The 55,295-nt window shown below is 63.6% G+C and carries 56 protein-coding genes and 4 tRNA genes (1 of these 60 only partly in view); 16 read left to right on the forward strand and 44 right to left on the reverse strand.

The window, feature by feature from the left end; genetic code table 11:
• Positions 1–194 precede the first annotated feature (194 nt).
• The 15 genes from rpsQ to rpsL form a co-directional block, all read right to left on the reverse strand.
• Positions 195–476, reverse strand: a complete 282-nt coding sequence (gene rpsQ, locus ACTPOE_RS12090) for a 30S ribosomal protein S17 (RefSeq protein WP_458872408.1) — start codon at positions 474–476, stop codon at positions 195–197.
• A 1-nt stretch (position 477) separates the two neighbouring features.
• On the reverse strand, positions 478–669 hold the full coding sequence (gene rpmC / locus ACTPOE_RS12095; RefSeq protein WP_043678987.1) for a 50S ribosomal protein L29: 192 nt from the start codon (positions 667–669) through the stop codon (positions 478–480).
• A 13-nt stretch (positions 670–682) separates the two neighbouring features.
• Positions 683–1,099 (reverse strand): 50S ribosomal protein L16, encoded by a 417-nt coding sequence (gene rplP, locus ACTPOE_RS12100; protein WP_043678990.1) that lies wholly within the window; start codon positions 1,097–1,099, stop codon positions 683–685.
• A 3-nt stretch (positions 1,100–1,102) separates the two neighbouring features.
• Positions 1,103–1,894 carry a 30S ribosomal protein S3 gene (rpsC, locus tag ACTPOE_RS12105; RefSeq protein ID WP_376817172.1) on the reverse strand — a complete coding sequence of 264 codons (792 nt, stop codon included), beginning with the start codon at positions 1,892–1,894 and terminating at the stop codon, positions 1,103–1,105.
• 9 nt (positions 1,895–1,903) lie between these two features.
• On the reverse strand, positions 1,904–2,233 hold the full coding sequence (gene rplV, locus ACTPOE_RS12110; RefSeq protein ID WP_043678994.1) for a 50S ribosomal protein L22: 330 nt from the start codon (positions 2,231–2,233) through the stop codon (positions 1,904–1,906).
• 3 nt (positions 2,234–2,236) lie between these two features.
• Positions 2,237–2,512, reverse strand: a complete 276-nt coding sequence (gene rpsS, locus ACTPOE_RS12115) for a 30S ribosomal protein S19 (protein ID WP_323024015.1) — start codon at positions 2,510–2,512, stop codon at positions 2,237–2,239.
• 12 nt (positions 2,513–2,524) lie between these two features.
• On the reverse strand, positions 2,525–3,352 hold the full coding sequence (gene rplB, locus ACTPOE_RS12120) for a 50S ribosomal protein L2 (RefSeq protein WP_458872409.1): 828 nt from the start codon (positions 3,350–3,352) through the stop codon (positions 2,525–2,527).
• Entirely contained in the window at positions 3,353–3,649 is a 297-nt protein-coding gene (rplW, locus tag ACTPOE_RS12125) for a 50S ribosomal protein L23 (RefSeq protein ID WP_043679002.1), read from the reverse strand.
• Entirely contained in the window at positions 3,646–4,269 is a 624-nt protein-coding gene (gene rplD / locus ACTPOE_RS12130; RefSeq protein ID WP_458872410.1) for a 50S ribosomal protein L4, read from the reverse strand. Before rplD ends, rplW begins: the two co-directional genes overlap by 4 nt.
• Before the next feature lie 2 nt (positions 4,270–4,271).
• Positions 4,272–4,961, reverse strand: coding sequence for a 50S ribosomal protein L3 (gene rplC / locus ACTPOE_RS12135; RefSeq protein ID WP_458872411.1), 690 nt, complete (start codon positions 4,959–4,961; stop codon positions 4,272–4,274).
• Positions 4,962–5,151: 190 nt separating this feature from the next.
• Positions 5,152–5,463 (reverse strand): 30S ribosomal protein S10, encoded by a 312-nt coding sequence (gene rpsJ / locus ACTPOE_RS12140; protein ID WP_043679008.1) that lies wholly within the window; start codon positions 5,461–5,463, stop codon positions 5,152–5,154.
• Positions 5,464–5,518: 55 nt separating this feature from the next.
• Entirely contained in the window at positions 5,519–6,709 is a 1,191-nt protein-coding gene (gene tuf, locus ACTPOE_RS12145) for an elongation factor Tu (RefSeq protein WP_458872412.1), read from the reverse strand.
• Between the two features lie 63 nt (positions 6,710–6,772).
• Positions 6,773–8,875, reverse strand: a complete 2,103-nt coding sequence (gene fusA, locus ACTPOE_RS12150; RefSeq protein ID WP_458872413.1) for an elongation factor G — start codon at positions 8,873–8,875, stop codon at positions 6,773–6,775.
• 30 nt (positions 8,876–8,905) lie between these two features.
• Entirely contained in the window at positions 8,906–9,376 is a 471-nt protein-coding gene (gene rpsG, locus ACTPOE_RS12155) for a 30S ribosomal protein S7 (RefSeq protein WP_269356106.1), read from the reverse strand.
• A 140-nt stretch (positions 9,377–9,516) separates the two neighbouring features.
• Complete coding sequence (gene rpsL, locus ACTPOE_RS12160) at positions 9,517–9,891, reverse strand: 30S ribosomal protein S12 (RefSeq protein WP_320348442.1); 375 nt, start codon at positions 9,889–9,891, stop codon at positions 9,517–9,519.
• 394 nt (positions 9,892–10,285) lie between these two features.
• Between rpsL and aroQ the strand changes: the two genes are divergently transcribed.
• Positions 10,286–10,735: a type II 3-dehydroquinate dehydratase gene (aroQ, locus tag ACTPOE_RS12165; RefSeq protein ID WP_458872414.1), complete on the forward strand. Its 450-nt coding sequence runs from the start codon at positions 10,286–10,288 to the stop codon at positions 10,733–10,735.
• Here aroQ and ACTPOE_RS12170 read toward each other — a convergent pair.
• The 6 genes from ACTPOE_RS12170 to rplJ all read right to left on the reverse strand — a co-directional run bounded on the left by ACTPOE_RS12170 (position 10,703) and on the right by rplJ (position 22,204).
• Positions 10,703–11,608, reverse strand: coding sequence for a DMT family transporter (locus tag ACTPOE_RS12170; RefSeq protein ID WP_458872415.1), 906 nt, complete (start codon positions 11,606–11,608; stop codon positions 10,703–10,705). The two genes, aroQ and ACTPOE_RS12170, sit on opposite strands and share 33 nt — an antisense overlap.
• Positions 11,609–11,612: 4 nt before the next feature.
• Entirely contained in the window at positions 11,613–12,425 is an 813-nt protein-coding gene (gene aroE, locus ACTPOE_RS12175) for a shikimate dehydrogenase (RefSeq protein WP_458872416.1), read from the reverse strand.
• Between the two features lie 214 nt (positions 12,426–12,639).
• Positions 12,640–16,902, reverse strand: a complete 4,263-nt coding sequence (gene rpoC / locus ACTPOE_RS12180; protein WP_458872417.1) for a DNA-directed RNA polymerase subunit beta' — start codon at positions 16,900–16,902, stop codon at positions 12,640–12,642.
• Positions 16,902–21,014, reverse strand: a complete 4,113-nt coding sequence (gene rpoB / locus ACTPOE_RS12185) for a DNA-directed RNA polymerase subunit beta (RefSeq protein WP_458872418.1) — start codon at positions 21,012–21,014, stop codon at positions 16,902–16,904. The genes rpoC and rpoB overlap by 1 nt, the downstream gene beginning before the upstream one ends.
• 205 nt (positions 21,015–21,219) lie before the next feature.
• Positions 21,220–21,600, reverse strand: coding sequence for a 50S ribosomal protein L7/L12 (gene rplL, locus ACTPOE_RS12190; RefSeq protein WP_269356120.1), 381 nt, complete (start codon positions 21,598–21,600; stop codon positions 21,220–21,222).
• Between the two features lie 79 nt (positions 21,601–21,679).
• On the reverse strand, positions 21,680–22,204 hold the full coding sequence (gene rplJ / locus ACTPOE_RS12195) for a 50S ribosomal protein L10 (RefSeq protein WP_458872419.1): 525 nt from the start codon (positions 22,202–22,204) through the stop codon (positions 21,680–21,682).
• Between the two features lie 2 nt (positions 22,205–22,206).
• Between rplJ and ACTPOE_RS12200 the strand changes: the two genes are divergently transcribed.
• On the forward strand, positions 22,207–22,338 hold the full coding sequence (locus ACTPOE_RS12200; RefSeq protein WP_458872420.1) for a hypothetical protein: 132 nt from the start codon (positions 22,207–22,209) through the stop codon (positions 22,336–22,338).
• Positions 22,339–22,429: 91 nt separating this feature from the next.
• Here ACTPOE_RS12200 and rplA read toward each other — a convergent pair whose 3' ends face one another.
• From rplA to ACTPOE_RS12245, 9 genes are all read right to left on the reverse strand, one after another.
• The gene (rplA, locus tag ACTPOE_RS12205) at positions 22,430–23,125 is read right to left on the reverse strand and encodes a 50S ribosomal protein L1 (protein WP_458872421.1); all 696 of its coding nucleotides are present in this window, start codon (positions 23,123–23,125) and stop codon (positions 22,430–22,432) included.
• Positions 23,126–23,127: 2 nt separating this feature from the next.
• Positions 23,128–23,562 (reverse strand): 50S ribosomal protein L11, encoded by a 435-nt coding sequence (gene rplK, locus ACTPOE_RS12210; protein ID WP_458872422.1) that lies wholly within the window; start codon positions 23,560–23,562, stop codon positions 23,128–23,130.
• Positions 23,563–23,730: 168 nt separating this feature from the next.
• Positions 23,731–24,264, reverse strand: a complete 534-nt coding sequence (gene nusG, locus ACTPOE_RS12215) for a transcription termination/antitermination protein NusG (protein WP_323030338.1) — start codon at positions 24,262–24,264, stop codon at positions 23,731–23,733.
• Between the two features lie 14 nt (positions 24,265–24,278).
• On the reverse strand, positions 24,279–24,659 hold the full coding sequence (secE, locus tag ACTPOE_RS12220; protein ID WP_458872423.1) for a preprotein translocase subunit SecE: 381 nt from the start codon (positions 24,657–24,659) through the stop codon (positions 24,279–24,281).
• A 40-nt stretch (positions 24,660–24,699) separates the two neighbouring features.
• Positions 24,700–24,775: transfer RNA gene (locus ACTPOE_RS12225), tRNA-Trp, on the reverse strand.
• 84 nt (positions 24,776–24,859) lie between these two features.
• Positions 24,860–26,050 carry an elongation factor Tu gene (tuf, locus tag ACTPOE_RS12230; protein ID WP_458872412.1) on the reverse strand — a complete coding sequence of 397 codons (1,191 nt, stop codon included), beginning with the start codon at positions 26,048–26,050 and terminating at the stop codon, positions 24,860–24,862.
• A 36-nt stretch (positions 26,051–26,086) separates the two neighbouring features.
• A tRNA-Thr gene (locus ACTPOE_RS12235) sits at positions 26,087–26,161 on the reverse strand.
• A gap of 35 nt (positions 26,162–26,196) precedes the next feature.
• Positions 26,197–26,270 (reverse strand) — tRNA-Gly (locus ACTPOE_RS12240).
• 51 nt (positions 26,271–26,321) lie between these two features.
• Positions 26,322–26,408, reverse strand: a tRNA-Tyr gene (locus ACTPOE_RS12245).
• Positions 26,409–26,552: 144 nt separating this feature from the next.
• Here ACTPOE_RS12245 and ACTPOE_RS12250 point away from each other — a divergent pair.
• On the forward strand, positions 26,553–27,818 hold the full coding sequence (locus ACTPOE_RS12250; protein WP_458870343.1) for a transposase family protein: 1,266 nt from the start codon (positions 26,553–26,555) through the stop codon (positions 27,816–27,818).
• A gap of 30 nt (positions 27,819–27,848) precedes the next feature.
• On the opposite strand, the gene ACTPOE_RS12255 is transcribed toward ACTPOE_RS12250, so the two are convergent.
• From ACTPOE_RS12255 to ACTPOE_RS12275, 5 genes are all read right to left on the reverse strand, one after another.
• Positions 27,849–28,802 (reverse strand): ParB/RepB/Spo0J family partition protein, encoded by a 954-nt coding sequence (locus ACTPOE_RS12255; RefSeq protein ID WP_458872424.1) that lies wholly within the window; start codon positions 28,800–28,802, stop codon positions 27,849–27,851.
• A 38-nt stretch (positions 28,803–28,840) separates the two neighbouring features.
• The gene (locus tag ACTPOE_RS12260) at positions 28,841–29,650 is read right to left on the reverse strand and encodes a ParA family protein (RefSeq protein WP_458872425.1); all 810 of its coding nucleotides are present in this window, start codon (positions 29,648–29,650) and stop codon (positions 28,841–28,843) included.
• Entirely contained in the window at positions 29,647–30,342 is a 696-nt protein-coding gene (gene rsmG, locus ACTPOE_RS12265; RefSeq protein WP_458872426.1) for a 16S rRNA (guanine(527)-N(7))-methyltransferase RsmG, read from the reverse strand. Before rsmG ends, ACTPOE_RS12260 begins: the two co-directional genes overlap by 4 nt.
• Entirely contained in the window at positions 30,339–32,255 is a 1,917-nt protein-coding gene (mnmG, locus tag ACTPOE_RS12270) for a tRNA uridine-5-carboxymethylaminomethyl(34) synthesis enzyme MnmG (protein WP_458872427.1), read from the reverse strand. Before mnmG ends, rsmG begins: the two co-directional genes overlap by 4 nt.
• Before the next feature lie 661 nt (positions 32,256–32,916).
• The gene (locus ACTPOE_RS12275) at positions 32,917–33,123 is read right to left on the reverse strand and encodes a cold-shock protein (protein ID WP_043679103.1); all 207 of its coding nucleotides are present in this window, start codon (positions 33,121–33,123) and stop codon (positions 32,917–32,919) included.
• A 267-nt stretch (positions 33,124–33,390) separates the two neighbouring features.
• On the opposite strand from ACTPOE_RS12275, the gene ACTPOE_RS12280 reads away from it, so the two are divergent.
• A complete protein-coding gene (locus ACTPOE_RS12280) occupies positions 33,391–34,581 on the forward strand; it encodes a methionine aminotransferase (RefSeq protein WP_458872428.1) in 1,191 nt (396 codons plus the stop codon).
• A 261-nt stretch (positions 34,582–34,842) separates the two neighbouring features.
• Here ACTPOE_RS12280 and ACTPOE_RS12285 read toward each other — a convergent pair whose 3' ends face one another.
• The gene (locus ACTPOE_RS12285; RefSeq protein WP_458872429.1) at positions 34,843–35,910 is read right to left on the reverse strand and encodes a metallophosphoesterase; all 1,068 of its coding nucleotides are present in this window, start codon (positions 35,908–35,910) and stop codon (positions 34,843–34,845) included.
• Positions 35,911–36,067: 157 nt separating this feature from the next.
• Between ACTPOE_RS12285 and ACTPOE_RS12290 the strand changes: the two genes are divergently transcribed.
• Positions 36,068–36,517: a universal stress protein gene (locus ACTPOE_RS12290; RefSeq protein WP_458872430.1), complete on the forward strand. Its 450-nt coding sequence runs from the start codon at positions 36,068–36,070 to the stop codon at positions 36,515–36,517.
• A gap of 39 nt (positions 36,518–36,556) precedes the next feature.
• Here ACTPOE_RS12290 and ACTPOE_RS12295 read toward each other — a convergent pair whose 3' ends face one another.
• Together ACTPOE_RS12295 and ACTPOE_RS12300 are read right to left on the reverse strand one after the other, a co-directional pair.
• Positions 36,557–37,072, reverse strand: a complete 516-nt coding sequence (locus ACTPOE_RS12295; RefSeq protein WP_458872431.1) for a GNAT family N-acetyltransferase — start codon at positions 37,070–37,072, stop codon at positions 36,557–36,559.
• Between the two features lie 14 nt (positions 37,073–37,086).
• A complete protein-coding gene (locus tag ACTPOE_RS12300) occupies positions 37,087–38,157 on the reverse strand; it encodes a DMT family transporter (protein ID WP_458872432.1) in 1,071 nt (356 codons plus the stop codon).
• Positions 38,158–38,206: 49 nt separating this feature from the next.
• Between ACTPOE_RS12300 and ACTPOE_RS12305 the strand changes: the two genes are divergently transcribed.
• Complete coding sequence (locus ACTPOE_RS12305; RefSeq protein WP_458872433.1) at positions 38,207–38,485, forward strand: metal/formaldehyde-sensitive transcriptional repressor; 279 nt, start codon at positions 38,207–38,209, stop codon at positions 38,483–38,485.
• Positions 38,486–38,706: 221 nt separating this feature from the next.
• On the opposite strand, the gene gyrB is transcribed toward ACTPOE_RS12305, so the two are convergent.
• Genes gyrB through dnaA form a run of 3 tightly spaced genes read right to left on the reverse strand, consistent with a single transcriptional unit; the run spans position 38,707 to position 43,748 of the window.
• Complete coding sequence (gene gyrB, locus ACTPOE_RS12310; RefSeq protein WP_458872434.1) at positions 38,707–41,160, reverse strand: DNA topoisomerase (ATP-hydrolyzing) subunit B; 2,454 nt, start codon at positions 41,158–41,160, stop codon at positions 38,707–38,709.
• A gap of 49 nt (positions 41,161–41,209) precedes the next feature.
• Positions 41,210–42,322, reverse strand: coding sequence for a DNA polymerase III subunit beta (gene dnaN, locus ACTPOE_RS12315; protein WP_458872435.1), 1,113 nt, complete (start codon positions 42,320–42,322; stop codon positions 41,210–41,212).
• 4 nt (positions 42,323–42,326) lie between these two features.
• Positions 42,327–43,748: a chromosomal replication initiator protein DnaA gene (gene dnaA / locus ACTPOE_RS12320; RefSeq protein ID WP_458872821.1), complete on the reverse strand. Its 1,422-nt coding sequence runs from the start codon at positions 43,746–43,748 to the stop codon at positions 42,327–42,329.
• 348 nt (positions 43,749–44,096) lie between these two features.
• Between dnaA and rpmH the strand changes: the two genes are divergently transcribed.
• From rpmH to ACTPOE_RS12370, 10 genes are all read left to right on the forward strand, one after another.
• Complete coding sequence (gene rpmH, locus ACTPOE_RS12325) at positions 44,097–44,231, forward strand: 50S ribosomal protein L34 (protein ID WP_043679136.1); 135 nt, start codon at positions 44,097–44,099, stop codon at positions 44,229–44,231.
• A 43-nt stretch (positions 44,232–44,274) separates the two neighbouring features.
• Positions 44,275–44,631, forward strand: a complete 357-nt coding sequence (locus tag ACTPOE_RS12330) for a ribonuclease P protein component (protein WP_458872436.1) — start codon at positions 44,275–44,277, stop codon at positions 44,629–44,631.
• Positions 44,628–44,861, forward strand: coding sequence for a membrane protein insertion efficiency factor YidD (yidD, locus tag ACTPOE_RS12335; RefSeq protein ID WP_458872437.1), 234 nt, complete (start codon positions 44,628–44,630; stop codon positions 44,859–44,861). Before ACTPOE_RS12330 ends, yidD begins: the two co-directional genes overlap by 4 nt.
• A 119-nt stretch (positions 44,862–44,980) precedes the next feature.
• Positions 44,981–46,657, forward strand: a complete 1,677-nt coding sequence (gene yidC / locus ACTPOE_RS12340; RefSeq protein WP_458872438.1) for a membrane protein insertase YidC — start codon at positions 44,981–44,983, stop codon at positions 46,655–46,657.
• Between the two features lie 308 nt (positions 46,658–46,965).
• Positions 46,966–48,384, forward strand: coding sequence for a tRNA uridine-5-carboxymethylaminomethyl(34) synthesis GTPase MnmE (gene mnmE / locus ACTPOE_RS12345; protein WP_458872439.1), 1,419 nt, complete (start codon positions 46,966–46,968; stop codon positions 48,382–48,384).
• Positions 48,385–48,719: 335 nt separating this feature from the next.
• On the forward strand, positions 48,720–49,037 hold the full coding sequence (locus ACTPOE_RS12350; RefSeq protein WP_372685456.1) for an HVO_A0114 family putative DNA-binding protein: 318 nt from the start codon (positions 48,720–48,722) through the stop codon (positions 49,035–49,037).
• A 26-nt stretch (positions 49,038–49,063) separates the two neighbouring features.
• Positions 49,064–49,903, forward strand: coding sequence for a restriction endonuclease (locus tag ACTPOE_RS12355; protein ID WP_458872440.1), 840 nt, complete (start codon positions 49,064–49,066; stop codon positions 49,901–49,903).
• A gap of 44 nt (positions 49,904–49,947) precedes the next feature.
• A protein-coding gene (locus ACTPOE_RS12360) for an IS3 family transposase (protein WP_458869997.1) occupies positions 49,948–51,134 on the forward strand; the annotation gives its coding sequence in 2 pieces (ribosomal slippage) (positions 49,948–50,212 and positions 50,212–51,134; 1,188 coding nt in all).
• A gap of 35 nt (positions 51,135–51,169) precedes the next feature.
• On the forward strand, positions 51,170–51,919 hold the full coding sequence (locus ACTPOE_RS12365) for an electron transfer flavoprotein subunit beta/FixA family protein (protein WP_458872822.1): 750 nt from the start codon (positions 51,170–51,172) through the stop codon (positions 51,917–51,919).
• Positions 51,920–52,849, forward strand: a complete 930-nt coding sequence (locus ACTPOE_RS12370; RefSeq protein ID WP_458871324.1) for an electron transfer flavoprotein subunit alpha/FixB family protein — start codon at positions 51,920–51,922, stop codon at positions 52,847–52,849. It begins immediately after the preceding gene.
• A 60-nt stretch (positions 52,850–52,909) separates the two neighbouring features.
• On the opposite strand, the gene ACTPOE_RS12375 is transcribed toward ACTPOE_RS12370, so the two are convergent.
• The 3 genes from ACTPOE_RS12375 to ACTPOE_RS12385 all read right to left on the reverse strand — a co-directional run.
• Positions 52,910–53,920, reverse strand: coding sequence for an NAD(P)H-dependent flavin oxidoreductase (locus ACTPOE_RS12375; protein WP_458872441.1), 1,011 nt, complete (start codon positions 53,918–53,920; stop codon positions 52,910–52,912).
• Positions 53,921–53,982: 62 nt separating this feature from the next.
• Entirely contained in the window at positions 53,983–54,465 is a 483-nt protein-coding gene (locus ACTPOE_RS12380; RefSeq protein WP_458872442.1) for a MaoC/PaaZ C-terminal domain-containing protein, read from the reverse strand.
• A protein-coding gene (locus ACTPOE_RS12385) for an AMP-binding protein (protein ID WP_458872443.1) crosses the window boundary here: on the reverse strand, positions 54,462–55,295 show its 3' portion. The gene runs 768 nt beyond the window's last position; the window shows 834 of its 1,602 coding nt (coding positions 769–1,602); its start codon lies off the right edge, out of view; it ends in the stop codon at positions 54,462–54,464. The genes ACTPOE_RS12380 and ACTPOE_RS12385 overlap by 4 nt, the downstream gene beginning before the upstream one ends.

Raw genomic sequence — 55,295 nt, forward strand, 5'->3', positions numbered from 1 at the left:
CTCTTTCTCTCGCGTGCCGTTTGGTTGATTCACACGGCACACCAGGCCTCGTCCCGCTTGCGCCGGATCACGGACAGGCGACGCGACGGCCCGGAGGCGCAAAAAGACAGACCCCGCACAGGGCGGGGTCCGGGGTGCGCGGCCTGAGCCGCGCACGGTCGCGCAGCGGCGGGATGACCCGCCGCCCCGCGGCATCAGATGATGCGCACGGCTTCGACCAGGCGCACCACCGTCCAGGACTTGGACTTGGAGATGGGGCGGCCTTCGGCGATCTCGACGGTATCGCCCTCGTTGTACTGGTTGGCCTCGTCATGCGCCTTGTACTTGGCGGTGCGGTTGACGAACTTGCCCAGCACGGGATGCTTCACGCGGGTCTGGACGCTGACGACGACCGTCTTGTCCATCTTGTCGCTGACGACCTTGCCGACCAGCGTGCGCTGACGCTTGGCGATGTCTTTCTGGGTTTCGGTGGTCATGTTACTTTCCTGCGTTCTCAGTCATGATGGTGCGGATGCGCGCGATGTCGCGACGCACCTTGCCCAACTGGCTGGTGTTGGAAAGCTGCTGGGTGGCACGCTGCATGCGCAGGTTGAATTGTGCCTTCAGCAGACTCTCGAGCTCGGTCTGGAGCCCGGCGGCGTCCTTGGCGCGCAGTTCACTGGCTTTCATATCCTGATCTCTCCTAGGCGCCCACGCGGCGCGACACGAAGGTCGTGCTGATGGGCAGCTTGGCGGCGGCCAGGCGGAAGGCTTCGCGGGCGAGTTCCTCGCTCACGCCTTCCATTTCGTACAGCACCTTGCCGGGTTGAATTTCCGCGACCCAGAATTCCGGGTTGCCCTTGCCGTTACCCATCCGGACTTCGGCGGGCTTCTGCGAAATGGGCTTGTCCGGAAAGATCCGGATCCAGATGCGGCCACCGCGCTTGATGTGGCGGTTGATGGCACGACGGGCGGCTTCGATCTGGCGAGCGGTCAGACGGCCACGACCGGTGGCCTTCAGACCGAACTCGCCGAAGGAAACCTGAGCGCCGCGCGTGGCCAGGCCGGTGTTGCGGCCCTTCTGTTCCTTGCGGTACTTCCTGCGAGAGGGTGACAGCATGTTTTATTCTCCTTCAGGCGCCGGAGCGGCCGAGGCGGCATCGCGGCGCGGACCGCGGCCGCGGCCTCGGTTGTCGCCGGGGCGGCCGGGGCGATCGCCACGCGGAGCGCGGCGCGGACGGCGTTCTTCGTCACGCGGGGCGGCGGTTTCCGGGGGCATTTCGCCGTTGGGCAACATGTCGCCCTTGTAGACCCAGACCTTGACCCCGATGATCCCGTAGGTCGTCTGGGCTTCCGAGAAACCATAGTCGATGTTCGCGCGCAGGGTGTGCAGGGGCACACGGCCTTCGCGGTACCATTCGGTGCGGGCGATCTCGATGCCGTTCAGACGGCCCGAGGACATGATCTTGATGCCCTGGGCGCCCAGGCGCATGGCGTTCTGCATGGCGCGCTTCATGGCGCGGCGGAACATGATGCGCTTTTCGAGCTGCTGGGTGATCGAGTCGGCGATCAGCTGCGCGTCGGTTTCCGGCTTGCGGATTTCCTCGATGTTGACGTGCACGGGCACGCCCATCAGGCGCTGCAGGTCGGCCTTCAACGTTTCGATGTCCTCGCCGCGACGGCCGATCACCACGCCCGGACGGGCCGAGTACACGGTGATGCGGGCGTTCTTGGCGGGGCGTTCGATGATGACGCGGCCCACGGAAGCCGATTTCAGTTTCTTCTTCAGGTATTCGCGCACGCGGATGTCTTCGGCGAGCATGCTGCCGTAGACCTTGTCGTTCGCATACCAGCGAGAAGTCCAGTTGTGGTTGACCGCGAGGCGGAACCCAATCGGGTGAATTTTCTGTCCCATTGCGACTCCTTACGCCCCGACCTTGACCACGATGTGGCAGGTCTGCTTTTCGATGCGGTTGCCGCGGCCCTTGGCGCGCGCGGAAAACCGCTTCATCGACTGGGCCTTGTCGACGTAGATCGTGGTGACCTTCAGTTCGTCGATGTCGGCGCCATCATTGTGTTCGGCATTGGCGATGGCCGATTCCAGCGCCTTTTTCAGGATGCCGGCGGCCTTCTTGGGGCTGAACGTCAGGATGTTGAGGGCGTGCGCCACGGACTTCCCACGGATCAGGTCCGCCACCAGGCGGGTCTTCTGCGCGGAAATATGGACGCCGCGGATAACTGCGGTAGTTTCCATGGCTTACCTCTTGGCCTTCTTGTCCGCCGCGTGCCCCTTGAAGGTGCGCGTCAGGGCGAATTCGCCGAGCTTGTGGCCGACCATGTTCTCGTTGATGTACACGGGAACGTGCTGGTGGCCGTTGTGCACGGCAATCGTCAACCCAATGAACTCGGGCAGGATGGTGGAACGGCGCGACCAGGTCTTGATCGGCTTCTTTTCTTTGCCTCCGACGGCGGCATCGACCTTCTTGATCAGATGCGCATCGACGAACGGGCCTTTCTTGACAGAACGTGACATAGTCTTCGCCCCTTATTTGCGCTTGCGGCGAGAGACAATCATATTGTCCGTCCGCTTGTTACGACGTGTCCGGTAGCCCTTGGCGGGAGTACCCCACGGGCTGACGGGTTCGCGGCCTTCGCCGGTGCGGCCTTCGCCGCCGCCGTGCGGGTGATCCACCGGGTTCATGGCGACGCCACGGACCGTCGGGCGGATACCACGCCAGCGCACCGCACCGGCCTTGCCGATCTGGCGCAGGCTGTGGTCGCCGTTGCCGACTTCGCCGATGGTGGCGCGGCAATCGATGTGGACGCGGCGGACTTCGCCGGAGCGCAGGCGGACCTGGGCATAGACGCCTTCGCGGGCCATCAGCACGGCGGACGCGCCGGCCGAGCGGGCCAGCTGGGCGCCCTTGCCCGGCTGCATTTCGATGCAGTGGATGGTGGAACCGACCGGAATGGCGCGGATCGGCAGCGTGTTGCCGGCGCGGATGGGAGCATCCGAACCGGAAACGACCGTGGCGCCGACTTCCAGACCACGCGGAGCGATGATATAGCGGCGCTCGCCGTCGGCGTAGCACAGCAGCGCGATGTGCGCCGTGCGGTTCGGGTCGTATTCCAGGCGCTCGACCTTGGCGACGATGCCGTCCTTGTTGCGACGGAAATCGACGACGCGGTAGTGCTGCTTGTGACCGCCGCCACGATGGCGCACGGTGATGTGGCCATTGTTGTTGCGACCGGAGTTCTGCGATTGCGGTTCGAGCAGGGGGGCGTAGCCCGGGCCTTTGTGCAGTTCAGGGTGCACGACCTTGATCATGCCCCGGCGACCGGCGGACGTGGGCTTGACTTTGACCAGCGGCATTTAGTTCACCTCCGTAAAGTCGATTTCCTGCCCGGCCTTGAGCGAGACATAGGCCTTGCGTTCGTTGCGGCGACGGCCCATGAAACGGCCGAAGCGCTTTTCCTTGCCCTTGCGATTGGCGACCTGCACGGACTCGACCTCGACCTTGAACAGCAGTTCGACGGCGGCCTTGATCTCCGGCTTGGTGGCGTCGGCGACAACGCGGAAAGCGACCTGGTTGTTCTTTTCGGCGATCATCGTGGACTTTTCAGTCACGACGGGCGCCAGAATGACTTGCATCAGACGTTCGGCATTCATCCCAGCAACTCCTCGAGTTGGGCGATCGCCGGCTTGGTGATCAGCACTTTCTTGTAGTGGACCAGGGACAGCGGATCGGCGTAGCGCGTTTCGATGACCGCCACGTGGGGCAGGTTGCGCGTCGCGAGATAGACGTTTTCGTCCAGGGCATCGGTGATGATCAGGACGGGCTCGGCGATCCCCAGGTCCTTGAGCTTGGCCGCGGCCAGCTTGGTCTTGGGGGCTTCGAGGGTGAAGTTCTCGACCACGGCCAGGCGGTCTTCGCGGACCAGCTGCGAGAAGATCGCGCGCAGACCGGCGCGATACATCTTCTTGTTGACCTTGTGGCTGAAGTTCTCGTCCGGCGAATTCGGGAAGGCGCGGCCACCCCCACGCCAGATCGGCGAGGAAGTCATCCCGGAACGGGCGCGGCCGGTGCCTTTCTGGCGCCAGGGCTTCTTGGTGGAATGCTTGACCGTTTCGCGATTCTTCTGCGCGCGATTGCCCATGCGGGCATTGGCCTGGTAGGCCACGACGATCTGGTGGACCAGGGCTTCGTTGAAGTCGCGGCCGAAGATTTCGTCGGCGGCGGCCACGGTGGCCGAGGACTGGCCCTGATCATTCAGGAGCTTGAGTTCCATGATTAGGCTCCTTTCTTGGGCGTCGCCTTGACGGCGGGGCGCACGACGATGTCGGCGTTCTTGTGGCCGGGGACGGCGCCCTTCACCAGCAGCAGGCCGCGCTCGGCGTCCACGCGCACGACGTCCAGGTTCTGGACGGTGCGGGTGGCATCACCCAGGTGACCGGACATTTTCTTGCCGGGAAAGATGCGGCCCGGATCCTGGGCCTGGCCGATGGAGCCCGGCACGCGGTGCGACCGCGAGTTGCCATGCGAAGCGCGCTGAGAACCGAAGTGGTGGCGCTTGATCGTGCCCGCGAAGCCCTTGCCGATGGTGGTGCCGGTGACGTCGACCTGCTGGCCGACCTCGAACACGGACTCCACGGCGACCACGGTGCCGGCCGTGAATTCGGCGGCGCGGACGGGATCCAGGCGGAATTCCTTCAGGATGGAGCCGGCTTCGATGCCGGCCTTGGCGTAGTGGCCGGCCTCGGCCTTGGTCACGCGGGAAGCGCGACGCTCGCCGTAGGCGAGCTGGACCGCCGCATAGCCGTCGATTTCAGGCGTCTTGACCTGGGCGACGCGGTTGTTGGACACGTCCAGCACCGTGACCGGGATGGATACGCCTTCCTCGGTAAAGATGCGGGTCATGCCAACCTTGCGCCCCACGAGCCCGAGCCGCCAGGCGGCGGGCGTAGGTGTCGAATTCGACATTGTTTTCTCCGGGGGGTGTTTCCCCACAGTTTTCGATCCCGACTGCGATTGGCCGGGGCTGCTTGTCTTGCCGCCCACAAAAGCAAAATGGACGACGAAGCCCTTGATTCTAACATGAAAAAACCGCCCTGCCTAGATGACAGGGCGGTTCGATCCGGAAGGACCCGTGCGGGCGGCCCAAGCGGAATGATTACTGCAGAGCGATCTCGACGTCCACGCCGGCCGGCAGGTCCAGACGCATCAGGGCGTCCACGGTCTTGTCGGTGGGATCGACGATGTCCATCAGGCGCTGGTGAGTACGCATCTCGAACTGGTCGCGCGAGGTCTTGTTGACGTGCGGCGAGCGCAGCACGTCGTAACGGCGGATGCGCGTGGGCAGCGGCACGGGACCGCGAACCACGGCGCCGGTGCGCTTGGCCGTATCGACGATCTCGGCGGCGGACTGGTCGATCAGCTTGTAGTCGAACGCCTTCAGGCGGATACGGATTTTCTGGCTTTTCATGGGAATCCCTAAAGAACGAGAGGGGCGGGGGGCGCTCCCCCCGCCGGTCCATCAATTACTTGATGATTTTGGCGACGACGCCGGCACCCACGGTACGGCCACCCTCGCGGATGGCAAAGCGCAGGCCCTCTTCCATGGCGATCGGCGCAATCAGGTTCACCGTCATCGACACGTTGTCGCCCGGCAGCACCATCTCCTTGTCGGCCGGCAGCTCGATCGTCCCGGTCACGTCCGTCGTGCGGAAGTAAAACTGCGGACGGTACCCCTTGAAAAACGGCGTGTGGCGTCCACCCTCTTCCTTCGACAGAATGTACACCTCAGCCGTGAAGTTCGTGTGCGGGTGAATCGAGCCGGGCTTGGCCAGCACCTGGCCGCGCTCGACTTCCTCGCGCTTGGTGCCGCGCAGCAAAATCCCCACGTTATCGCCCGCCTGGCCCTGGTCCAGCAGCTTGCGGAACATCTCCACGCCCGTGCACGTCGTCTTGGCCGTGTCGTGGATCCCCACAATCTCGATTTCCTCGCCGACCTTCACGATCCCGCGCTCGATACGGCCGGTCACCACCGTGCCACGCCCCGAGATCGAGAACACGTCTTCCACAGGCATCAGGAACGTGCCGTCAACCGCGCGCTCCGGCGTCGGAATGTAGCTGTCCAGCGCCGCGGCCAGCTGCATGATCGCCTGCGCGCCCAGCGGACCCTCGTCGCCTTCCAGCGCCAGCTTGGCCGAACCCTTCACGATCGGCGTGTCATCGCCCGGGAAGTCGTACTTGGACAGCAGCTCGCGCACTTCCATCTCGACCAGTTCCAGCAGCTCCTCGTCATCGACCATGTCGCACTTGTTCAGAAACACGATGATGTAGGGCACGCCCACCTGGCGCGCCAGCAAAATGTGCTCGCGCGTCTGCGGCATCGGACCGTCGGCGGCCGACACCACCAGAATCGCGCCGTCCATCTGCGCCGCGCCCGTGATCATGTTCTTCACATAGTCCGCGTGACCCGGGCAGTCCACGTGCGCGTAGTGACGGTTCGCCGTCTCGTATTCCACGTGCGAGGTGTTGATCGTGATCCCGCGAGCCTTCTCTTCCGGCGCGTTGTCGATCTGGTCGTAGCCCTTGGCCTCGCCACCGCCCGCCTTGGCCAGCACCGTCGTGATCGCCGCCGTCAGCGTCGTCTTGCCGTGGTCAACGTGGCCGATCGTACCCACGTTCACGTGCGGTTTGGTCCGTTCAAACTTGCCTTTTGCCATGATATATCCCGTATTTCCTAGGAAATGAAAAGTGTTTGCCCGGCCAGGCGGCCGGGCCGTGCGTTACTTGCCGCGAGCGGCGATGACTTCGTCGGCGACGTTGCGCGGCGCCTCGGCGTACTGCTTGAATTCCATCGTGTAGGTGGCGCGCCCCTGGGTCTGCGAACGCAGGCTGGTCGCATAGCCGAACATCTCGGCCAGGGGAACCTCGGCCTTGATGACCTTGCCGCCACCGACCATGTCATCCATGCCCTGGACCATGCCGCGGCGGGACGACAGGTCGCCCATCACCGTGCCGGCGTAGTCTTCCGGGGTTTCCACTTCGACGTGCATCATCGGCTCGAGCAGGACCGGATTGGCCTTGCGCATGCCGTCCTTGAACGCCATCGAGGCCGCCATGCGGAACGCGTTTTCGTTCGAATCCACATCGTGGTACGAACCGAAAAACAGCGTGACCTTGACGTCCACGACCGGGTAGCCGGCCACCACGCCCGCGGGCAGGGTTTCCTGGATGCCCTTGTCCACCGCCGGGATGAACTCGCGCGGCACCACGCCGCCCTTGATGGCGTCGACGAACTCGTAGCCGCCGCCCGCTTCCAGGGGTTCGAGCTTGAGCACGACGTGACCGTACTGGCCGCGTCCGCCGGACTGCTTGACGAACTTGCCTTCGATTTCCTCGCAGGTCTTGCGGATGGTTTCGCGGTAGGCCACCTGGGGCTTGCCGACGTTGGCTTCGACATTGAATTCACGCTTCATGCGGTCGACCAGCACTTCCAGGTGGAGTTCACCCATCCCGGAGATGATGGTCTGGCCGGATTCCTCGTCGCTGCGCACGCGGAAGGACGGATCCTCGGCGGCCAGACGCTGCAGGGCGATGCCCATCTTTTCCTGGTCGGCCTTGGACTTGGGTTCCACGGCCTGGGAAATCACGGGCTCGGGGAATTCCATCTTTTCCAGCAGGATGTGGTCGCCCACGTCGCACAGGGTCTCGCCCGTGGTGACTTCCTTCAGGCCCACGACGGCCGCGATGTCGCCCGCCACCACTTCCTTGATTTCGGCGCGGTTGTTGGCGTGCATCTGCAGAATGCGGCCGATGCGTTCCTTCTTGCCCTTGATCGGGTTGTACACGGTGTCGCCGGAGGACAGCACGCCCGAGTACACGCGGATGAAGGTCAGTTGGCCCACGAACGGGTCGGTCATCAGCTTGAACGCCAGGGCGGACAGCTTTTCCTTGTCGTCGGCCTTGCGGCTGATCTCGTTGCCTTCGTCGTCGGTGCCATGGACCGGGGGGATGTCCACCGGAGAAGGCAGGTAGTCGATGACGGCGTCGAGCATGCGCTGAACGCCCTTGTTCTTGAAGGCGGTGCCGCACAGCATGGGCTGGATTTCGCAGGCGATCGTGCGCAGGCGGATGCCCTGGTCGATTTCCTGTTCGGTCAGCGAGCCGGTTTCGAGGTACTTGTTCATCAGTTCCTCGTTGGCCTCGGCGGCCGATTCCATCAGCTTTTCATGCCATTCGGCGGCACTGTCCGCGAGTTCGGCCGGAATCTCGTGATACTCGAACTTCGTCCCCTGGGAAGCTTCGTCCCAGATGATGGCCTTCATCTTGGTCAGGTCGATGACGCCCTGGAAGTTGTCTTCGGCGCCGATCGGGATGACGATGGGCACGGGGTTGGCCTTCAGGCGCAGCTTGAGCTGGTCGTAGACCTTGAAGAAGTTCGCGCCGGTGCGGTCCATCTTGTTGACGAAGGCCAGGCGGGGCACGCCGTACTTGTTGGCCTGGCGCCACACGGTTTCGGACTGCGGCTGCACGCCACCCACGGCGCAATACACCATGCAGGCGCCGTCGAGCACGCGCATCGAACGTTCGACTTCGATGGTGAAGTCGACGTGGCCCGGGGTGTCGATGATGTTGACGCGGTGTTCCGGGTACTGGTGCTCCATCCCGCTCCAGAAGGCCGTGGTGGCCGCGGAGGTGATGGTGATGCCGCGTTCCTGTTCCTGCTCCATCCAGTCCATGGTGGCCGCGCCTTCATGGACCTCGCCAATCTTGTGATTGACGCCGGTGTAGAACAGGATGCGCTCGGTGGTGGTGGTCTTCCCTGCGTCGATATGCGCGGAAATGCCGATGTTGCGATAGCGCTCGATGGGAGTTTTGCGGGCCATGATGTATTTCCTGGTGATTGACCGGCTGGATTACCAGCGGAAGTGGCTGAAGGCCTTGTTGGCCTCGGCCATCTTGTGGGTGTCCTCGCGCTTCTTCATGGCGCCGCCGCGGCCTTCGGCGGCATCCATCAGTTCACCCGCCAGACGCAGGTCCATCGACTTCTCGCCGCGCTTCTTCGCGGCTTCGCGCAGCCAGCGCATGGCCAGGGCCAGGCGGCGCACGGGGCGCACCTCGACCGGCACCTGGTAGTTGGCGCCGCCGACGCGGCGGGACTTGACTTCGACCACCGGCTTGATGTTGTTGATGGCGGTATTGAAGACTTCGATGGGTTCCTTGCCCGTCTTGGCCTGGATCTGGTCCAAGGCGCCGTACACGATGCGTTCCGCCACGGCTTTCTTGCCGGACAGCATGACGACGTTCATGAACTTGGCCAGCTCGACACTGCCAAATTTGGGATCGGGGAGAATTTCACGTTTCGGTACTTCGCGACGACGAGGCATTTCTGTTTCCTTGTGACGATTCAGTTGAGCCGCCGGGCGGCCACGGCTTCCATCGGGAAAGCCACTTACGTGCCGCAACCCCATGGCTGCGGCTGCACGGTCCGGTCAAAAAGGCCGGGATACTGCTGTGATGCGCGGGATTACTTCTTGGGACGCTTGGCGCCGTACTTGGAACGGGCCTGCTTGCGATCCTTGACGCCCTGCAGGTCCAGGGAGCCGCGGACGATGTGGTAGCGCACGCCCGGAAGGTCCTTCACGCGGCCTCCGCGCACCAGGACCACCGAGTGTTCCTGGAGATTGTGGCCTTCGCCGCCGATGTAGGAGATGACCTCGTAGCCGTTGGTCAGGCGCACCTTGGCGACCTTACGCAGGGCGGAGTTCGGCTTCTTCGGGGTGGTGGTGTAGACACGGGTGCAGACGCCGCGGCGCTGGGGGCAGTTTTCCAGCGCCGGGCTCTTGCTGCTCTCGCGACTGACTTGGCGCGGCTTGCGCAGCAGTTGAGCAATGGTAGGCATGACCTTTACGCATCCTTTGTACTTGCGTACGTTTTACGTCGATATTCAGAGTGCCCGGGCCTGCTTGGCCGCGCAGGGCGCGCGGCGGGGGCATTTTCAGGCGATGTGCGCAAAATCCGCCTGAAACGAATGACGTAAAGAGCGGGTCTTGCACGATGGCTTGCTCACCGAAGGCAGCTGGCCTTCGGTGTTGCCGGGACGAAAGGCAGGCACAAGATCGACGGCGCATACCGTGACCAGATGCCATTAACCCAGCAAGCCAAGAAGTGTAGCATGATTTGTTTTTATGGGGCAAAGAGTTATTGCCATCCCGGCACGCGAGCCTTCGGGACGAAGCCAGGCACTGCCGCACCAGTTATGATGCCAAGTGATTTCCATACGCCCATCGCCCCCCATGAATATTCTCGTCCTGCACGGCATCAACCTGAACATGTTCGGCCAGCGCGACCCGGCCCAGTACGGCTCGGTCACCCTGGCGCAGATCGACGCGCACCTGCAGGCGCTGGGCCGGGAGCTGGGCGCCAAGGTCGCCTGCTTCCAGACCAACCACGAAGGCGAGCTGGTCGAGCGCATCCATCAGGCCCATACCGACGGCACCGACGCGGTGCTGATCAACGCCGGGGCCTGGACGCACTACAGCTACGGTATCCGCGACGCCATCGCCATCCTGCGAATCCCCGTCATCGAAGTGCACATGTCGAACATCCACGCGCGCGAAGCTTTCCGCCACGAATCGGTGCTGGCGCCCGTGGTGCGGGGCCAGATCTGCGGCTTCGGTGCCGACAGCTACCTGCTGGGCCTGCGGGCGGCCCTAGCGATGGCGGACGAAGCCACGCCAGGCTGAGGCCCCGCGCCGCAGCAAGGGTCCGGACGACAGCAGCAGGCCGCCCGCGGCAATGATCAGCATCCCCAGCCAGGTCATGGCGTCCGGCACGCTCGAGAAGGCCAGCCAGCCCAACAGGGTGGCCCAGAAGATCTGGGTGTAGCCATATGGCCCCAGCGTGGCGGCCGGCGCGTGCAGCAGCGCATGAGTCATGATCAGATGGCCCAGCGCGGCCACCGTGCCCAGACCGATCACCAGCAGCAGGTCGCCCCAGGCCATGGACGCCCAGGTCGTGACGCCCCAGGGCGTCAGGGCCAGCGCGCCGATCAGGCCGGTGTACAGATTGCTGGTGGCGGGGTGCTCGGAACTGCGGGAAGAGCGCGTAACGAGCTGGTAGCACGCATTGCAAATGGCGGAACCCAAGGGGAACAGGATGGCCCAGGTCAGCAGGCCGCCGCCGGGCCGGGCGATGATCAGCACCCCCGCGAACCCGCAGGCCACGGCGACCCAGTCCAGGCGGCGGGCCTTTTCCTTCAGCACCAGTCCGGACAGCAGTGTGATGAGCACCGGTGCCATGAAGACGATGGCCGTGGTCTCGGCCAGAGGCAGCCGCGCCAGGCCGTTGATCACCATCACGCTGCCGCAGCACAGGCACAGGCCGCGAAACAGCTGGATGCCGTACCGGCGCGCGTGGAACAGGTTGCGCCCCATGCGCGGCTGGAAGATCAGGAAGACAGCCAGCGCCTGGGCCATGTAGCGCACCCAGACGATCTGGGTCACCGGGTAGCCGGACGTCAGATACTTGGTGCCCGTGTCCAGGACGGAAAAAAACAGACTGGCCACGCACATGAGCAGGGGCCCCAGCCAGACCCGGGCGGGACGGTTCGCATCCATGGGTTCAAGCCAGTTTGATCTGCTCCAGGACGGGACGAACATCAGGCAGCACGCCGCGCCAGACACGATAGGACTCGGCCGCCTGGCCGACGAGCATGCCCAGACCATCGACCGCGAGGGCGGCGCCCCGACCACGTGCCTGCCGCATGAAGGGTGTGTCCTCCCCGTAAGCCAGGTCGTAGGCCAGCCCGCCGGCCGCCACACGGTAGTCCACAGCGGGCGCTTCCCCTTCGTTCAAGCCGGCCGAGGTCGCGTGGATGACCACGTCGTATTCCCGCCCTCCGGCGGCCTCCAGCGATCCGCCCCGGATACGACCCACGGATTCCAGCGCGCTCGCCACGGCCCTGGCGCGGGCGGCGGTGCGGTTGACCACCAGAATATCGGCGGGCCGCGCCCGCAGGAGCGGCAGCAGGATACCGCGCGCCGCACCGCCCGCGCCAATGACCAGAATCCGGCGTCCGGCCAGGGACACACCCAGCCGATCCTGGATGTCGCCAACCAGTCCTACGCCATCGGTGTTGTCGCCCAGGATGCCTTCAGGACCGAACTTGAGCGTGTTGACGGCCCCAGCCGCGCGCGCACGCTCGGTCAGGGTATCCGCCAACTCGGCCGCCGCCAGCTTGAACGGCGCGGTGACATTCATGCCGCGCCCTCCGGCGGCGGCGAAGGCCAGGACGGTCGCGCGGAACGTGTCCGGCTCGGCCAGGATGGCCTCATAGCGCAGGTCGTGGCCGAGCTGGCGGGCGAACGCCGCATGCAACAGCGGCGACTTCGATTGAGCGATGGGATTGCCGATGACGGCGTAGAGATCAGTCATGCGATGTCCAAGGAAGACTCTCGACTATAAAGCATGCGGCCACCCTCGTGCGGTTGCGCTTCGCCTCGTTCGTCGCGACCAGCTTCCGGCAGGACTTTCACCTGCAGGTATGCGCCCATGTCGAGCGCGATGAAGAAAACCCCGTCCTCTTCCGAGGACGGGGCCTGGTGCCCTGATGACGCGTCGCGGGCGGCCGGAAGGCCGCCCGTCGCGATCAATCCCGCGCCGGTGCCGCGCCGTCGGCCGCCGTGTCGACGTCCGGATGGACGTCCTCGGAACCCACATGGGCCATCTCCGACGGTTCCCCGAACGGATTGGCCAGCTCGCGGGCCGCGGCGCGCTCGGCCGCCTCGAAGACTTCCCTGTCGTGGCGGGCGATGTGGTAGGACATGCCCGTGCCGGCCGGAATCAGACGGCCCACGATGACGTTTTCCTTCAGGCCGCGCAGCTCGTCGCGCTTGCCCATGATGGCGGCCTCGGTCAGCACGCGGGTGGTTTCCTGGAAGGACGCCGCCGAGATGAACGAATCCGTCGACAGGGAGGCCTTGGTGATGCCCAGCAGCACGTTGTCGTACGTGGCCGGGATCTTGCCTTCGGCATCCATGCGGTCGTTCTCGTTCAGCAGTTCGGAGCGCTCGACCTGCTCGCCGGTGATGAAGCTGGTGTCGCCGGAGTTGCTGATGTTCACGCGGCGCAGCATCTGGCGCACGATCACTTCGATGTGCTTGTCGTTGATCTTCACGCCCTGCAGACGGTAGACGTCCTGGACCTCGTTGACGATGTAGGAGGCCAGCGGCTCGATGCCCTGCAGGCGCAGGATATCGTGCGGATCGGCCGGACCGTCGACGATCAGCTCGCCCTTGTTGACCACCTGGCCGTCGTGCACCAGCACCTGCTTTTCCTTGGAAATCAGGAACTCGTGGCTGACGCCGTCCATGTCGGTGATGACCAGGCGCTGCTTGCCCTTGGTGTCCTTGCCGAAGGAGACCGTGCCGGTGACTTCGGCCAGCATGCCGGCGTCCTTGGGCGAACGGGCCTCGAACAGCTCGGCCACGCGCGGCAGACCGCCGGTGATGTCGCGGGTCTTCTGGGATTCCTGCGGAATCCGGGCGAGGAAGTCGCCCACGCCCACGGCCTGGCCGTCGCGCACGGTGATCAGCGCGCCCACGGGCAGCGAGATCGCCACCGCGTGATCGGTGCCGGCCACCTTGATTTCCTGGCCCTGCTCGTCGAGCAGCAGGATCTGCGGGCGGGCGGCGGCGCCCTTGGTGCCGCGCGTCTTGGGCGTGATGACGACCAGCGTGGACAGACCGGTGATCTCGTCCACCTGGCGGGCCACCGTGACGCCTTCCTCGATGTTGGCGAAGCGGATCGTGCCGGTGTATTCGGACACGATGGGACGCGTCAGCGGATCCCAGGTGGCCAGCTTGGCGCCGGCCTTGACGACATCGCCGTCGCCCACGGCGATGGTGGCGCCATAGGGAACCTTATGACGTTCGCGCTCGCGGCGGTTGTCGTCATAGATGACGATCTCGCCGGAACGGGACACAGCGATACGGTCGCCCTTGGCGTTGGTCAGATAGCGCAGGCCGATGGCGAAGCCCACCGTGCCGGCGGACTTGGTCTCGACCGAGCTCGCCATGGCCGAACGCGAGGCGGCGCCGCCGATGTGGAAGGTCCGCATCGTCAGCTGCGTGCCGGGTTCGCCGATGGACTGGGCCGCGATGACGCCGACGGCCTCGCCCTTGCTGACCAGCGAGCCGCGGCCCAGGTCGCGGCCATAGCAATGCGCGCACAGGCCGTGACGGGTCTCGCAGGTGAGCGGAGTGCGGATCTTGACCTCGTCCACGCCCACTTCGTCGAGCAGTTCGACCAGATTCTCGTCCAGCAGGGTGCCGGCCGGGATCAGGGTTTCCTGGGTGTCGGGATTGACGACATCCACGGCCGCCACGCGGCCCAGCACGCGGTCGCGCAGCGGTTCGATGACCTCGCCGCCCTCGACCAGGGCCTTCATCACATAGCCGTGGGTGGTGCCGCAATCGTCTTCGGTGATCACCAGATCCTGGGTCACGTCCACCAGGCGGCGGGTCAGGTAACCCGAGTTGGCGGTCTTCAGGGCGGTGTCGGCCAGGCCCTTGCGCGCGCCGTGGGTCGAGATGAAGTACTGCAGCACGTTCAGGCCTTCACGGAAGTTCGCCGTGATGGGGGTTTCGATGATGGAGCCGTCGGGCTTGGCCATCAGCCCGCGCATCCCCGCCAACTGGCGGATCTGGGCGGCGGAACCCCGGGCTCCGGAGTCGGCCATCATGTAGATGGAGTTGAACGATTCCTGGCGGGCGTCCTTGCCGTGGCGGTCGATGACCGGCTCGGTGGAAAGCTGCTCCATCATGGCCTTGCCGACGCGGTCACCGGCCTTGCCCCAGATATCCACTACGTTGTTGTAGCGTTCCTGGGCCGTGACCAGACCGGAGGAATATTGCTTGTCGATTTCCTTGACCTCCTTCGAGGCCTGGGCAAGGATTTCGTTCTTGACGTCGGGCACGATCATGTCGCCCATGGCGATCGACACGCCGCCGCGCGTGGCCAGGCGGAAGCCCGACTGCATCAGCTTGTCGGCGAAGATCACCGTGGCGCGCAGGCCGCAGCGGCGGTACGACATGTTGATCAGGCGCGAGATCTCCTTCTTCTTCAGCGCCTTGTTCAGCACGGCGAAGGGCAGGCCCATGGGCAGAATCTCGGACAGCAGGGCGCGGCCCACGGTGGTCTGGAAGCGGCCGACCACGGCCTTCCATTCGTCGTTCTCGTCCTTGACATATTCCGGCAGACGGGTGGTGATGCGTGTCTGCAGTTCGACTTCGTGGTTGTCGTAGGCGCGCTGAACCTCGGCCAGATCGGCCAGGAACATGCCTTCGCCCTTGCCGTTGACGCGTTCGCGAGTGGCATAGTACAGGCCCAGCACGATGTCCTGGGACGGCACGATGGCGGGTTCGCCGTTGGCCGGGAACAGGACATTGTTGGAGGCCAGCATCAGGGTGCGGGCTTCCAGCTGGGCTTCCAGCGACAGGGGCACGTGCACGGCCATCTGGTCGCCGTCGAAGTCGGCGTTGAAGGCCGCGCAGACCAGCGGGTGCAGCTGGATGGCCTTGCCTTCGATCAGTTGCGGCTCGAAGGCCTGGATGCCCAGGCGGTGCAGCGTGGGCGCGCGGTTGAGCATCACCGGGTGTTCGCGGATGACATCTTCGAGGATGTCCCAGACCACCGGCTCCTGACTCTCGACCAGTTTCTTGGCCGCCTTGATGGTGGTCGCCAGGCCCATCATTTCCAGGCGGTTGAAGATGAAGGGCTTGAACAGTTCCAGCGCCATCAGCTTGGGCAGGCCGCACTGGTGCAGGCGCAGCTGCGGACCCACCACGATCACGGAACGGCCGGAATAGTCGACGCGCTTGCCCAGCAGGTTCTGGCGGAAGCGGCCGCTCTTGCCCTTGATCATGTCGGCCAGGGACTTGAGCTGGCGCTTGTTGGCGCCGGTCATGGCCTTGCCGCGACGGCCGTTGTCCAGCAACGAGTCGACGGCTTCCTGCAGCATGCGCTTTTCGTTGCGCAGGATGATGTCGGGCGCCTTCAGTTCCAGCAGACGCTTGAGGCGGTTATTGCGGTTGATGACGCGGCGGTACAGGTCGTTCAGGTCGGACGTGGCGAAACGTCCGCCATCCAGCGGCACCAGAGGACGCAGGTCCGGCGGCAGCACCGGCAGCACTTCCATGATCATCCAGTCGGGCTTGATGCCGGACTTCTGGAAGCCTTCCAGAACCTTCAGGCGCTTGGAGATCTTCTTGATCTTGGCGTCGGAGCCGGTGGCCTTCAGTTCCGCGCGCAGTTTTTCGACCTCGGAATCGATATCGATGTTGCGCAGCAGTTCGCGCACGGCCTCCGCGCCCATCAGGGCATGGAAGTCATCGCCGTATTCCTCGGTCTTGGCCAGGTAATCGTCGTCGGACATGATCTGGCCGCGCTTGAGCGGCGTCATGCCCGGCTCGATCACGCACCAGGCTTCGAAGTAGAGCACGCGCTCGATGTCGCGCAGCGTCATGTCCAGCACCATGCCCAGACGCGAGGGCAGGGACTTCAGGAACCAGATGTGCGCCACCGGGCTGGCCAGCTCGATGTGGCCCATGCGCTCGCGGCGCACCTTGGCCACGGTGACTTCGACGCCGCACTTCTCGCAGATCACGCCGCGGTGCTTCAGGCGCTTGTACTTGCCGCACAGGCACTCGTAGTCCTTGATCGGCCCGAAGATCTTGGCGCAGAACAGGCCGTCGCGCTCGGGCTTGAAGGTGCGGTAGTTGATGGTCTCGGGCTTGCGGACTTCGCCGAAGGACCACGAACGGATCTTTTCCGGCGATGCGATGCCGATCTTGATGGCGTCGAATTGCTCGTCCTGGGAGACTTGCTTGAAGAGATCGAGTAGCGCTTTCATTATTTACGCTCCAGATCCATGTCCAGGGACAGGGATCGAATTTCCTTGACCAGCACGTTGAACGATTCGGGCATGCCCGCGTCGATCACGTGATCGCCCTTGACGATGTTCTCGTAGACCTTGGTCCGGCCTGTGATGTCGTCGGACTTCACCGTCAGCATTTCCTGCAGGGTGTAGGACGCGCCGTAGGCTTCCAGCGCCCAGACTTCCATTTCCCCGAAACGCTGGCCGCCGAACTGGGCCTTTCCGCCCAGCGGCTGTTGGGTCACCAGCGAGTACGGGCCGGTGGAGCGCGCGTGCATCTTGTCGTCCACCAGGTGATGCAGCTTCAGGAAGTGCATGTAGCCCACGGTCACGGGACGCTCGAACTGCTCGCCGGTGCGGCCGTCGGTCAGCCAGGCCTGGGTGCGGCCGCTGGTGAGCTTCAGGCGCTCGGCGACATCGTCCGGATAGGCGATTTCCAGCATGCGGGTGATGTCTTCCTCGGTCGCGCCGTCGAACACCGGCGTGGCCAGGGGCACCCCGCGGCGCAGGTTGTCGGCCAGCGACAGGACCTCGTCGTCGGTCAGCTGTTCGAGCTTCACCGAGCCGCCGCAGGCGTTGTAGATGGTTTCCAGCGTCTTGCGCACGGCCTTGACCTGGATGCCGCGTTCCTTGTCGAGCATGTCGGCGACACGCTGACCCAGGCCCTTGGCGGCCCAGCCCAGATGGACTTCCAGCACCTGGCCGATGTTCATCCGCGAAGGCACGCCCAGCGGGTTGAGCACGATGTCCACGGGAGTACCGTCGGCCATGTGCGGCATGTCCTCGACCGGGGTGATCCGCGAGACCACGCCCTTGTTGCCGTGGCGGCCGGCCATCTTGTCGCCGGGCTGCAGGCGGCGCTTGACGGCCAGGTAGACCTTGATCATCTTCAGCACGCCCGGAGGCAGCTCGTCGCCCTGCGTGAGCTTCTTGCGCTTTTCCTCGAAGGCCAGGTCGAACTGGTGGCGCTTCTGTTCCAGAGCATCCTTGACCTGTTCCAGGGCGACGGCGGCTTCCTCGTCGGCCAGGCGGATGTCGAACCACTGCCAGCGGTCCAGATCGTCCAGGTACTCGGCCGACAGCGCGGTGTTCTTGGCCAGCTTGCGCGGGCCGCCGTTGACGGTCTTGCCGATCAGGGTCTTGCGCAGACGGTCGAAGGCGTCGTTCTCGACGATGCGCAACTGGTCGTTCAGGTCCTGGCGGTAGCGGCGCAGTTCATCGTCGATGATGGACTGGGCGCGCTTGTCGCGTTCGATGCCCTCGCGGGTGAAGACCTGCACGTCGATGACGGTGCCGACCATGCCGGAAGGCACGCGCAGCGAAGTGTCCTTCACGTCGGAGGCCTTCTCGCCGAAGATCGCGCGCAGCAGTTTTTCCTCCGGCGTGAGCTGGGTCTCGCCCTTGGGCGTGACCTTGCCGACCAGCACATCGTCGGCGCGCACTTCCGCGCCGATGTGCACGATCCCGGAGTCGTCCAGACGGTTGAGCTGGATCTCGGCCAGATTGGAGATGTCGCGCGTGATTTCCTCGGGTCCGAGCTTGGTGTCGCGGGCGACCACGGTCAGCTCTTCGATGTGGATCGAAGTGTAGCGGTCGTCGGCGACGACGCGCTCGGAGATCAGCACCGAGTCCTCGAAGTTGTAGCCGTTCCAGGGCATGAACGCGATCAGCATGTTCTGCCCCAGGGCCAGCTCGCCCAGGTCGCTGGAAGCGCCGTCGGCCAGCACGTCGCCGCGCGCCACCAGATCGCCGCGCGACACGATGGGCCGCTGGTTGATGTTGGTGTTCTGGTTGGAGCGGGTGTACTTCTTCAGGTTGTAGATGTCCACGCCGACTTCGCCGGCGACATTCTCGTCGTCGTTCACGCGGATCACGACGCGCTCGGCGTCGATGAAGTCCACGACCCCGCCGCGCACGGCCTGCACGGTCGTGCCCGAGTCCACCGCCACGGTGCGCTCGATGCCGGTGCCGACCAGCGGCTTTTCAGGCCGCAGGCAGGGCACGGCCTGGCGCTGCATGTTGGCGCCCATCAGGGCCCGGTTGGCGTCGTCGTGTTCCAGGAACGGAATCAGCGAGGCGGCGACCGACACGATCTGGGACGGCGCGACGTCCATATAGTGTACGTTGGCCGGAGCGGTCAGCATGGTCTCGCCGGCCTCGCGGCAGGCGACCAGGTCGTCGACGAAACGGCCTTCCTCGTCCAGCACGGCGTTGGCCTGGGCGATGACGTACTTGCTCTCCTCGATGGCCGACAGGTATTCGATCTGATCGGAAACCTTGCCGTCGATGATCTTGCGATAGGGCGTTTCAAGGAAACCGTACTCGTTCAGGCGCGCGTACAGAGCCAGCGAGTTGATCAGGCCGATGTTCGGGCCTTCGGGCGTCTCGATCGGGCAGACGCGGCCGTAGTGGGTCGGGTGCACGTCGCGGACCTCGAAGCCCGCACGCTCGCGCGTCAGGCCGCCCGGTCCCAGGGCCGACACGCGCCGCTTGTGCGTGATTTCCGACAGCGGGTTGGTCTGGTCCATGAACTGGGACAGTTGGCTGGAACCGAAGAACTCCTTGATCGCGGCCGAGATCGGCTTGGAATTGATCAGGTCGTGCGGCATCAGGTTTTCGGTCTCGGCCTGGCCCAGACGTTCCTTGACGGCGCGCTCGACGCGCACCAGCCCGGCGCGGAACTGGTTCTCGGCCAGTTCGCCCACGCAACGCACGCGGCGGTTGCCCAGGTGGTCGATATCGTCGATCTGGCCGCGGCCGTTGCGCAATTCCACCAGCAGCTTGATGGTGTCGAGGATGTCCTCGTCGGTCAGGGTCAGCGGGCCGGTGTTGCCGGCGTCGCGGCCCAGGCGGCTGTTGACCTTCATCCGGCCGACGCGCGACAGGTCGTAGGTTTCCTCGGAGTAGAACAGGCGCTGGAACAGGGCCTCGACGGCTTCCTCGGTGGGCGGCTCGCCGGGACGCATCATGCGGTAGATGGCCACGCGCGCGGCCATCTGGTCGGCGGTGTCGTCGGTGCGCAGGGTCTGGGAGATATAGGCGCCTTCGTTCAGCTCGTTGATGTAGAGCGTCTCGATGTCGCGGATGCCCGCCGCGCGGAATTCGGCCAGCAGGGATTCGGTGACTTCGTCGTTGGCCTGCGCCAGGACTTCGCCGGTATCCGGGTTGACGACGTTCTTGGCCAGGACGCGGCCCAGCAGGAAGTCCTCGGGCACCGAGATGTGGTCCACCTTGGCGGCGGTCAGGTCGCGCAGGTGCTTGGCATTGATGCGCTTGTCCTTCTCGACGATGACGTTGCCCTTCTTGTCGGCGATGTCGAAGCGCGCGATCTCGCCCTTCCAGCGCTCGGACACGAACTCGAGCATGCCGCCTTCCTGGTGGAGGGCGATGTGATCGAAGCTGGAGAAATAAGCCAGGATGGCTTCCGGCGTCATGCCGATGGCCTTCAGCAGGATCGTCACCGGCATCTTGCGACGGCGGTCGATGCGGAAGAACAGGATGTCCTTGGGATCGAACTCGAAGTCCAGCCACGAGCCGCGGTAGGGAATCACGCGCGCGGAGAACAGCAGCTTGCCCGAGCTGTGGGTCTTGCCGCGGTCATGCTCGAAGAACACGCCGGGCGAACGGTGCAACTGGGACACGATGACCCGCTCGGTGCCGTTGATGACGAAGGAGCCGGTGTCCGTCATGAGCGGGATCTCGCCCATGTAGACTTCCTGCTCCTTGACTTCCTTGACCGTGGGCTTGCTGACTTCGCGGTCCATCAGCACCAGGCGCACCTTGGCGCGCAGCGGCGACGCGTAGGTCAGGCCGCGCTGCTGGCATTCCTTGACGTCGAACACGGGGGTGCCCAGCACGTAGCTGACGAATTCCAGCCGCGCCATCTGATTGTGGCTGACGATCGGAAATATCGAATTGAAGGCCGCCTGCAGTCCTTCCTCCTTGCGCTTGGACGGGGGGACGTCCGACTGCAGGAAGGTCTTGAACGATTGCAGCTGCGTCGCCAGCAGGTAGGGGACGTCCTGGACGTCCTCGCGCTTGGCGAAGCTTTTGCGTATGCGCTTCTTTTCGGTGTACGAATAAGGCATGAGCACTCCGACTCGAGGGTTGCTTAGGCCGTCAACCACGGCCATGGTTTACGACTCCGGAAAACCCGGCTCGGCGTGATGCGGCGGGGCATCGAACGCGGGTTTTCTGGAAACGCAAAAGCCCGGGAGGCTTTGGAAAGCGCCGGACGGGCCCGAAACGGGTCTCCGACGCTTCCCCGGGCTTCCCGGGCGCGGCGATGAGGTCTTACTTGAGTTCGACCTTGGCGCCGGCTTCTTCCAGCTTCTTCTTCGCGTCTTCGGCGGTCGCCTTGTCCGCGCCTTCCTTGACGGGCTTCGGAGCGCCGTCGACCAGGTCCTTGGCTTCCTTCAGGCCCAGGCCGGTGATTTCGCGCACGGCCTTGATGACGTTGACCTTGTTGGCGCCGACTTCGGCCAGGACGACCGTGAACTCGGTCTGCTCTTCAGCGGCGGCGGCAGCGCCACCGGCGGCCGGGGCGGCAGCCACGGCGACAGCGGCCGCGGCGGCGGACACGCCGAACTTCTCTTCCATTTCCTTGATCAGCTCGGACAGTTCGAGCACGCTCATGGCGGCGATCGCGTCCAGGATTTCAGCTTTAGTTGCCATTTTTTAAGAACTCCAGATGATTTTGAATAAGCCAGGTTTGGTTGTCGCTTCCAGCAACGAAGGGATACCGGCGGACCGCTTACGCGGCCTGCTTCTGGTCGCGCACGGCCGCCAGGCCGCGCACGAACTTCGTGGGCACTTCGTTGAGCGTACGCACAAACTGAGCGATGGGCGCCTGCATGGTGCCCAGCAGCTTCGACAGCAGTTCCTCGCGGGACGGCATGGTGGCCAAGGCCTTCACGCCATCCTGGTTCAGCAGGCTGTTGGGCAGGGCCCCGCCTGTGATGACCAGCTTGTCATTGCTTTTCGCGAAATCGGCCAGTACCTTGGCGGCCGCCACCGGGTCGGCGCTGATCCCGTAGATCAGCGGACCGGTGAGCTGGGCGGACAGCCCCTCGAAGGGGGTGCCGGCCAGCGCGCGGCGCACCAGCGTGTTCTTCAACACGCGCAGGTACACGCCCGATTCACGCGCAGTCTTGCGCAATACGGTTACGGAGGCGACGTCCAGACCACGGTACTCGGCGACGATGATCGATTGGGCGCGACCGACTTCGGCCGAGACTTCCTCGATGACGACCGCCTTTTCTTGGCGATTGAGACTCATGGTTGAACACTCCATCTAACGACGCCGGGGAAACCCCCCGGCATCAACCGAATGCGGCGCGCCTGGTCGAGTTCATGAATGAATTCTTCCTGGGCGCCGTCTACGCTGGATCCGGCGATACGGCCCGGGATTAAGCGTCACGCCAGGGGCGATCGGCTCCAGCGGTCTTTGACAGCGGCGCCCGATCCGAGGAACGGGCGCAGCCCAAAGTTCTGTGGACCGGCCTCAAGCGGCCAGCGATGCAACCTCGACGCGCGCGCCGCCACCCATGGTGGAGGACACGGCGACCTTGCGCAGATAGATACCCTTGGCCGCCGTGGGGCGGGCCTTGTTCAGGGCATCGATCAGCGCGGCCAGATTGGTCTGCAGCTTTTCGACGTCAAAAGACGCGCGGCCGATGGTGGCGTGGATGATCCCCGCCTTGTCGGTGCGGTACTGCACCTGGCCGGCCTTGGCGTTCTTGACGGCGGTGGCGACGTCGGGCGTGACGGTGCCGACCTTGGGGTTCGGCATCAGGCCGCGGGGGCCCAGGACCTGACCCAGGGCGCCGACGACACGCATCGTGTCGGGCGAGGCGATGACCACGTCGAAGTCGATGTTGCCGGCCTTGATGCTGGCGGCCAGATCGTCCAGGCCGACGATGTCGGCGCCGGCGGCCTTGGCGGCCTCGGCCTTTTCGCCCTGGGCGAAGACGGCGACGCGCACGGTCTTGCCGGTACCGGCGGGCAGCACCACGGAGCCGCGAACCAGCTGGTCGGACTTCTTGGGGTCGATGCCCAGTTGCACGGCGACGTCGATGGACTCGTCGAACTTGGCCGTGGCGGTTTCCTTGACCAGCGCGATGGCTTCGGCCACCGGATACAGCTTGGTGCGATCGATCTTGGCCGCGATGGCGGCGGCGCGTTTGCTCAGCTTAGCCATGATCAGACGACTCCTTCCACGTCGATGCCCATGCTGCGGGCGCTGCCGGCGATGGTCCGCACAGCGGCGTCCAGGTCGGCCGCCGTCAGGTCGGGCTGCTTGGTCTTGGCGATTTCCTCGGCCTGGGCGCGCGTCAGCGTGCCGACCTTGGCCGAGTTGGGCGTCGCGGAGCCCTTCTGGACGTTCGCGGCCTTCTTGATCAGGATCGTGGCCGGCGGAGTCTTCATGATGAACGTGAAGCTCTTGTCGGCGAAGGCGGTGATCACCACGGGAATCGGCAGACCGGGCTCCATGCCCTGGGTCTTGGCGTTGAACGCCTTGCAGAATTCCATGATGTTCAGACCGCGCTGACCCAGCGCCGGACCGATCGGGGGAGAGGGATTGGCCTTACCAGCTGGCACTTGCAGCTTGATGAAGCCGACGATTTTCTTCGCCATGCGATGCTCCTGTCGGGTGATTGCGCCGATTCCTGACGGAACCGGCTCCCCGGGTTAATGAAAGCCCCCACACTGCGCCTTCGGCTTGCTGCCCCCCGAGGGGGCGCGTTTTGCCTTGGGACGGCCCGGCGGCAAAACAGCTGCCACGCGGTGCCTGGAGGTGAAAAATCAGACCTTTTCGACCTGACTGAAATCGAGCTCGACCGGAGTGGCGCGACCGAAGATCGTGACCGACACGCGGACCTTGCTTTTCTCGTAGTTGACTTCCTCGACGCTGCCGTTGAAGTCCGCGAACGGGCCTTCCTTGACGCGGACGGTCTCGCCGATCTCGAAGAGAACCTTGGGGCGCGGCTTTTCCACGCCTTCTTCCATCTGGGAGAGGATCTTTTCCACTTCCTTTTCGGAAATGGGGGCGGGACGGTTGCCGGAGCCGCCGAGGAAGCCCGTGACACGGTTGGTGCTCTTCACCAAGTGCCAGGTTTCGTCGGTGAGGTCCATTTCGACCAGGACATAGCCCGGAAAAATGCGGCGCTCGGAAATCGACTTGCGGCCGTCCTTGATTTCGACGACTTCCTCGGAAGGCACGAGAATGCGGCCGAAAGCGTCCTGGAGCCCGGCGCGCTCGATGCGTTCGGCCAGGGCCTTGTGGACGCTTTTTTCCATGCCCGAGTAGACATGGACGACGTACCAGCGCTTGCTCATGCGGTTTTCGTTCCTTAGTTCCAGCCCAGCAGCAGGCCGTAGATGATCCAGCCCAGCAGCTTGTCGGCGATCCACAGCAGAGCGCCCATGGCCAGCACGAAGGCGAACACGATCGCGGTCATGCGCGTGGTTTCCTGGCGCGAGGGCCAGACGACGCGGCGCGTCTCGTTGTAGGATTCGCGGCCGAAGGCGAGAGTGCGCCGACCGGTGTCGCTGAACCAGACGATGACCGTGGCCAGGACCAGGCCCGCGATGAAGGCGCCCACGCGCACGTAGCCGGGCTGGTTCACGAGGACCGAATACGCCACGATACCCGCAACGATCACGAGCACGGCCAGGCCGAGCTTGATGCGTTCGGCGGCACGGCTGACGGTTTCTACGTTCTGGTGAGACATATACGGGTGTTCGACGCCGCCGCTGCGGCAATGAGATCGGTGGCAGGGGCAGAAGGAATCGAACCCTCAACCTTCGGTTTTGGAGACCGACGCTCTGCCAATTGAGCTATACCCCTAAACCTCGAAAAACGGTGGCGCTGCCGCACCCCCGTTTTTTGAAACGCATTGGTGGGCGACCAGCCCACCATTGTACTACATAATTACTTGATGATTTTGGCGACGACGCCGGCGCCCACGGTACGGCCACCCTCGCGGATGGCAAAGCGCAGGCCCTCTTCCATGGCGATCGGCGCAATCAGGTTCACCGTCATCGACACGTTGTCGCCCGGCAGCACCATCTCCTTGTCGGCCGGCAGCTCGATCGTCCCGGTCACGTCCGTCGTGCGGAAGTAAAACTGCGGACGGTACCCCTTGAAAAACGGCGTGTGGCGTCCACCCTCTTCCTTCGACAGAATGTACACCTCAGCCGTGAAGTTCGTGTGCGGGTGAATCGAGCCGGGCTTGGCCAGCACCTGGCCGCGCTCGACTTCCTCGCGCTTGGTGCCGCGCAGCAAAATCCCCACGTTATCGCCCGCCTGGCCCTGGTCCAGCAGCTTGCGGAACATCTCCACGCCCGTGCACGTCGTCTTGGCCGTGTCGTGGATCCCCACAATCTCGATTTCCTCGCCGACCTTCACGATCCCGCGCTCGATACGGCCGGTCACCACCGTGCCACGCCCCGAGATCGAGAACACGTCTTCCACAGGCATCAGGAACGTGCCGTCAACCGCGCGCTCCGGCGTCGGAATGTAGCTGTCCAGCGCCGCGGCCAGCTGCATGATCGCCTGCGCGCCCAGCGGACCCTCGTCGCCTTCCAGCGCCAGCTTGGCCGAACCCTTCACGATCGGCGTGTCATCGCCCGGGAAGTCGTACTTGGACAGCAGCTCGCGCACTTCCATCTCGACCAGTTCCAGCAGCTCCTCGTCATCGACCATGTCGCACTTGTTCAGAAACACGATGATGTAGGGCACGCCCACCTGGCGCGCCAGCAAAATGTGCTCGCGCGTCTGCGGCATCGGACCGTCGGCGGCCGACACCACCAGAATCGCGCCGTCCATCTGCGCCGCGCCCGTGATCATGTTCTTCACATAGTCCGCGTGACCCGGGCAGTCCACGTGCGCGTAGTGACGGTTCGCCGTCTCGTATTCCACGTGCGAGGTGTTGATCGTGATCCCGCGAGCCTTCTCTTCCGGCGCGTTGTCGATCTGGTCGTAGCCCTTGGCCTCGCCACCGCCCGCCTTGGCCAGCACCGTCGTGATCGCCGCCGTCAGCGTCGTCTTGCCGTGGTCAACGTGGCCGATCGTACCCACGTTCACGTGCGGTTTGGTCCGTTCAAACTTGCCTTTTGCCATGGCTGACTCCTGACTATGGAATGATCCAAGATGTTGTGGTGCCCATGATGCGGATCGAACGCATGACCTCTCCCTTACCAAGGGAGTGCTCTACCACTGAGCCACATGGGCGGTATTCATTTCGACATCAGTCGAACCGGACCCGCTGGAGCGGGTGAAGGGAATCGAACCCTCGTCGTAAGCTTGGAAGGCTTCTGCTCTACCATTGAGCTACACCCGCGATTCGGAATCCCTGCGACAGCCCTGCAATCAAGCGCGGGAGTCGTTCGCATGGTGGTGGGGGTTGGATTCGAACCAACGTAGGCGCAAGGCCAACAGATTTACAGTCTGCCCCCTTTAACCACTCGGGCACCCCACCGAAGCGAATCCCGAATTATGAAGACATCGGAATGGAATGTCAAGCGACAGCCCTGTCCAATATCAGATGAGTCTGAAGGGGGCCTGGTGATTCCAACATCAGATGAGTCTGGAGCTTTGGCCGCGGGTCGTCGATCATCGGGAGATGATCTTGACCTTACACGACGAACGGCTCACCAGCCTGGAGAGCCTGGAACAATTCCTGGCCGGCACCGCTGGCCTGGAGCCACAGGTCGCCGCTGGCACCCAAGCGCAGCGCCAGGTGCACGTCCTGTCGGTGCTGCAGCGCTTTCGATACCCCTCGCTCACTCGCGTCCAGAAGGGACTGGTCATCCGCTACCTGCTCGCGACCAGTGGCTACTCACGCCAGCACCTGAGCCGATTGATCGCCCGATTCCGCGATCACACCCCGCTTGGGCAGCGCCACGCGCCCGCGCACGGCTTTACGCGCCGCTACACCGAGGGGGACATCACCGCGCTGGCCAGGCTCGATGCCCTGCACGAGAACCTGAGCGGGGCGGCCACTCGCCACCTGTGCCAACGCGCCTGGCTGGTCTACGGCGACGCGCGCTATGAGCGCCTGGCCACGATCTCCGTCTCCCACCTGTACAACCTACGCCACCAGGCGCGCTACCGGCAGACGCGCGGCCACTGGGAGCCGACCCGACCCAGCCGAGCCGTCTCCATCGCGATCAGGAAGGCCCCCGAGCCCGCAGGCCGCGCAGGCTTCATTCGCATCGACAGCGTGCACCAGGGCGACTACGACGGCATCAAGGGCGTGTACTACATCGACGCCGTGGATTGCATCACCCAGTGGCAGGTCGTCGCCTGTTGCGAACGCATCTCCGAGGCGTTCCTGCTGCCCGTGCTCGAACAGATGCTCGCCTGCTTCCCGTTTCGCATCCGCGGGGTTCATGCCGATAACGGCGGCGAATACATCAACCACCGCGTGGCCGCCCTGCTCGACAAGCTGAACGCCGAGTTCACCAAGTCCAGGCCCCGCCACACCAACGACAATGCCCTGGTCGAGGCCAAGAACGGCGTGGTCATCCGGCGCACCTTCGGCTACGCCCACATCCCGCAAAAGCACGCCCGGCCCATCAACGCGTTCTGTGAGCAGCACCTCGTGCCCTACCTGAACATGCACCGCCCTTGCCTGTTCCCCGAACAGACGATCGATGCCAAAGGCAAGATCCGCACCACCTACCCTCAAGCGCTCGTGCGAACCCCGCTGGAGAAGCTGCACAGTCTGCCGGCGCCTGCCCGTGGGCTCAAGCCCGGTATCACCCTACAGAGCCTGCTCATCCAGGCGCGGGCCATGAGTGATAATGAAGCCGCCGAACAGCTGCAAAAGGCACGCTCGGCGCTGTTTGCAACCATCCATCGACGATCCGCCGCCAAGGCCGCCTGAACAGCCTGTTCTCTGCAAGTTCAGACTCATCTACGGTTTGGAAAAGACTGCGACCGCGTCCCGATCCGTCAGCACACCGCCCAGTCCCTGACGCTCCAGCAGCGCATCCAAATGCCCCCAATCGGAAAATTCGATCACCAGTTGCCCGCCCTTGCGGGCGCCCGTGCGGATCCTCACCTGGGTCGCCAGATGGTCGGACAGGGCCTTTTCCAGCCGGTCCAGGTCGCCGGAGCGGGCGGCGGACGCACCCCGGGCCGCACGGCCGGCCGGCGTGGTGAGGGGTTCGTCGGCTTCTCGCAGCGCACGCGCGACGCGCTTTTCGGTCTCGCGCACGGACAGCCGCCGGGCGACGACTTCGTTGGCCAGGAGGATCTGCTGCGCGGCGTCGGTGGCCAGCAAGGCGCGGGCATGGCCCATGTCGATATCGCCGGCCAGCAGCATGGTCTGCACGGGCTCGGCCAGGTTCAGCAGGCGCAGCAGATTGGTGGTGGCCGAGCGTGAACGGCCGATGGCGGTGGCGGCCTGCTCATGGGTCAGGCTGAATTCGTCCAGCAGGCGACGCACACCGTGGGCTTCTTCGAGCGGATTGAGGTCTTCCCGCTGGATGTTCTCGATCAGGGCCATGGCGGCGGCATTTTCATCCGCCACCCGGCGCACCAGGACGGGAACCATGTCCAGGCCGGCGATCCGCGCGGCACGGAAACGGCGCTCGCCGGCGATGATTTCGTACTGGCCGGGCTCGTCTTCCAGGGGGCGCACCAGGATGGGCTGCATGATGCCCTGAGCACGGATGGATTCGGCCAGGTCATTGAGCGCGCCCTCGTCCATGCGGGTGCGTGGCTGGTAGCGGCCCGCGCGCAGAGCGCCGACCGGCAGTTGGCTGGGGGAGTCGTCCTTCTGGCGACCCACTGCGTCCAGCGCGCCATTGTCGGCGCCCAGCAGGGCATCCAGACCGCGTCCGAGTCCTTTCTTGCGTGTGGCCATTGTGTGTGTTTCCTATGGATGGTGCCGGGCGGGGTCGCTCATGCCGCGCGCGGACGAATCTGGCCGCCGACACGGCGGATGAGTTCCTCGCCAAAGGCGAGGTAGGCCCTGGCGCCCCGGGACGACTTGTCGTAGATCACGCCGGGCTGGCCGTGGCTGGGCGCCTCGGCCAGGCGCACGTTGCGCGGCACGACCGTCTTGAAGACCTTGTTCCCGAAATGCGATTCCAGCTGGGCGGAGACCTGCTGCTGCAGTGTCATCCGCGTATCGAACATGACACGCAGCAGACCGATCAGCTCCAGATCGGGATTCAGGTTGCGGTAGATCCGCTTGATGGTGTTGACCAGATCGGACAGGCCTTCGAGCGCGAAATACTCGCACTGCATGGGAATGATCACGCCATGGGCGCCCGCCAGTCCGTTCAGCGTCAACAGGGAGAGCGTCGGCGGGCAATCGATCAGGATGAAGTCATAATCCCGGGTGACCTTGGACAGGGCCTGCTTCAGCTGCATTTCACGGTCGTCCATCTGCACCAGATCGATTTCGGCGCCGGACAGTTCCCGGTTCGAGGGCAGCACGTCATATCCGCCGGTCTCGGAACGGATGCGGGCCTGGGCAACGTCGGCCTCGCCGATCAGAACCTGGTACAGGTTGACAGTTGCGGCGTTCTTGTCGATTCCGCTGCCCATGGTGGCGTTGCCCTGCGGATCCAGATCGACCAGCAGCACGCGCTGACCGTGCATGGCCAGCGATGCGGCCAGGTTGATAGCCGTGGTGGTCTTGCCTACGCCGCCCTTCTGGTTGGCGATGCAGAACACGCGGGCGGATTTCGGACGATCGGCAGTCATGGGGTTCCTTCGGGACCGGTCAGGGTCTGTTCATATTCGAGTTCCAGCAGACAGCGGCGCGCGTCCATTTCGGGCACGCGCAGCTCGACGGTACGCGTCACGGACCAGCCCGTGCCGGCTTCCAGGGCGACCCGCTCGGCCACGGGATCCTGGCCCTTCATGGCCAGCATCGTGCCGCCGGGGGCGCGGTGGTGGGCGGCAACGCGCACGAAGTCCGACAGCGAGGCGAACGCGCGCGAAATCACCAGATCCGCCTGCAGACTGTCCATGGATTCGATGCGGCCGTGTTCCGCGCGCACGTTTTTCAGTCCCAGGACGCCGGCCGCCTGGCGGATGAACGCGGTCTTCTTGCCCACGGCATCCACGCAGACGACAGACCAATCGGGCTGGCAGATGGCCAGAATGATACCCGGTATACCGGCGCCCGAACCCATGTCCGCGACACGCAAGGCACAACGCGGCCAGCGGGCCCGCAACTCGGGCACGATGGCCAGGCTGTCGAACACGTGCTGCACCAGCATCTTTCCGGGATCGCGCACGGCCGTCAGATTGTAGGCCTTGTTCCAATGCTGCAGCTGTCCCAGATAGCCCAGCAGCGCGGGGACGCGCGCATGATCCGCCCGCATGTCCAGGGCATCCAGCGCCGATTCCAGGCGTTCCTGGAACTGGTGAAAGGGTGTGCCGCCGGTCATGCCGCCCGGCGCCCGCGTGCGTGCCGCTTCAGATGGACCAGCAGCAGCGACACAGCGGCCGGCGTGATACCGGAAATCCGCGCCGCCTGGCCTATGGTGGCGGGACGCGAGATTTCCAGGCGCTGACGCACCTCGGTGGACAGGCCGACGACGCCGGCATAGTCGAAGTCGTCCGGCACCGCCTGATCCGCCTGGGCCTTCTGGCGCTCGATCTCGTCGCGCTGACGATCCACGTAGCCGGCGTACTTGGCCTGGATGCCAACCTGTTCGGCCTGCACGAAGTCTTCCAGCCCGGGACCGGCCAGCAACGCACCCTGTTCGTCTCGCAGGGCCATCAATGTGTCGTATTCGACGTCGGGGCGCCGCAGCAGATCCAGCAGACTGGGATGGCGATCCATCCGCTGCAGGGCCAGATGTTCGCGGGCATGGGCATCCAGCACCGCCGGATTGACGCGGGTCTCGCCAAGCCGCTGGATTTCGGCCGCCACGGCGTCGCGCTTGCGGCAGAAGACATCCCAGCGCACGTCGTCCACCAGACCCAGCATCCGCCCCATTTCCGTCAGGCGCAGGTCGGCGTTGTCCTCGCGCAGGCTGAGACGATATTCCGCCCGCGACGTAAACATTCTGTACGGTTCTGTAACTCCTTTTGTTACAAGATCATCCACCAGCACCCCTAGATAGGCCTGGCTGCGATCCAGCGTCCAAGGCTCGCGCCCCATCGTCTGCAAGGCGGCATTGGCACCCGCCAACAGTCCCTGGGAGGCGGCTTCCTCGTACCCTGTGGTGCCGTTGATCTGCCCCGCAAAGAACAGCCCCCGGATCGCGCGGGTTTCCAGCCAGGCATGCAAATGCCGGGGATCGAAGTAGTCATATTCGATTGCATAGCCGGGGCGCATGATGCGCGCGTTCTCCAAACCAGGCAGGCTGCGCACCAGCGCGAACTGGATATCGAACGGCAGACTGGTGGAGATTCCGTTGGGATAGATCTCGCAGGAGGACGCTCCTTCAGGTTCCAGAAACACCTGATGACTGGCCTTGTCAGCAAAACGATGAATCTTGTCCTCGATCGAGGGACAATACCTCGGACCAATCCCTTCGATCGTCCCCCTCTCACTGTACATCGGCGAACGGTCCAGACCGGAGCGCACAATCTCGTGCGATCTTTCATTGGTGTGTGTGATCCAGCAGGGTACCTGTTCGGGATGCATGTCGGCCCGTCCCAGGAAGGAAAATACCGGCACCGGATCTGTGTCTCCAGGTTGAACCTCGGTTTTTGAAAAATCGATGGTCTTCGCATCGATACGCGGTGGTGTGCCTGTTTTCAGACGGCCTTGAGGCAGTTTCAGTTCCTTGAGCCGTTCTCCCAAACTGGTTGCAGGCGGGTCACCGGCTCGGCCTGCTGCATGATGCGACAGTCCGACGTGCATTAGACCGTTCAGGAACGTGCCTGCCGTCAGGATCACCGCGCGCGCCCGGAATACAAGTCCGATCTGGGTGCGCGCACCCACCACACAGTCACCTTCCAAAATCAGATCATCCACCGCTTGTTGAAAGATCATCAGATTTTTCTGACCCTGCAAAATCATTCGAATGGCGCGACGATACAGCGATCGGTCTGCCTGGGCACGCGTCGCGCGCACCGCCGGCCCCTTGGAACGATTCAGAATCCTGAACTGAATGCCTGCTTGATCCGCAGCCCAGGCCATGGCGCCACCCAAGGCATCGATTTCCTTGACCAGATGCCCCTTGCCAATTCCACCAATGGAAGGATTGCAGGACATCTGTCCCAGGGTATCCATGTTGTGGGTCAACAGAAGCGTAGACGCACCCATACGAGCTGCAGCCAATGCGGCTTCAGCCCCGGCGTGACCACCACCAATCACGAGGACATCAAATTCTTCAGAGTAATTCATAGGGAAAGACGAGGAAATTCCCGAAATTATACTTCGTAGACCTCAAGTGAAAATGTTCCACGTGAAACAGGGTTTGTATGTTTCACGTGAAACATAAGCGGAACAATAATTCGCCCAAATTGCTGCACTTTAAAGTTATCTCTGTCGGTCAATGACTGAAAAATCATTCACCTGCCTGAATAAAGAAATTCGTGCCTGATGCGGCAACCCATAACTGCATTGAATGTTTGATCAAGACAATAAAAGTCCGGACAGAGTAGGACTTCACATACAGATAAGAAAAACACTTCAGTCTGCCAACTAATCAATACCACAATACCCAATTACATGAGTTCAGAATAAAGGTGAACAACCAAGGAATCCAGGATCATAAACAACAAACAAACTCAACGTTCCACGTGGAACATCACCAGAATAAAATTTCATCTCTGATCGGCCGATCCATGTCAGACAAGGCGTCTGCAGTGTTGCGCCACCTCGCTCTCCTCTACATCATCGTGAACAATAAAACACACGCCCGTCAAATATCATGAATACATACCTCCTGTGAATAAAGCTGTGGACAAACTCTGAACAAGGAAGGTGCAAGTTATTCTCAAGAAAATTTCAGGCAATAAAAAAGGCACTCCGAAGAGTGCCTTTCAAGAAAAGCGCCGGCTTATTACAGCGGGCGGATTTCAGCAGCCTGAGGACCCTTGGGGCCATCCTTGACTTCGTACTGCACGGCTTGGCCTTCGTTCAGACTGCGATAGCCGCGACCTTCGATGGCGGAGAAGTGTGCGAACACATCGGTCCCACCGGCGTCCGGCGTGATGAAGCCGAAGCCCTTCTCAGCGTTGAACCATTTGACTTTGCCCGTTTGAGCCATGATCTGAAACGTCCTAAATGAATGAAAGAAAACAATGAATCAAGAACGCTGAAACGAAACAGATCGTGCCGGAGTGCGAGTAGCAACAAGGCATGCCGTGTGCGAAACGTGCGTACTGCTAGATTGCATTGCAACAGGGAGCATAACTACGCAACATGAAAAGTCAAATCATAGTTTTCCCTTATGCGCGATTGTATCCGCAACCAGTCCCAGCGTGCGCAAAACGCGTCTTAAAACCAACACAAATTCATTGACCAAACACAAATAATGAACAATCTGCCATCCAAGTTACCCGACGTCGGTAGCACCATCTTCACCGAAATGAGCGTGCTGGCCCAACAATGTCAAGCCATCAACCTGGGGCAGGGTTTCCCGGACTACCCGCCGCCCGAACCCCTGATTCAGGCTGTGTGCGAAGCCATGCGACAAGGTCATCATCAGTACGCTCCCATGGAGGGCCTGCCGCAGTTGCGGGAAGTCATTGCGTCAAAGGTCCAGGGACGGCATGGACGAACTTATTCGACGGAATCAGAAATCACTGTCACTTCAGGAGCAACGGAAGCGCTGATGAGCAGTCTGCTGGCGCTGACACATCCAGGAGACGAGGTCCTTTTGATCGACCCGGCCTACGATCTGTATGCGCCTTCGATACGCCTGGCCGGCGCCAAAGCGATCCGTGTCCCCATGCAAGCGCCGAAAGCAGACGACCCTGCGTTTCGTGTGGACTGGGCCCGGGTGGAATCCGCCATCACGACAAGGACTCGAATGCTGGTCCTGAACTTCCCGCACAACCCCAGCGGATCGACGCTCAAAGCCGAAGACCTGGATGCCCTGGAAACCATTCTTTCCAGACATTCGATCCTGCTGCTTTCGGACGAAGCCTACGAACATATCGTATTCGACGGGCACGCGCATCTGAGTCCCGTTTCCCGACCCTCGCTGGCAGAGCGCACTGTGCTGGTTTCGTCCTTCGGCAAGACTTTTCATGCCACCGGCTGGAAGATCGGCTATTGCTGTGCTCCCTCGAACATCATGGCGGAAATCCGCAAGGTTCACCAGTTCACGGTGTTTTCCGTCAGCACTCCCATGCAGGTGGGCATTGCCCGATATCTGAGAAATTCCGATCTGCCTTCGGAACTGTCGGCTTTCTACCAGAGAAAAAGGGACCGACTGGTTTCCGGTTTGAAAGAAACACCTCTTCGTCCCCTGCATTCCGAGGGAACATTTTCCCTTTTGGTGGACACTCGGGCGCTGGGCCCTGGGCGGGAAAAAGAACTGGCTGTCCGTCTGACCCGGGATATCGGCGTCGCCAGCATCCCAGTGTCGGCTTTCTACGCAGATCCGGACCGGTCCGAAGCCAATCACCAACTGCTGCGCCTGTGTTTCGCCAAGCTGGACGCCACGCTGGACCGGGCGCTGGAACGTCTGCGCGGGTTGAGCCCGGGGCTGGCTGGCTGAGGTCTTTATGTTTTTCTCTTTTCTTTTATATAAACCTGGTAGGAATGATGTGAGCCTGTGGACAACTGGGAAAACTATATATTCCCATAAAAATCAAACACTTGGAATATTTTCTTCTGTGAGTGTCTTTGTGCGCTGCTAGGGCATGCTTTGGGGATGGTTTCCAGGTTTGCGAAAACGCTCGTGCTTATGAACAACTTGTCGACAGGATAGGCACATGAGGCCGCCTCTGGGTTTATCCACAGGCCCGTCGATCGGAAATCAGGCGGAAACGGGGGGCTCTGTCGTCTGGATCAGGGCGCCGTCGTCGAACAGAAGGGTGCGTTCCGGCCATAACATGGCGGCCAGCCGATAGTGGTCTTCAGTGTCCCTATCGGGCGATTTTCTGCTCCGCCATCGGGCGCCGACGGAATAGTCGATGCAGAATGCCTGCCGATGCAGTCCGTGCCAGGATGTGGGCGCCACGTTCTTGAACAGGAGGCCATAGCGCCAGGCCGTGCTTCGATCCGGGGACTCGAACAGGCGCCAGTAGTGTCCGATCAGCACGGGAGTGGAATCCGTATCTTCATTCCACCAGGCCGTGCGGTCGGAATAGCGCCAGCGGTTGCCTGAAAAGAAGGGTTGCGGACTGCGGGCTTCGATGCCGGATGTCAGGCGCTTGATGGGATTGAGGCGTTGTTTGAGCGTTTCGAAATCCGCCACGGCGTCCAGGTAGGGCGGAGGATCGTTCGGGTCTTCGAGCTGTTTGCCCCAGCGGTCGAGCTCTGCGCGGTAGCGGGCATGCAGGTCGTCGACGCGTGCCGCCTGAATGATGTTCTGTTCCTGTTCGTGGATCAGTTCCAGGATGCTGCCGCAGGGGAAATTCTCGATTGCCTGGATGGAGGCCGGATCCCAGGCGGCATGAACGATGCGCAGCCCCGGCATGCGGATCGCCAGGGGCAGGCGGCGCAGGAAATCGCGGATTTCCGGCCGTTCCCGGGCCGAGGCCCGGGAAAAGGGCGCGTAAAAGGGGAGGTCGGAGGTTTCCCGGCTGTCGAAGAACCATCCCGAGCCGTCTTTTGCATCGTTGGCCAGCAGATTGATCTCGTGGTTGCCCAGGATGGCGAGCGCACGGCCCTGGTCCACGAGTTCGCGTACCCGGCGGATGACGCCCACGCTGTCTGGACCGCGGTCGCACAGGTCTCCGATGAACACCAGCAGGCGGTTTCGTGTTTCCGGGCGCTGGCGCAACTGGTCCAACAAGGCATCCAGCGCCTGGATCTCGCCGTGAATGTCGCCGATGATGGCCAGGGGCTGGGCATCCAGGGTATGGAGTAGGGTCGGGTTCATCTTGCTATTGTCCTTCGGGAAGAAGATCAGGACAATGGATGCGATTGATTGAGTCAATGCAAGGTTTTTGTCCGGTGGATCGGGTTGCCGAGTCCCGGCGTGCGGTAGATTGGATGAGCGGGCATGCGCCCGCGCACAGTAAGACAGGAGAACTCACATGGCGAAGGATATCGTGCTGGCGACGGACGGCTCCGCGTACAGCCTTCAGGCGGCGCGTTTCATCGCGCAATCCGGGTTGCTGCCCGATGGCGGGATCGTGCGGGTTCTCCATGTGGCGGCCAATCTGCCCGCCCGGGTGAGCCGCTTCGTGGATGCCGCGACAATTCAGGATTGGTACGGGGATGAATCCGCCAAGGTTCTCAACCCCACCGCCGACATTCTGCGCGAGGCGGGCGTGCCTCATATGGTCGAATTCCGGATCGGTTTCGCTCCCCAGGAAATCACGCGCTACGCCGACGAGGTCGACGCTCACATGATCGTGATGGGCGCGCACGGGCGCGGGGTGCTGCTGGATGCGGTCATCGGGTCGGTCGCGGGTCGGGTGCTGGCCTTGACGCATCGGCCGGTGCTGTTGATTCAGAATCCGGGAGATGCGTCGGGCGGGTGAAATCGATCCGGGCCGGCATCTGTTCCGGGAAACTGGAGTTCAGTTCATCAAGCGAGTCATGTACGTGGCGGGCTGTTCGTAGCCGGCCAGGCAGGCGCGCCCGTGGTCGTCCAGTTCGGTACATGCGCGGTAGCCGTGTGCGGCCCAGAAACGTTCGGAATTCTGGACAGAGACCAGCGCGGAATGGCGCAGCCTGGCTGTCCGGGCGCGAGCCCAGGCATGTTGGACCAGCCGTTGCGCCAGGCCGCGCCCGCGTGCCCGGGGATGGATGGCCAGGTCATGCAGGTACAGGGTATCGCCGTCCGGGGCCGGGTGGAAGTCGCCGTTCAGGGGCGACAGGTGGCCTCGACGCGTCGGATAGGTAAACAAGTAGGCGCACAGCCCGCCGTCGTCCTGGATGCCCCAGATCCAGTCGGGGACGGCCCGCAGGCGGCGGTCGAGGACGGCCGCCGGTTCGAACATGGATGCGCTGTAGCAATGGGCCTGGATGAGGTCCAGGCCGGGCAGATCGGAAGGATTCAGCGTGCGGAGGATGAGTTTTACCTCGTCGGACAAGGATAACCCCCTCGTCACATATGTCGATGTTGGTGATGAATATCTGGGTAATGCGGATGGCTGTGCGTGAGGGGTGCGTGAGTGTGCTCGTGCGTATGGGGTTCGCGTCCGGCCCATGGAAAATCGTGTTTGTGCTGGTGATGCGCGTCGTGCACATGACGATGTGTGTGGGTGATCACCTCATGCGTGTGCATGTGCTCGTGGCGTTCGGTCAGATGGAGCCATACTCCCAACGCCATGAGCGCCGCCGCAATCCAGAATAGCAACGAAGCATGTTCATGTTCGCCCAAGGCAAGAATGGCAATGGCAGCGCCCAGAAAAGGCGCGGTTGAGAAATACGCACCGGTGCGCGCCGTGCCCAAGCCACGCAAGGCTAGCACGAACAGCACCAGACTGATGCCATAGCCCAGGAGGCCCACCACCATAGCCGCGCCAATCGTGGCGCCAGCAGGAAGCGTGACCCCGAGCACCAATGCGACGACGGTGTTCACGATACCGGCCACGCCGCCTTTGAGGCCAGCTAGAAACAGTGCGTCGGAAGCCGAGACTTTGCGCGTAAAGTTGTTATCCAGTGCCCAGCATAGACAGGCCCCCGCGATCAGCAGCGCCCCCCATCCCAGTTGGCCCGCGTCTTGGGATGAATTGGGCCATGCCAGCAACACCGCGCCCACAACGATCATGACCATGCCAAGTACAACATTACGGTCAGTGTTCTCGCGGAATACCCCCCAGGCAATCACAGCAGTCAACACGGCTTCCAGATTGAGCAGCAACGAAGCCGTGGCAGCCGAAGTCCTTGTTAGACCCAGCATCAGGAGCAATGGTCCGAGTACGCCACCAAAACCGATGGCCAGCAGCAGCCATAGCCATTCGCCACTGGACATGGAGGGTGTGCGCCAACCTCGGTCGCGAATGAACCGAATCAGCCCGAGGCCCACACCACTACCCAGATAAAGCAGCCCAGCGAGCAGCACCGGTGAGGTGTCGCTCAGCAGCAACTTGGCAAACGGCGTACTGGCGCCAAAGAGTAGTGCTGCGCCCAGCGCGGCGTAAACAGATGAAGACCAGATTACTTTGGTTTTCATAACGCATATACTATACCCCAATAGGGTATATATCTGATGAGTCACACGTATGAGTCACACGATCAGGAATAGATCCAAGCTGCTGAACCGCGTGCGTCGTATCCGTGGGCAGATCGAGGCTTTGGAGCGCACGCTCGAAGCTGAGCAAGGCTGCGCCGAGGTGTTGCACCAGATTGCCGCTGCGCGCGGAGCCATGAACGGGCTGATGATCGAAGTGCTGGAAGAGCATATTCGCACGCACGTTGTCAATCCCGAGATTGCAGACGAAAGCGCGCGCCGTGCTGCTGCCGACGAGCTCGTCGACGTAATTCGCGCTTATTTGAAGTAACGGAGCCCGCGAGGAACCTGGGCGCATTGATTGAGCTCGTGCATGAGCTCTTCATGATGGGCAGCGGATTGATCTAGGGGGCTCGAGGGGCTGACAGAGGCTGCACCTTGGTCAAAGCCGCACCAAAAAACGACCGCCAATCAGGCGGTCATTTCTATGCTCCGCTGGATGGCCAACTTTTCCCACAACACTTGGCCATCTTTTCCGAAATCCAACACAGGTCACACGTCGATGTTCCCCGCCTGCAATGCGTGGGTCTCGATGAAGGCGCGGCGCGGTTCGACGTTGTCGCCCATCAGGGTGACGAAGATCTCGTCGGCGGCGATGGCGTCCTCGATCTGCACGCGCAGCAGGCGGCGCACGGTCGGGTCCATGGTGGTTTCCCAGAGCTGTTCCGGATTCATTTCGCCCAGGCCCTTGTAGCGCTGCTTGCTGATGCCGCGCTCGGCCTCGGCGCGCAACCATTGCATGACCTCGCGGAAGTCGGAGACGGTCTTTTCCTTGAGCTTGTCGCCAGTGCCCCGGCGCACGACGGCGCCTTCACCGATCAGGCCCAGGAAAGTCTTGGCCGTACGGGCCAGGACGGCGTAGTCGCCGCCGCGCACGAAATGGCGGTCGAACACGCTGACGCGCATATTGCCGAAATGCGGACGGATGACCGCCAGGCGCCAGGCTTCCTCGATTTCGTCGTACTGGGCTTCCACATGGACGCCGTGGGGATCGGCCGGATCGCGCAGGACCTGTTCCAGAGCGGTGGCGCTGGCGCGGGCGGCGGCTTCGTCGATCAGGCTGAGCTGCACGCCTTCGGCCATGGCCGACAGGGCCTCGGCGTCCAGCGTGCGCGACAGGCGGGCGATGACCGAATCGGCGGTGACGTACTGGCGCGCCAGGTCCATCAGGGCGTCGCCAGTGATCGGCGTGGCGCCGGCGCGGGGCGTGAGTTCCGTATCCTTGAGTGCCAGTTGCAGCATGAACTGGGCTTCCTCGGCGTCGTCCTTCAGATAGCGTTCCTCGCGGCCGACCTTGACCTTGTAGAGCGGCGGCTGTGCGATGTAGACGTAGCCGCGCTCGATCAGCGCCGGCATCTGGCGGTAGAGCAGGGTCAGCAGCAGGGTGCGGATGTGGGCGCCGTCCACGTCCGCGTCGGTCATGATGATGATGCGGTGGTAGCGCAGCTTGTCGATGTTGAAGTCGGGTCCGATGCTGGTGCCCAGGGCGGTGATCAGGGTGGTGATCTGTTCGCTGGACAGCAGCCGGTCGAAGCGCGCTTTTTCGACGTTCAGGACCTTGCCGCGCAGCGGCAGGATGGCCTGGAACTTGCGGTCGCGGCCCTGCTTGGCGGAACCGCCTGCCGAGTCGCCCTCCACGATGTAGAGTTCGCACAGGGCGGGGTCCTTTTCCTGGCAGTCGGCCAGCTTGCCGGGCAGGCCGGCGCCTTCCAGAACGCTCTTGCGGCGGGTCATCTCGCGGGCCTTGCGGGCGGCCTCGCGGGCGCGGGCGGCCTCGACGATCTTGGAGCACAGCGCGCGGGCGTCGTTGGGATTCTCGAGCAGCCAGGTTTCCAGGGTGCGGCTGACGGCTTCCTCGACCGCGGGGCGGACTTCGCTGGAGACGAGCTTGTCCTTGGTCTGGCTGCTGAACTTGGGTTCGGGCACCTTGACGGACAGGACGCAGGCCAGGCCTTCGCGCATGTCGTCGCCGGTGGTGTCTACCTTGGCCTTCTTGGCCAGTTCGTTGTCGGTGATGTACTTGTTCAGCACCCGGGTCATGGCGGCGCGCAGGCCGGTCAGGTGGGTGCCGCCGTCGCGCTGCGGGATGTTGTTGGTGAAGCACAGCACGGTCTCGGCGTAGCTGTCGTTCCATTGCATGGCGACTTCGACGCCCACGCGCACGCCGCCGGCCTCGGATTCGGTCGTCACGGCGAAGACGTTGTCGTGCAGGACGGTCTTGGCGCGGTTGATGTACTGGACGAAACCCTTGACCCCGCCCAGGAAGGCCAGGTTCTCGTCCTGGCCGGTGCGCTCGTCCACCAGGCGGATTTTCACGCCGTTGTTCAGGAAGGATAGTTCGCGCAGGCGGCGGGCGAGAATTTCGTAGGTGTAGTCGATGTTGGCGAAGATCTCGGCGTCGGCCAGGTACTGGACCCGGGTGCCGGTGCGTTCCGCCGGGCCGGTGACGGCCAGCGGGGCGACCCTTTCGCCGCGCCGGAATTCCATCTGGTGTTCTTCGCCGTTGCGCCAGATCGTCAGGCGCAACCACTCGGACAAGGCGTTGACGCAGGACACGCCCACGCCGTGCAGGCCGCCGGAGACCTTGTAGGAGTTCTGGTCGAACTTGCCGCCGGCGTGCAGTTCGGTCATGACGATTTCCGCCGCGCTGCGGTGGTGTTCATCGTCCTTGTGGATGGCGGTGGGGATGCCGCGGCCGTTGTCCGTGACCGAGATGCTGTTGTCGGCGTGGATCGTGACGACGATGTCGTCGCAATAGCCCGCCAGCGCCTCGTCGATGGCATTGTCCACGACCTCGAAGACCATGTGGTGCAGGCCGGTGCCGTCGGACGTGTCGCCGATGTACATGCCTGGCCGCTTGCGCACGGCCTCCAGGCCCTTGAGCATCTTGATCGAATCGGCGCCGTAGCCGGCGGCCGCGGTGTTCTGGGGGGTGAGGTCTGACATGAAAATCCTGTGGTTGAATCCGTCGGCGGAGCGGGCGTCGGGACGCCGCTCAGATGCGCATCGGCATGACGACGTACTTGAATTCCTCGTCGTTGGGCAGCGTGATCAGCACGGAGGCGTTGGCGTCGGGCTGGACGGACCAGCGCACGGTGTCGGTCTTGATGTTGGACAGCACGTCGAGCAGGTAGCTGACGTTGAAGGCGACGTCCAGCGATTCCAGGGCGTAGTCGACCTCGAGTTCTTCGCGGGCTTCTTCCTGTTCGGCGTTGGACGAGGACAGGCGCAGCAGGTTGTCGCCCAGCTGCAGGCGCACGCCCTTGAGCTTGTCCGTGGTCAGGATGGCGGTGCGCTGCAGGGCCGCCTGGAGGATGTCGCGGGCGATGTCGAAATGCCGGGTGTAGCCGGCGGGGATGACGCGGCGGTAGTCGGGGAACTTGCCCTCGACCAGTTTGGAGACGACTTCGATTTCGTCGAAGCGGAAGCGGATCTGGCCTGCCGTGACGTCGATCAGCACGGTGGCCTGATCGTCGTCGGACAGCAGGCGCTGCATTTCGTGGATGGTCTTGCGCGGGATGATCACGTCCAGGGTGGATTCCTGGCTTTCGACAGCCACGCCGCCGTGGGCCAGCCGGTGGCCGTCGGTGGCCACGGCTCGCACGCGTCCGGGTTCGAGCACCAGCAGCAGGCCGTTCAGGTAGTAGCGGATGTCCTGCTGGGCCATGGAGAAGTGCACCTGGTTGAACAGGTTCTTCAGAGCCTTCTGGGGCATGGAGAAGGACGCGGACCATTGTTCGGCCTGAGTGACCGTGGGATAGTCGGCCGCGTCGAGGGTCTGCAGGGCGAAGCGGCTGCGACCGGACTGGACGGTGAGTTTGGCCTCGTCCAGGGACAGCCGGACATCGCCCGATTCGGGCAGGGCGCGCAGGATGTCGAGCAGCTTGCGGGCGGCCACGGTGGTGGCCTGGGTCTCGTCTCCCACGCCGAAGTTCGCGCGGGTGGTGATCTGGACTTCCAGGTCGTTGGCGATGAATTCGAGCCGGTCGCCCTGCTTGCGGATCAGCACGTTGGCGAGGATCGGCAGCGTATTACGCCGTTCGACGATCCCCACCACCATCGTCAGGGGCTTGAGCACGGCATCGCGAGTCGCTTGAATGAGTTGCATCTTCTTATCCTTTGAGAGTTTGCTCGAGTACGTGGAGTGCGTGGTTCAGCTCGGTCTGCTTGGCGCGCAGGTCGGTGATCTTGCGCACCGCGTGCAGCACGGTAGTGTGATCGCGTCCGCCGAACAGGTCGCCGATTTCCGGCAGGCTCTTCTGGGTGAGTTCCTTGGCCAAGTACATGGCGATCTGCCGGGGCAGGGCAATGTTCGCGGGCCGACGCTTGGAATACATGTCGGCGACCTTGATTTTATAGAAATCGGCCACGGTCTTCTGGATGTTCTCGACCGTGATCTGGCTGTTGGAGACCGACAGCAGATCCTTCAGGGCTTCCTTGCAGACTTCGACGGTGAGCACGTCGCGGCCGTGGAAATTGGCGTAGGCCGACACCTTGCGCAAGGCGCCTTCGAGTTCGCGCACGTTGCTGCGCAGGTGCTTGGCGATGAAGAAGGCGACTTCCTCGGGCATGACGATGCGTTCGGTCTGGGCCTTGCGCAACAGGATGGCGACACGCATTTCCAGTTCGGGCGGCTCGATCGCGACGGTCAGGCCCCAGTCGAAGCGCGAGATCAGGCGGTTGTCGATGTTCGACAGTTCCTTGGGGTAGGTGTCCGAGGTGATGATGATCTGCTTGCGCTGGGCCACCATGGCCTCGAAGGCGTAGAAGAATTCTTCCTGGGTACGGTTCTTGCCGGCGAAGAACTGGATGTCGTCGATCAGCAGCAGGTCCAGCGAATGGTAGTAGCGCTTGAAGTCGTCGAAGGCGCGGCGGTGATAGGCCTTGACCACGTCGGAGATGTACTGGTCCGCGTGGACGTAGCGTACGCGCGTGCTGGCGCCGCTGGCCAGCAGGGCGTTCCCTATGGCGTGGATCAGGTGGGTCTTGCCCAGGCCGACGCCGCCATACAGGAACAGCGGGTTGTAGGACACGCCGGGGTTTTCCGCGACCTGCATGGCCGCCGCGCGGGCCAGCTGGTTGGCCTTGCCGATGACGAAGTTGTCGAAGGTCAGGTCCCGGTTCAGGCGGGAGTGGTCCTGGATGGATTCGTCGGTGGCGGCCTGGACGGGAGCCGGCTGTGGCGCCGGAATCACGGCCGGCACGGCCGCGACGGCGTCCGCGGACCGGATCGGGGTGGATGGCGGCGGGGAGGGGCGTGCGGCGGCCGGCGCGGTCGCGCGGCCGAGCGGGGCCGACAGTTCGAAATGGATCTGCACCGCCTGGGAATACCAGTCGGAGGCCATCGATTCCAGGCGGGTGGAGAAGTTCTTGCGGACCCAGTCGAGCTTGAAGCGGTTGGGCGCGCCGATTCTCAGGACCGCGAGTTCCTCGTCGTAGGCGAGGGGCACCAGGGGCCGGATCCAGGCGTTGATCTGTTGCGGGGGAAGTTCCTGTTCCAGTCTCTGGACGCAGGCCTGCCAGAATTCATTCATAGGGGTCATCTTGCCAAACCTCGATTCTACCCTTTCCCGCCCGAAGTTATCCACAGCCTGGGCGAGGCGGAACTGATGGCGGTCCATTGAGCACCGTCATTGGCCAGACGGGCGGGCGCGGTCCGCAAGCCGCGGCGTGGAGGGATGCCTCTGCTTGAGGAGCCGCGGACTTCGGAAACTCTCAAGTGATTGACACGATTTCAAAAATTTGATGAAATGATGGGCTTTTCGATGCCGTGGGCGAATTGTGCCCGTCGGCTTCATCCCGGGGGCATCGCCTTCGGGGCGGTCTTTACGTCGCCCCTGGCCCGCCCCTGGCCATTTGCCCCGAGCTCTTTTGGATCCACCATGAAACGCACTTTCCAGCCTTCCGTTACCCGTCGCAAGCGCACCCATGGGTTTCGCGTGCGCATGAAGACCCGCGCCGGCCGTGCCGTCCTGAGCGCCCGCCGCGCCAAGGGCCGCAAGCGCTTGGCCGTCTGATTTTTCTTTCGCCGCCGCGTCAAGCGGCGGTGGAATGATCGCCATGCCAACCGCTTTTCCTCCGGCGGCCCGGCTGCATCGCCCCTCGGAATACGCGGCTGCCCTGAAGGGGCGGCGTATCGCCCGAGGGGCTTTGTTCGTGGTGTCCGGCCCGCGCGGACCGGCTGAAGGCCCGGCCCGGCTGGGTTTGGTGGTGCCCAAGCGCCATGCTCCGCTGGCCGTGACCCGCAACGCGATCAAGCGGGTCCTGCGCGAAGCCTTTCGCCTGCGTCGGGACGCGCTGCCCGACGGGGACCTGGTGTTCCGCCTGGTGAACCGCCCGGCCGCCGCCAGCCTGGCCGTCCTGAAGCGCCAGGTCCGGGCCGAGGCCGACGCCCTGCTGGCGAGGATTGCGCCATGATGCGCGCACTGTTCATCGCCCCGATCCGCTTCTACCGGTACTTCCTCAGCCCCTGGGTGGGCCAGCAGTGCCGCTTCACTCCGACGTGCTCGGCCTACGCCATCGAGGCCATCGAGACCCACGGAGTGGCGAGGGGGCTGTGGCTGGGCACGCGGCGCATCGCCCGCTGCCACCCCTGGTGTCGGGGCGGCCACGATCCGGTCCCGCCCCGCGACGCGGATCGCCGGTGATTCCCGGCATTCCGTTTCCCGACAGGGACTTGTTCAGGGCATCCTTAGGGCCGCAGTCAGGATTGCTACGTTAAACTGGTGGGCTTTTGCTCCGAACCCATACGAATATACAGGCGCCAATGGACATTCGACGCACCATCCTCTGGATGATCTTTTCCTTCTCGCTGCTGCTGCTGTGGAACAACTGGCAGGTCTACCGGGGCCAGCCGTCGCTGTTTTCCCTGACGCCGCCCGCCGCCGAGCAGTCCAAGGCCGCCAAGTCCGAGGATGGCCATCCGTCCGCCGGCGTGCCGTCCGCCGCCGCGGCCCGGCCCGGGGCGCCCGCGACGGTGCCGGGCTCGTCCGCCGAGCCCCAGGGGCAGAAGGTCCACCTCAAGACCGACGTCTACGACCTGACCTTCGACACCACCGGCGCCCAGCTGGTGCGGGCCGAGTTGTTGCACTATAAGTCCCTGAAGGGCGACGATGCCCCGATGTACCTGCTGAACGACCAGCCGGGCGACCTCTACGTCGCTCAGACCGGTGTGGTCGGCGCCCCGCAGGGCGGCGGCTACCCGACCCACCTGACGCCGTTCTCGCTGGTGACGCCCGAGCCCGTCGTCAAGGGCGATACCGTGGAAATCGCCTTCGAGGCCTCCGCCGGCCAGGTGAAGGTGGTCAAGACCTTCGTCGTGCCGCGCAACGGCTACGACATCCGCGTGCGCCACGACATCACCAACCTGGGTGACCAGCCGATCGATCCTTCGCTGTACCTGCAACTGACGCGCGACGGCAATGATCCCCCGAACACCTCGGGCTTTTACAGCACCTTCACGGGCGCGGCGGTGTATTCGTCGGAAGACAAGTTCCAGAAGGTGAAGTTCGACGAGATCGCCAAGGGCAAGGCCAGCTACATCCAGCAGGCCGACAATGGCTGGATCGGCATCGTGCAGCATTACTTCGCCAGCGCCTGGGTGCCGCCCCAGGGCACGGTGCGCACCAATCAGGCGCTGCGCCTGGCCGACAACCTGTACGCCATCCGCACCATCGAGCAGGTCGGCGTCATCGCCCCGGGCGCCCAGCGCTCGGTCGAGTCCAACCTGTGGGTCGGCCCGCAGGACCAGAAGGCCATGAGCGCGGTGGCGCCGGGCCTGGAACTGGTGGTGGACTACGGCTGGGTGACCATCATCGCCAAGCCCATGTTCCATTTCATGACCTGGCTGCACGGGCTGCTGGGCAACTGGGGCTGGACCATCGTGGTGCTGACGCTGCTGATCAAGGCCGTGTTCTACCCGCTGTCGGCCGCCAGCTACCGCTCGATGGCGAAGATGAAGCTGGTCGCCCCGCGCATGCAGCATCTGAAGGAAAAGTTCGGCGACGACAAGGCCAAGCTGAACGCCGCGATGATGGAGATGTACCGCACCGAGAAGATCAATCCGCTGGGCGGCTGCCTGCCGATGGTGGTGCAGATCCCCGTGTTCATCGCGCTGTACTGGGTGCTGCTGGGCAGCGTGGAGATGCGCGGCGCGCCCTGGATCCTGTGGGTCCACGACCTGTCGGTGCGCGATCCCTGGTTCATCCTGCCGGCGATCATGATGGCGACGATGTTCCTGCAGATCAAGCTGAATCCGACGCCGCCCGATCCGACCCAGGCCAAGATCATGATGATCATGCCGCTGGTATTCGGCGGAATGATGTTCATGTTTCCGGCCGGCCTGGTGCTGTACTGGTGCGTGAACAACACCATTTCCATCATCCAGCAGCGCATCATCATGATACGGCTGGACCGGGAAAAGGCGGCCGCGGCGTCGAGCTGATGCTGAGTCTGGAGGGAGGCGCGGGGCATCAGGCTGCCCGGGTGCCCCAGCCGGTGGTCCGGCCGTAGGCCGGACCACCCGAGTCTGCCTCGTCCGCACGGGCGGCGGGCGAACTCGCCGCTGCGCGGCTCAGACACCCCCGCCGACTTCTCCCGCGCTCCCTTCGTCAGCCCTCGGCACCGGCCGACCGTGCGCCCGGGCAACCTGATGCCCCGCGCCTCCTGGCGCAATACCGTTTCCGTGTTCGAGATCCCGATGATCCGATCCCAGTTTGTGTCTATGATGCAGGCTGTATCAGGGTGATCAGCATGAATTCGTCTTCCACCGACCCCATCATCGCCATCGCCACGGCCCCCGGCCGGGGTGGGATCGGTGTGATCCGGGTTTCCGGCCCCGACCTGAAAGCCTGGGCCGATGCGCTGTGCGCGCTGGCGCTGCGCCCCCGGCATGCCCACTATCTGCCGTTTCGCGACCGTCATGGCGAGACCCTGGACGAGGGGCTGGCGCTGTTCTTCCCCGGCCCGCACTCCTACACCGGCGAGGACGTGCTGGAATTGCAGGGCCACGGCGGTCCCGCCGTGCTGCGGCGCGTGCTGGAGGACTGCCTGGCGCGGGGCGCGGACATCGGCCTGCGCCTGGCGCAGCCGGGCGAATTCACCCAGCGCGCCTTCCTGAACGACCGCCTGGACCTGGCCCAGGCCGAGGCCGTGGCCGACCTGATCGAGGCCAGTTCCACGGCGGCGGCGCGCAGCGCCATGGCGTCCCTGTCGGGCGCCTTTTCCGCCGAGATCGACGCGCTGAGCGAGCGCGTCGTCCAGCTGCGCATGCTGGTCGAGGCGACCCTGGATTTCCCCGAGGAGGAAATCGACTTCCTGGAAAAATACCAGGCCGCCGACCGCCTGAACGCCGTGACGGCCGCGCTGGACGGCGTCCTGCGTACCGCCCGCCAGGGGCTGGTGCTGCGCGAGGGGCTGCACGTGGTGCTGGCGGGCCAGCCCAACGTGGGCAAGTCCAGTCTGCTGAACGCCCTGGCGGGCGAGGACGTGGCCATTGTCACCCCGATTGCCGGCACCACACGCGACCGGGTGGTGCAGCAGGTTCACATCGACGGCATCCCCCTGCACATCGTGGACACGGCCGGCCTGCGCGAGACAGAGGACACGGTCGAGCGTATCGGCATCGAGCGCAGCTGGGCCGAGATCGCCCGCGCCCAGGTGATCCTGCATCTGCAGGATGCGCGCCATCCCGACGACCCGCTGGACGCGGAGATCGTGCGGCGGTTGCCGGTGGGCGTGCCGGTGCTGAGGGTGTGGAACAAGGTTGACCTCTTGGCATTGGCGGCGAGCCCCGCGGACGATGTCGTGTCTGATGAGTCCGAGCGGCATGCAGGCAGCGAGGTGGAGGGATCTCCCGACGTCCCTCTCCTCATTTCCGCCCACACCGGCGCCGGGCTGGATGCGCTGCGCGCCCGGCTGCTGGCCATCGCCGGCTGGACGCCGGGGACGGAGTCCCCCTGGCTGGCGCGCGAGCGGCACGTGCATGCGCTGGAGGCGGCGCGCGAACATCTGCAGGCCGCCGCCGGGCATGCCGCGCACAGCGACCAGGTGCTGGACCTGTTCGCCGAGGAACTGCGCCTGGCGCACGAGGCGCTGTGCGGAATCACGGGGGAATTCACCAGCGATGATCTGCTGGGGGAGATTTTTTCTAGGTTTTGTATTGGGAAGTGAGGTGGGGTCTATGTTATGTCCAAGTTTGGTCCTAAGTAGCTGGATTCTTGTCTTTCATCTCCCTACTTGGACATACGGAGGATGAGGTGGCACTGACCGACAACCCACTCAAGGCGCTCAAGCCCAGGGACAAGACCTATACGCCGTCGGCAAATCTGGTGGTGTAAGTCCGTCCGAGGCGCTGGTGGCCTTTTCCCTTTCTTGGGTAGGGCCGTTGCCCCTTGATTGCCATTCCCTTTTCTCTGCCTTTTTCCTCCGTGGCAGGCATTTATGATCGACGATGATTATCAGATACTGATATGATTGTAAATCAACGTGTCATTGGATTCGCGATCATGAAACGCTGCATTGTGGGTATCCGACAGCCAGACGGTTCGCCACCGAAGGGAAGCGAAACTCCCAGCATTTGGTTTCCGTCTCTGGCATCACTGGCAGCGGTGCTGTCGGACGACAACCGCCGCCTGCTGCGCCTGATCCATGACAAACAACCCAAGTCTCTGACCGAACTGGCCGAACTCAGTGGCCGCAAGGTGCCGAACCTGTCACGCACTCTGAGAATGATGGCGGATTACGGCCTGGTTTCGCTGCAGCGCAATGTTCGGGATGTTCAGCCGACCGCACTGGCGACTGAGTTTCTGGTGGTGCTGGATTGATGGCTACGAATAAGAGAGGGAATACAATGGCACGGATGTGGATGGTGCGCGGCGAAGGTGGCAGCTTGTATGACGCCTTCCGAGAACGCGGCGTAGCTGCCGTGGGCTGGAATCAATTGGCAGCCCATGCCAAACCCGGTGTCGGACGCAAGCAGCTAATCGCCCTGTACCAGTCTGCCGAGCCACAGGCAAAGCAAGGCACAGTGGTATCGGGTGCATCCCAGGTCTGGCGTTTCGTTAACGACATCCAGGATGGCGACTGGGTCATCACCTATTCGCCAGCCAATCGCCTGTACTCGATCGGCAAGGTCACGGGACCAGCCGAACACCACCCCGAGTGGGCCGAACAAGGCATGCCACTGGCGCGCAAGGTGCAGTGGCAAACGCAGGAATTGCCACGCGACAGCTTGGACACCAGCACAAAGAACAGCCTAGGTTCGACCCTGACCCTGTTCGAGGTGCCGTCCAGCGCGGCAGCCGAAGTGCTGGCGGCGCTGAGGGGTAAACCAGCTCCAGCCGTGGAAGATGAAGCCGAGGAAGTCATCGCCGATCCTCTGGCTGACATCGAGTCCCAGGCGCTGGAGCGCATCAAGGATCGGGTCAACGAACTCGACTGGGACGACATGCAGCAGTTGGTCGCTGGCATTCTGCGCGCCATGGGCTACAAGACCCAAGTCTCGCCACCCGGCTCGGATCGGGGCAAGGACATCGTGGCTTCGCCGGACGGCTTTGGTTTCGAACACCCGCGTATCGTCGTGGAGGTCAAGCACCGCAAAGGGCAGATGGGCAGTCAGGGAATCCGTAGCTTCCTCGGTGGACGCCACAAGGACGATCGTGGGCTGTATGTTGAGCTTGCCCCTGAATGACGAAGTCCTTAGTTCCAGTTAAATTGGAACTCAAGGAGTAAGAAATGACAGATTTGAGAAGGCGTGCGAAGTACACGCAGGAGTTCAAGCAAGAGAGTGTGCGTCAGGTGCTGGCGGGATCGTCAATCCGTGCCGTGGCCGATTCGCTGGGGATTCCGAAGGCAAGTTTAGGCAACTGGGTACGTCAACACGAGCTCGGGGATCTAGGCCCAGGGCCCACGAAAGCGACAGCGCCAGTCTCGGTGGAACAGATGGAGATTGCCCGTCTGAAAGCTGAGAATGCCCAGCTTCGGATGGAGCGTGACATTGCAAAAAAAGCCGCGGCGTACTTTGCGCTGGACACGCTGCAAAGTACGCCTGGATTCAAAAAATGAAAGGTCGCTGGCCGATTCGTGCGATGTGCAGGGTGTTGTGTGTCAGCGAAAGCGGCTACTACGGCTGGCAGCGTTCTGGACGTGTCTCGGCAGGTACTCGCTTGCCCGATGAACGGGTACTGGCTCACATTTGCGTCATCCACCGTGAGGTGAAGGCAGAGTACGGCTGGCCGAGGATCTATCGGGAGCTTCGGCGACGTGGGCTGAAGGTAGGAAAGGAGCGGGTTCGGTTGCTGATGAAAGCCCACGGAATACGCGCTCGCGTCAAACGCAAATATGTTGTGACGACCGACAGCAGGCATGCCTTGCCAGTAGCCCCAAATCTGGTGAAGCGGCAATTCAATCCGCCGCAACCGGACCGGATCTGGTGCGGCGACATCACGTATTTGCGTACGGACCAAGGGTGGTTGTACTTGGCGGCCGTGATCGACCTGTTCAGCCGTAAGATCGTTGGCTGGAGCCTGAAGCCGCACATGCAGACCAGCTTGGTCAAGGATGCCCTGGAGATGGCCTATTTGCGCCGCCGACCGGCACCGGGACTGATCTTCCACAGCGACAGGGGCGCCCAGTATTGCAGCCATGACTTCCAGCAGGCGCTGCGCACCTGGAAGATCCATCCGTCGATGAGCAGGAAGGGAGACTGTTGGGATAATGCGCCAACAGAGAGCCTCTGGGCGCGTTTGAAGGCCGCTTGCTTTGATGGCCGAAAGTTTGCTTCCCACCGCGCAGCCAGAGTTGCCGTGATGGACTGGATTACGTTCTACAACCACCGGCGACTGCATTCGGCACTGGGCTACACCAGTCCAATGGAATACGAAAAAATCTGGCACGCGAATCACTATAAAATCGCTGCCTGAACCCCGAACTAAGGACTACGAAAAACGGGGGCAATATCAAAATACTTGTACCGGTCAAGCGCGTGGTTGACTACAACGTCAAGGTGCGCGTGAAATCCGATCACACTGGCGTGGACATCGCCAACGTCAAGATGTCGATGAACCCGTTCGACGAGATCGCGGTCGAAGAGGCGGTGCGGCTGAAGGAACAGGGCGCGGCCACGGAGATCGTGGCCGTGTCGTGCGGAGTGTCGCAGTGTCAGGAGACGCTGCGCACGGCCCTGGCGATTGGCGCGGACCGGGGCATTCTGGCGCAGACCGACGCCGAGCTGCAGCCGCTGGCGGTGGCCAAGCTGCTCAAGGCGCTGGTGGACAAGGAGCAGCCCGGCCTGGTGATTCTGGGCAAGCAGGCGATCGACGACGACGCGAACCAGACCGGCCAGATGCTGGCCGCGCTGCTGGACTGGCCGCAGGCGACCAACGCCAGCCGGGTCGAGGTCCAGGGCGAGCGCGTCCAGGTCACGCGCGAGGTCGACGGCGGGCTGGAGACGCTGAGCCTGGCGCTGCCGGCCGTGATCACGACCGACCTGCGCCTGAACGAGCCGCGCTATGTGACGCTGCCCAACATCATGAAGGCGAAGAAAAAGCCCCTGGACAGCGTCGCCCCCGGGGACCTGGGCGTGGACGTGGCGCCGCGCCTGAAGACGCTGAAGGTCGCCGAGCCGCCCAGCCGCTCGGCCGGCGTGATCGTGCCCGACGTGGCCGCGCTGGTGGACAAACTCAAGAACGAAGCGAAGGTGGTGTAAATGAGCATTCTGGTCATTGCTGAACATGACAACGCCCGGCTGGGCGCGGCGACTCGCAACGTGGTGGCGGCGGCCGCGGCCATCGGGGGCGAAGTGCACGTGCTGGTGGCGGGTTCGGGGGCGCGCGCCGTGGCCGACCAGGCCGCGCGGGTGGCCTCGGTGAGCAAGGTGCTGCTGGCCGACGGCGCGGCGCTGGCCGAGGGGCTGGCGGAGAATCTGGCCGCGCAGGTGCTGGCGTTGGCCGGCGGCTACGGTCATATTCTGTTCGCGGCCACGGCCTCGGGCAAGAATGTGGCCCCGCGGGTGGCGGCCAGGCTGGACGTGGCGCAGATCTCGGACATCGTGGCGGTGGAATCGGCCGACACGTTCGTGCGTCCGATCTACGCCGGCAACGCGCTGGCGACGGTGCAGTCGGCCGACGCGACCCGGGTCATCACGGTGCGCACGACGGCCTTCGATCCGGTGGCCGAGACGGGCGGCTCGGCGGCGGTCGAGACGGTTGACGCGGTGGGCGATGCGGGCAAGTCGCGGTTCGTGGGCCGCGAGCTGGCCAAGAGCGACCGTCCGGAGCTGACCGCCGCGAAGGTGGTGGTGTCGGGCGGACGGGGGCTGGGCAGCGCGGAGAATTTCAAGATCCTGGATCCGCTGGCCGACAAGCTGGGCGCGGCGCTGGGGGCTTCGCGCGCGGCGGTGGACGCGGGCTATGCGCCCAACGACTGGCAGGTGGGTCAGACGGGCAAGATCGTGGCGCCGCAGCTGTACGTGGCCGTCGGGATCTCGGGGGCGATCCAGCATCTGGCGGGGATGAAGGACTCGAAGGTGATCGTGGCGATCAACAAGGACGCCGAGGCGCCGATCTTCGGGGTGGCCGACTACGGCCTGGTGGCCGACCTGTTCCAGGCCGTGCCCGAACTCGTCCAGGCGCTTTGAACGGCGATCCCGTGCAGGCCGCCGGGCGGAGGCTCCCCGCCCTTCAATTCCGACTGCCGGTCATTCCGTCGCGCAATCCGAACAGCCGTGCCGCGTTGTGATAGTGAGTGCCAGACGCTCGCGAGCCGCCTGATAGCCCTGCTTCAGACGACTCACGATCTCGGCCACGCAGGGCAGGTCGTCGATCAGTCCAACCCCTTGTCCGGCGCCCCAGATGTCCTTCCAGGCCTTCGCCTTGGAGCGGCCGTCCGCGAAACTCATCCGAGGCGCCGGCAAATCATCCAGATGATCAGGATCCAGGCCGGCGCGGACGATGCTTTCGCGCACATAGTTGCCATGTATCCCGGAAAAATAGCTGCTGTAAATAATATCGGCAGCCGACGCATTCAACAGCGCCTGCTTGTATTCCGCGCTGGCATTCGCCTCGCGGCTGGCGATGAAGCGCGTGCCCATGTAGGCGAAGTCGGCGCCCATGGCCTGGGCGGCCAGTATGCCGTCACCGGACACGATGGACCCGGAAAGTACGATGGGGCCATCATAGAACTTGCGTACCTCTCCCACCAGCGCGAAAGGAGACAGGGTTCCCGCATGCCCGCCCGCGCCGGCCGCGACCAGGATCAGGCCGTCCACGCCGGCATCGATCGCTTTCTGGGCATGCCGCAGACTGATGACGTCATGCAGGATGATTCCGCCGTAAGCGTGGACTTCATCGATGATCTCCCGCACCGGCGCCCGCAGCGAGGTGATCAGGATGGGAACCCGATGCCGTACGCAGGTGGCCACATCGCGCTCCAGCCGGACGTTCGACGCATGGGCGATCTGGTTGACCGCCAGCGGCCCGACGACGGCTCCCGGATTGGCATCACGGTAAGCGGCGAGTTCCGTTTTCATCTGGCCCAGCCACTCGTCCAGCAATTCGGGCTGACGAGCATTCAGCGCAGGCAAGGAACCGACCACGCCTGCCTTGCATTGGGCCAGAACGAGTTCGGGATAGCTCACGGTAAACATCGGCGCGGAAATCACCGGCACGGTGAGATTCTGCAGCGCGGGAGGAAGTCTGTTCGCGGACATGGGATTCCTGTATGCCTGATGGGAGGGATTCGCCGGCCAAGGCCGGTATCCCGCCGGCCTGCTCATGATTGTGACGGGGCGGCGGCCGCATCATCCCGGCCCTGACGGGTCAGCACCAGGACATCGCTCTCGCCTTCCTGGACGATCTCGTTCCTTTGGTTGATGAGCTGGAAGCGTCGTCCGAGCCTTCCGCTCCGGCCGCTTTTTCCGGGCTCCACCGACAGAATGGTCAGCTTCAGGTGAACGGTATCGTTGACGAACAGAGGCGCCAGGAAATTCCAGTGCCGGAAACCCAGCATGGCGACGACCGACTGATGGAAGATGCCGATGTCATGCAGCATTCCGGTACTGACGGCCATTCCCAGGACGCCATGGACCACCCGCTGTCCGAAGCGCGTGGACCGCGCGGCCTCGGCATCTGCATGCACAGGGTTCCAATCGCCCGAGAGCATGGAAAAGAACGTCAGATCAGCTTCCGTAATCGTCCGCCCACCGCTTTCAAAGACCTGATCGACCTTGAAATCCTCGAGATAGTATGTCTTCATGATGCTTCCTTCATTTTTTGCATCGCCATGTCGCGCAGCTTGGTCCGCTGGATCTTGGCGCCATTGGGGCTTTGGGTGGTCGGATACTCGGCGATCGGCCAGACATGGGCCGGGACCTTGAACGCCGCCAGCGTACTGCCCAGTGCCGCCTTGACCTCGTCTTCGTCCAGGCCGGCCCCGGGCGCCAGGATGACGAAAGCGGCACATGCGGTACGACCGCCTGCCTGCTGCAACTCGACCACCTGGGCGTTGGCAATGCCCGGAAGTTCCTTCAGGGCATTTTCGATTTCCACAGGATCCACCAGATATCCCGCCAGGCGCATGGTGTCGCCACGCCGGGTCTGATAGACGAATCCTCCGTCATCGCGCAGATAGCCGACGTCGCCTGTGATGAAATAGCCATCCGGCGTGACCGCTTTGGCCGTGGCGTCGGGATTGTCCAGATACCCGATGAAATTCGTGTCGGAACGGATCTCGATCACGCCGCTCCGCCCCGCCGGCAGGAGCCGGCCAGTATCCACGTCCCGAACCCGCACCTGGGCCGAGCGGCTGGCCGGCAGCCCGCCGCCCCTCAACCTGTCCTGGACGTCGCCATCCGGCCGGTTCAGTGAAAACAAGGCCTGGACTTCGCTGGATCCGTACAGGCCATACATGGGGATGCCCCGCTGCCAGGCGGCCCGGCCGAATGTTTCCACCCCCGGATGAAAGGCCGCAAAGCCGCAGACGCGCAGCGAGGGAAAGGGGCGATCGCCGACGCCATGCTCCGTGATCCGGCGGAACATCTCGTCGCTGCCGAAAATGTGGGTCACCCGATGAAGCCCGATCAGACG

It is taken from the genome of Castellaniella sp. WN, assembly GCF_054457555.1.

Bases quoted from the DNA above. Each gene is read 5' to 3' on its own strand.
- rpsQ (WP_458872408.1), bottom strand. From the start codon at position 476: ATGACCACCGAAACCCAGAAAGACATCGCCAAGCGTCAGCGCACGCTG.
- rpmC (WP_043678987.1), bottom strand. From the start codon at position 669: ATGAAAGCCAGTGAACTGCGCGCCAAGGACGCCGCCGGGCTCCAGACC.
- rplP (WP_043678990.1), bottom strand. From the start codon at position 1,099: ATGCTGTCACCCTCTCGCAGGAAGTACCGCAAGGAACAGAAGGGCCGC.
- rpsC (WP_376817172.1), bottom strand. From the start codon at position 1,894: ATGGGACAGAAAATTCACCCGATTGGGTTCCGCCTCGCGGTCAACCAC.
- rplV (WP_043678994.1), bottom strand. From the start codon at position 2,233: ATGGAAACTACCGCAGTTATCCGCGGCGTCCATATTTCCGCGCAGAAG.
- rpsS (WP_323024015.1), bottom strand. From the start codon at position 2,512: ATGTCACGTTCTGTCAAGAAAGGCCCGTTCGTCGATGCGCATCTGATC.
- rplB (WP_458872409.1), bottom strand. From the start codon at position 3,352: ATGCCGCTGGTCAAAGTCAAGCCCACGTCCGCCGGTCGCCGGGGCATG.
- rplW (WP_043679002.1), bottom strand. From the start codon at position 3,649: ATGAATGCCGAACGTCTGATGCAAGTCATTCTGGCGCCCGTCGTGACT.
- rplD (WP_458872410.1), bottom strand. From the start codon at position 4,269: ATGGAACTCAAGCTCCTGAATGATCAGGGCCAGTCCTCGGCCACCGTG.
- rplC (WP_458872411.1), bottom strand. From the start codon at position 4,961: ATGTCGAATTCGACACCTACGCCCGCCGCCTGGCGGCTCGGGCTCGTG.
- rpsJ (WP_043679008.1), bottom strand. From the start codon at position 5,463: ATGAAAAGCCAGAAAATCCGTATCCGCCTGAAGGCGTTCGACTACAAG.
- tuf (WP_458872412.1), bottom strand. From the start codon at position 6,709: ATGGCAAAAGGCAAGTTTGAACGGACCAAACCGCACGTGAACGTGGGT.
- fusA (WP_458872413.1), bottom strand. From the start codon at position 8,875: ATGGCCCGCAAAACTCCCATCGAGCGCTATCGCAACATCGGCATTTCC.
- rpsG (WP_269356106.1), bottom strand. From the start codon at position 9,376: ATGCCTCGTCGTCGCGAAGTACCGAAACGTGAAATTCTCCCCGATCCC.
- rpsL (WP_320348442.1), bottom strand. From the start codon at position 9,891: ATGCCTACCATTGCTCAACTGCTGCGCAAGCCGCGCCAAGTCAGTCGC.
- aroQ (WP_458872414.1), top strand. From the start codon at position 10,286: ATGAATATTCTCGTCCTGCACGGCATCAACCTGAACATGTTCGGCCAG.
- ACTPOE_RS12170 (WP_458872415.1), bottom strand. From the start codon at position 11,608: ATGGATGCGAACCGTCCCGCCCGGGTCTGGCTGGGGCCCCTGCTCATG.
- aroE (WP_458872416.1), bottom strand. From the start codon at position 12,425: ATGACTGATCTCTACGCCGTCATCGGCAATCCCATCGCTCAATCGAAG.
- rpoC (WP_458872417.1), bottom strand. From the start codon at position 16,902: ATGAAAGCGCTACTCGATCTCTTCAAGCAAGTCTCCCAGGACGAGCAA.
- rpoB (WP_458872418.1), bottom strand. From the start codon at position 21,014: ATGCCTTATTCGTACACCGAAAAGAAGCGCATACGCAAAAGCTTCGCC.
- rplL (WP_269356120.1), bottom strand. From the start codon at position 21,600: ATGGCAACTAAAGCTGAAATCCTGGACGCGATCGCCGCCATGAGCGTG.
- rplJ (WP_458872419.1), bottom strand. From the start codon at position 22,204: ATGAGTCTCAATCGCCAAGAAAAGGCGGTCGTCATCGAGGAAGTCTCG.
- rplA (WP_458872421.1), bottom strand. From the start codon at position 23,125: ATGGCTAAGCTGAGCAAACGCGCCGCCGCCATCGCGGCCAAGATCGAT.
- rplK (WP_458872422.1), bottom strand. From the start codon at position 23,562: ATGGCGAAGAAAATCGTCGGCTTCATCAAGCTGCAAGTGCCAGCTGGT.
- nusG (WP_323030338.1), bottom strand. From the start codon at position 24,264: ATGAGCAAGCGCTGGTACGTCGTCCATGTCTACTCGGGCATGGAAAAA.
- secE (WP_458872423.1), bottom strand. From the start codon at position 24,659: ATGTCTCACCAGAACGTAGAAACCGTCAGCCGTGCCGCCGAACGCATC.
- tuf (WP_458872412.1), bottom strand. From the start codon at position 26,050: ATGGCAAAAGGCAAGTTTGAACGGACCAAACCGCACGTGAACGTGGGT.
- ACTPOE_RS12250 (WP_458870343.1), top strand. From the start codon at position 26,553: ATGATCTTGACCTTACACGACGAACGGCTCACCAGCCTGGAGAGCCTG.
- ACTPOE_RS12255 (WP_458872424.1), bottom strand. From the start codon at position 28,802: ATGGCCACACGCAAGAAAGGACTCGGACGCGGTCTGGATGCCCTGCTG.
- ACTPOE_RS12260 (WP_458872425.1), bottom strand. From the start codon at position 29,650: ATGACTGCCGATCGTCCGAAATCCGCCCGCGTGTTCTGCATCGCCAAC.
- rsmG (WP_458872426.1), bottom strand. From the start codon at position 30,342: ATGACCGGCGGCACACCCTTTCACCAGTTCCAGGAACGCCTGGAATCG.
- mnmG (WP_458872427.1), bottom strand. From the start codon at position 32,255: ATGAATTACTCTGAAGAATTTGATGTCCTCGTGATTGGTGGTGGTCAC.
- ACTPOE_RS12275 (WP_043679103.1), bottom strand. From the start codon at position 33,123: ATGGCTCAAACGGGCAAAGTCAAATGGTTCAACGCTGAGAAGGGCTTC.
- ACTPOE_RS12280 (WP_458872428.1), top strand. From the start codon at position 33,391: ATGAACAATCTGCCATCCAAGTTACCCGACGTCGGTAGCACCATCTTC.
- ACTPOE_RS12285 (WP_458872429.1), bottom strand. From the start codon at position 35,910: ATGAACCCGACCCTACTCCATACCCTGGATGCCCAGCCCCTGGCCATC.
- ACTPOE_RS12290 (WP_458872430.1), top strand. From the start codon at position 36,068: ATGGCGAAGGATATCGTGCTGGCGACGGACGGCTCCGCGTACAGCCTT.
- ACTPOE_RS12300 (WP_458872432.1), bottom strand. From the start codon at position 38,157: ATGAAAACCAAAGTAATCTGGTCTTCATCTGTTTACGCCGCGCTGGGC.
- ACTPOE_RS12305 (WP_458872433.1), top strand. From the start codon at position 38,207: ATGAGTCACACGATCAGGAATAGATCCAAGCTGCTGAACCGCGTGCGT.
- gyrB (WP_458872434.1), bottom strand. From the start codon at position 41,160: ATGTCAGACCTCACCCCCCAGAACACCGCGGCCGCCGGCTACGGCGCC.
- dnaN (WP_458872435.1), bottom strand. From the start codon at position 42,322: ATGCAACTCATTCAAGCGACTCGCGATGCCGTGCTCAAGCCCCTGACG.
- dnaA (WP_458872821.1), bottom strand. From the start codon at position 43,748: ATGAATGAATTCTGGCAGGCCTGCGTCCAGAGACTGGAACAGGAACTT.
- rpmH (WP_043679136.1), top strand. From the start codon at position 44,097: ATGAAACGCACTTTCCAGCCTTCCGTTACCCGTCGCAAGCGCACCCAT.
- ACTPOE_RS12330 (WP_458872436.1), top strand. From the start codon at position 44,275: ATGCCAACCGCTTTTCCTCCGGCGGCCCGGCTGCATCGCCCCTCGGAA.
- yidD (WP_458872437.1), top strand. From the start codon at position 44,628: ATGATGCGCGCACTGTTCATCGCCCCGATCCGCTTCTACCGGTACTTC.
- yidC (WP_458872438.1), top strand. From the start codon at position 44,981: ATGGACATTCGACGCACCATCCTCTGGATGATCTTTTCCTTCTCGCTG.
- mnmE (WP_458872439.1), top strand. From the start codon at position 46,966: ATGAATTCGTCTTCCACCGACCCCATCATCGCCATCGCCACGGCCCCC.
- ACTPOE_RS12350 (WP_372685456.1), top strand. From the start codon at position 48,720: ATGAAACGCTGCATTGTGGGTATCCGACAGCCAGACGGTTCGCCACCG.
- ACTPOE_RS12355 (WP_458872440.1), top strand. From the start codon at position 49,064: ATGGCACGGATGTGGATGGTGCGCGGCGAAGGTGGCAGCTTGTATGAC.
- ACTPOE_RS12370 (WP_458871324.1), top strand. From the start codon at position 51,920: ATGAGCATTCTGGTCATTGCTGAACATGACAACGCCCGGCTGGGCGCG.
- ACTPOE_RS12375 (WP_458872441.1), bottom strand. From the start codon at position 53,920: ATGTCCGCGAACAGACTTCCTCCCGCGCTGCAGAATCTCACCGTGCCG.
- ACTPOE_RS12380 (WP_458872442.1), bottom strand. From the start codon at position 54,465: ATGAAGACATACTATCTCGAGGATTTCAAGGTCGATCAGGTCTTTGAA.